Consider the following 40,952-nt stretch of genomic DNA (forward strand, 5'->3'; position numbering starts at 1 on the left):
GACCCTCCTCGGTCTCGTCGTACGACTCAACATCAATACCGGGTAAACCCAAGAGCTCTGTCAGTAGAGGCACCATAGCCATAACGTATAGTAACGGCTACTTCAGCATACTCATTCCAGGAGAGCCCTTTCTTTTTGCTGGTTTTCTTCTTAGACCCCATTGGGTAACCTCTCGTTCTCGACCAGTAAGACATATCGCCTCAGGGCAGCAGACTTAAGTGCCTACCTGGGTAACTACAGTTACCTAACAGGAGGTTGACGCACCGCCCTGGGTCTAGCTGTTGCGCTAGAGCCTTTCACCTTAGTGGTGGCTTAACCTAGGTGCGTCTGCTGGGAGAGAGATATGCGCCACTAGCGAAGGTCAGGATGCTGTCTGAAATCCCGATCTGGCCCAGGTGGTACGCTTAAGAGATATTTTTCTTCGGGGCCGATCTAATGCGCGTTGAAGCTTGCTGCCAGGCCCTATTTGAGCATCTGTTACCCAATCTTGACCCTCAGCGGCAGGGCCTTTGTATAGATGTCGGGGTAGGTACGTTTGCTTTTTACTGTGAGCTGTTTGCCCGCCTGGGGTTTGCGACTGTTGCGGTAGAGCCTTCCCCAACCGATAAGCTGCGGATCGTCTGTGAGCAGCACCCAATTCAGCTCATCGAGCAGTGCCTCTCTGACCAGGTGGGCACCCAAACCCTGCACATGGGCCAGTTTGCTAACTTGGCCAACAGCAACTTTAGCTCGCTGGCCGCCGACTGGTTTGGGGCTTCAACCACTACCCGCTCGGTACCGACCCTAAATTTGGCAACGCTGCTAGAACAAGTAGCCGCTACCCGCATCACCGCTTTCAAACTCGATATCGAAGGCTGGGAACCCGTGGTGATTCAGCAGTTTGCCGAGTTGCCCACCGAGCTGCTGCCCCAGGTTGTAATGTTTGAGTATGGCGGCGGCAGCTGTCGCGCCTTGGGGAAAAACGGCTGGTCACCCCGATTTTTTGAGGGCACCATAACCTGTCTAAAGACCCTACAGCAGCTGGGCTATGACTTTAGCATTATGGTTGACTACGCCGCTGGCACTCAGGCTAAAGTATTCGACCTGAAATCTTTAGATTTAGCTCACGAGTCGCCCTTTTACGCCAACGGAGTCTACGGCAATATTCTCTGCTTTTACCAACAGCGCTTTTCGTCTACAGCTATTCGCCGTGTCTGTGCACCCTACGGCGGTGGTTTGGCCAACTGGCTAGTCAGTAAATTTGTGTCGTAAGCGCGTTCAAACGGGCATTGCTATCGCCCTAGTCCATCTGGAACCTGATCGTCATAGTAGTAGTTCCACAGGGAGGCTACCGGTTCTTCCGCTTCTACAGGGGTGCCCACCAGGTTGGTACCGGCTGGGGTATCGGCGGCGGCGACTAAAAATGCATTGGGGTCGGCCTGGTAGGCGGCAAGCAGGGCTTTTTCTTCAATGGATAGGTCGGGGGAACTGTCTTGCTCAATTTCTAGGAAGGTGGTTTCGACCAGCTCCATTTGCTCTTCGGCAATGCTAAGTTCGTGGTTGGTTTCACCGTTGAGCAGCTGCTCTAGGGGTTGCAGCTCGTCTATGTGGTTAGAGAGCGTCTGCAGCCGCTCTTCGTAGGTTTTGGTAAGTTGCTGTAGCTCTTGCCGGTGCTGGGCCGTTTGCTGGTCGAGGCGGGCCTGGATCTCGGCCTTTTCGGTTTCAATGGCTTTGAGCTTAGCCTGGTGATCTTTGAGTGCCTTGAGCAAGGGCACGACTTGCCCTTTCAATGTCATGTGATCGACATCGAGCTGGTGAAACCGCTCGGACAGGCTGACGTAGGCGCGGCACAGGCGAGTGTAGCGCTCCACCATCTGATTGACGTGCTGAAAATTTCTCACGGCCGTCTCCAAGCGATCGGTGGCCATAACAACATCCTGTCCATAGGGGGCAATGGGGGTAGGACGAAACTCCTACCCCCATTAACGGGATTAGTGGGAAAGGAGCCGTACTGCTAAGTAGCCTCTTAACTACCACGGTTGTCCCTAAAATTTCAAGCCGTAGATGATACATTGACGCTAAAAGACGCTAAAAATTCAGCGATCTGACCCAGTCGCTAAACATACTTACCTTGACTGGTTGTTTTTCAGAAGAGGTTTTGGTTAATGTGTCAGAATGATGGGGCTACTACCAGCCCATTTTTTGCCCCCCACTGGCAGTGCTGTGCGTACCTACAAAAGCCAGAAGATCGACCAGAACGCTGATTACCCCTGCCCCTGTCGCCGGAATGGGTGCATTAAACCCATTACTCTGACCGAGGCCTTTGGCTGCGATCGCTGCCAGCAGATTTTCGTCGTGCAAGACGACGGCTACGTAATCGAGCAACTCTCTACCCACTATCCCTACAAGCGCATCTGGCGCTGGACGGGGCAGCAGTGGCGGCTCGATCGCTCTTCCCTGAGCGTCAGTTATTTGCCCCTGGTGGTGCTGGCGGCTTTTGGGGTGATGGTGTTTTTTTTGCTGCTGGCTACCCTGCAAACCCCCGATGGAGCCCAGTCTATAGCCCGGTTGCTGACTACCCTGGCGGTGTCGCTAGCGGTGGTGGGCATGTTCTGGCTGGCCTCTCGGCGTTAGGATTATGGTAGAGCTAGCCACCCAGGCAGACTTTAGCGTTGCAGTTGAGCAGGTGCGTCAGGCCAGTCACGTTTTGGTGGCGGCTGGGGCAGACGCCCAAAGCCGTCTGCTAGAGGCCGTTGCTACCGCAGTTGAGGCCAGCCTTGACGATATTCTTGAAGCCAATACCCTCGATCTTGAAGCCAGTCTCGATATGGCCGTACCCGAGCGGGTGTTGGACTGGCTCAAACTCACCCCCGAGCGGCTGCAAACCACTGCTAAAATCTTGCGGCGGCTGGCCTATCTCGGCGACCCGCGCGGGCTATTGCACCCTGTTCCCAGTCGCCTGAGCAAGGCCGTGGCAGGTTACGGCCAGGTGGTGCCTTTAGGCGTGGTGGCCTTGGTTTATGAAGCGTTTCCAGAACTGGCGGCGATCGCAGCGGGGTTGAGCCTGCGCACGGGTAACGGTCTCATTCTCAAGGGCAGCAACGAAGCCGGTCAGACCAACCAGGTAATTTTGCAGGCTCTGCACCAGGCTCTCGATCAAGTAGGTCTGCCTCAGCACTGCATTCTCTCCCTCACCGAAGAACAGGGAGATGTTGCGCGCTCCTGGCTGTTGCAAGATCCGGGTGTCGATTTAATCATCCCCTATGGGCGACCGGGGTTGGTGCAGCAGGTGGTGCGCCAGGCAGGCGTGCCGGTACTGCCTACGGCTATCGGCAACTGTTACCTCTATTGGTCGGCGTCTGGCCAGCTCGACACGGTAACCCACATGATTTTAGACAGCCATCGGGGCGAACCTGATGCCGTCAACGCCATTGAAAAGGTGCTGGTGCACCGGGGTTGCAGCCCCTCGGCGCTGGCGCAGCTCTGCCATACTCTGTGGGATCAAGATTTTGAGGTGCTGGCTCACGAGTCTCTTATGGCCGATTTACCGGATGTCAAACTGGCCACCGCCGCCGATTGGAGCCGCCCCTTTTTAGGCAAAACGGTTGCTTTGCGCTTGGTCGAGGATACCAAAACAGCCGCTGCCTTGATCAATCGCTACAGCAGTGGTCACGCCAACGCCATCGCCACCGAATCCTACACTGAGGGTAGCCGCTTTACTCAGCTAGCTACTAGCGCCGTAATCTACGTCAACGCCTCTCCTCGCTTTGTCCGCAACCCGGCCCAGGCCGCCGCGATCGCCCTGGGAATGACTGCCCAGCGAGGCCGCTGTAGCGGGTTTGTAGGCCTGAGCGCTCTGCTAACGACTCAGCATATTTTACAAGGCCTGGAGTAGCTTAACTGAGGCACATTCTGATGAGGAACATTCTGACTTGGTTAGTATTGATCTGAATCAAGATGTGAATAGGTTGTGTTACTCAGCTTAGCGGCCTAAAACTTCAGCCGCAGAGCATTAATCTCACTAGCCATGTACTTGCCGACGACTTTTTCAGAACACTTTGTTTCCCACCAGTCTAAGGTTTGCTGATGGAGAGTTTGTAGCAACACAGGATTGTTGAGCAGCTTGTTCAAAACTGGCTCTAGGTTTTGCCAACTGCCGATTTGAATGACAGGGGCTCCATTGTAAAACCAGCGAGAGGGCAAATATTCTACAATAATTACGCAGCCGTAGCGCATGGCTTCGAATAGCCTATAGGTCTCTAGGGTAGTTCCCCTTGGCGCGAGGCAAATTTTTGTATTCATTAAATTTTGGCTGTAGGTACTTTGCGGTGTGTAATTGAATGCAGCAAAGCCGACAGAAAGTGCCAAATGAATCTGAAATTGAGGATTTTTGTCTTTAAAGCGTTTTAAGTTATCAACCATTTGCTCGCGCGAATGGGCTTTGGGAGTTTTAGACCAGTACCGTAGCGACCAGACAGGATATTTATGCTGAATAACACTGCCATCAAAAAAGACGTCGCAGTTGCGATCTAAAATAGGCCTTATAGGCAAATCTTCGGAATTTAAATAGCCTGGTGGAATGTCATAAATAGGAACTATTTTAGTTCTGCCCAAAAACAAGGTCTTAATTTTCTTTAGTCTGTAACGAGACTTTCTAACAAAGCGATGAATCAAATTCTTGATTGTCTGGCCAAGCACCAGGAACTTAAAATAGGATAGCTTTAGAAGTGGTCGATAAAGATTTAACTGCTCACGAATCTGTCGAGTGCCATAGCACTTAAATACTCCTCCAACTTTGTCAATATAGTCTGGGATTCGATAAAACTCGTCACCTAAAATCAAAACAAAAACATTCTCACCATAGGAAGGCATCTCCTTCATTTCAATCATGGTGACGTAGAAGACTAAGCCTTGGTTAGGCAAGGCGCAGTCGACAGCCTGCAAAACCTTGCCAAAATAGGCGACAAAGCTACAATTTTCCGGCTCAGGATCATAAATATCCCAAGGTATTAAATTTTTATCAATGTACATAAAAAACTGATTGGCGCTTGAGCCAGATCCAAGCAGATAATCAAGATCTATAGTTGATTCCCTAGCAATATTTTGGCTCTTGAGCTTTCTCAGCATAGGTTTTGCCTAATTTATTCGTGCAATCAATGCAATTATTTTGTTATTTTGATTTGCTTTTGAAGATCAGCTATTTGATTAGCTGATCAAATAGCTGCCTGCTGTTTTCGTTGTACTTGGAGCAAACCCGCGTGAGTGGTGAAACTTCGTAGAACGGGTGTCCCACCGGCACCGACAAGATATCCAATTTGCTTTTGTAAATTAAATCAGGTAAATCAAGAGCTGTATCATTCAGCTAAGATTCTTTCAAGCATGAGAACAATTTTTGAAAGCTTTAGGTTTTGTCCCGAGTTAGATAGACCTCTATGTAAAATAAGCCTTTCATCGATCGATACACAGTTAAACTATAAACACCCATGCCACTGTAAACTCATGGCTTTAGTGATTTAAGGTGTTTAAATCTGGCAGCATTTAACCATAACAAATCATAAATTTGGCTTATCCGCTTTAGAGTGTTCCAAATAAATACCTGTTCGGGGGTTCACCTCGACAGGCCCAGCGATTGTGTTCGCGGCCCTAAATGGGATGTTTTAAGTGGTATACGCCAAAAAAACCAAGTCAAATTCTTAATGAAAATTAACGTTCTGTGCTGTATGGATAGGAGATTAACCTCGATAACTTAAAACCAGATGCTAGGATTATACGCTTAGGCAAAATTATGAGTACTTCCTTATACTTAGCTTCTTGTTCTATTTAATCAACTGCCTTGCTTTATTAAAATGGCATAAACTTGCCAGCCAGCGCCCGAGAATCGGTGCCTGATGCTCGCTAAAGATTTTTAGTAATTGCTCAACTCTCTACCCACTATCCTTGCAAGCGGCTCTGGTGCTGGACAGGACAGCAGTGGCGGCTCGATCGCTCTTCCCTGAGCGTCAGTTACTTGCCCCTGGTGGTGCTGGCGGCTTTTGGGGTGATGGTGTTCTTTTTGCTACTGGCTACCCTGCAAACCCCCGATGGAGCCCAGTCTATAGCCCGGTTGCTGACTACCCTGGCGGTGTCGCTAGCGGTGGTGGGCATGTTTTGGCTGGCCTCTCGGCGTGAGGATTATGGTAGAGCTAGCCACCCAAGCAGACTTTAGCTCTGCAGTTGAGCAGGGATGAACAGGGGGTTGTTGCACGCTCCTAGCTGCAAGATCCGGGGGTTGATTTAATCATTCCCTATGGTTGACCTGGGATAGTGCAGCTGTGCCACAGCCTGTAGAATCAAGCCTTTGAAGTGCTGGCTGATGCAGACCTGCTGCCCGACCTGCCCGACGTGAAACCAGCCACTACCGCCAACTGGAGCCGCTCATTTTTGAGCAAAACATTGGCCCTGCGATCGGTGGACGGTGTGCATACGGCGGTAACCCTAATCAACAGGTATAGCAGTGGTCACGCCAATCAACAGTTCGGACAGTTTTAGCAACGAAGCTACAAGACTTATAGGGCAATCACCCTGACACTCGCCTATTTGACTCAAAGTTAGTTTTCAGGCTGACATTGATTTAAATACTTTGAGCAACGTAGGCTCTGGCTTACAGGCAATATTTAGGACACACTTCTGTCCGGAGTATTGGCTAATGCGATCGCCACCGAAACCTACACTGAAAGCAGCCGCTTTACCCACCTAGCCACCAGCGCAATAATCTATATCAATACCTCTCCCCGGTTTGTTCGCAACCCTGCCCAGACCTACCCAATTGCCCTAGGGATAACGGCCCAGCGCGGTTGCTGGAGCGGTTTTGTGGGCCTTGGAGCCTTTTTTACTACTCAGCATATTCTGCAAGGGCTTAAACAAATTAGTACAGCCGCAAGCCATAGCGCGAAAAAATAAAGGGTGCATGCAAAGAGAGATATCTATGCTTGAATGTCACTGAATTAAGGCTGGGAGACAGTGCCCGTCCTAGGGCAGATCAAATCTTTTGGCGATCTCTAAGAGCTTGTTTCAGTGACATTTATCTATGCTTAACCAAGCTGATATGGTTGATCGGCTTTACTTAATAGCAAGGGCTTCACTGTTTCTTAACACTTAAAGACTCTCAAATCGAAGGTCGGTAAAGTTATGTAGAGGTTTCTAGGCTTGCATGATTTAATTCTGGCCGTCTACTTCTATATTAATGCTGTTACTCCCAACCGCAGGGTTATTTCGCAAGCATAGCTCTAGTATTTGTGCGATCGGCAAAACTCTGCTTGCTTCTGTAGTTATTAGTAATTTTTTTGAATGTATTAATTAACTGATGTTTTTGGAGGGGTTTTAAAAATGGATATCAATCTAAAGTATAAGGTTCCAGGCCTTGAAGTCGCATCTTCAATGATGTATTGCTTTCCTACAGGTGCGATGGATGTATGGCACCCGGCCGCTGAGCAAGTGCTAATGCCAGCGAAATATTTTGAACCTTACGACGTAGAAATCAAAGTGCAATCTGCCACAGCCAAACTAGAACTGACAAAAACTCTTAGCTGGAAGCGGAAGACTCAGCTAGTTCTTTCAAAAGCAATCAAGCGAAAGGCCCGATCATTTCTCCCTAAAACCATCAGGCGAAAGGCCCGATCAGCTTTCTCAAGAGTGAAAAATTACAAGACTCAATTATTTCTCCCTGAAGCAGTAGAAGATGGAGACGTGCTCGACTACTCAGGAAAATTCATCTTTGATGCTCGCTTTGATGTGTTTACGAACATCAGCCATATTCTTGGCAACATAGCAGAACCAGTTTTTTTAGCGCAAAAGCTCTTGAGCGAACATTTCCAAAAAGATATTAAAATTCATATTATCTTGAGTTCTAGGGTACCTAAATACAGAATGCCTATGGACGTATACCGATTGCTTGGTAATCCTGTCATTTTTACTGATGATGATGTCTACGGTGAGCTTGTTACCTGTTCAAAGCAGAGGGTTTACAGTACTGCACCTCACTTTCTGAATTTCGAGTTTCCAGGATACAAAGAACAAACATACGAAAGAGTGTTTGTCGCCCGCAGGGGAAACCGTAGATTAATCAATAATGATGAGGTAACTAAGTTTCTGGAGGAGCGAGGGTTTAAAACGCTTTACTTTGAGGATTTATCTCTCGAAGAAGAGTGGTCAATTGCTCGCAATGCAAAAGAGGCGGTGGTAGTGGCTGGTGCTGCCAGCGGCAATTTTGTTTTAAATCGTGTCGGACTGCGAGACAATGCTGAACCAGGTAGTGGGCTTAAGCTAATTGAGCTTATGTCTCCCGCATGGAACTTTTATGAACATCGGTACATGGCTAACACCTTAAATGGCAAGTGGTGTTGTGTACGAGGCCAGATCACCCCTCAAATGCTCAACGCACTTGATTTTTCTGAAGCACCTCCTGACTCGCTAAAAGCTCCATACAAAGATCCTTTTAGGGTAGATTGCCAGACTATTCAAATGGCACTTGACTATCTCTCCATGGGTAAATAAGGATTTTCGTAGGATTGTTGAAATTTAGTTGTATGGGGTCATGGCTTAAGAGGCGATCGCCACCGTTAATCGATCGCCCGCTGCCCCCCAAAGCGCTGGGCAATAATGTCGTCGTAGGTGTCAGCGATGGTAACGACCGAGAGAATGCAGGTCTGTAGCTCCATCAAATCCATGTTTTCGCCGCCGAGCACGCTTTCAGCAAACAGCACCTGGTTGGCGTCATCAAGATGAAACGCACCAAACCGCATGCGACGATTTTCGATAAGCAAAAAGTGCATTAGCTCATTGTCGATGGTGCTGCCGATGGTGACGCAGCTAGTAGCCCGTACTGTTGCCAGGTCGGCTTTTTCCCAGGGGTGTACCTCCCAGGGCAGTACCTCAATTTCGACTAAAGTAGATCCGTAGAGAATGTCGAAGCGAGGGATATCGGAGTAGGCTCGCAGTCTGCCTTTGAATAGGGCAGCGGTCTGCAGGTAGTCGGCGACTTTGGTATAAGTGAGGGCTTGAACGGTACTGGCAAAGGAGATGGCCATGGGCGATTTTGGATTTGCGATTTTGGCTGGAGGAAAGAGAAACCGAGTTTCTGTTCGGAATGCATAGGGTGCTAACAGGTTGACCAATACATCCGGTTTCTGATCCCTACATGATGAACATTTTTTGATCTAGAGATTGGGGAGTGTGGCTATCGACGAACTGCTGCGGGCTTTCGTCGGACTCTAGCCGCCCGTCAACCAGGTTGATGATGCGATCGGCCACGTCGAGAATGCGGTTGTCGTGGGTGACCATGAGAATGGTGCAGCCTTTCTCGTTGGCCAAGTGCTGCATGAGAGTAACTACGTCGCGGCCCGATTGTTTGTCGAGGGCAGCGGTGGGTTCGTCGGCCAGTATCAGCTGGGGCTGGTTGACTAGGGCACGGGCGATCGCCACCCGCTGTTTTTGCCCGCCGCTCAGCGCCGCTGGCTTGTAGTTGGCCCGCTCGGCCAGCCCCAGCTGGCTGAGAATATCGACCGCCTGCTGGCGCTTGCCGCGAAAGTTGCCGGTAAGCTCCACGGCCATTTCCACATTCTGGGCCGCCGTCAGCGACTCAAACAGGTTGTGGGCCTGAAAGATAAAGCCAATATTGCGACGAAGCTCGACCAGCTGGCGGCTGCCCATGCCCACCAGCTCTTGCCCCAGCACTCGCAGGCTGCCATCGGTGGCCGATCGCAGCGCCCCGATCAGCGTCAGCAGGGTGGTTTTGCCCGAGCCAGAGGGGCCAGTCATAATCACAATTTGGCCAGGGTGCAGGTCGAGGCTGATGTCGTAGAGCACCTGCTTGCGCAGGTCGCCCTTGCCAAAGAAATAGTTGAGGTTGCGTACCTGAATCGACGCCTCGGTGGCGACGGCAGGCGAACCAGGGGTTGTGGATGGTGCCGTCATAGCCCAAATACCTCTGCTGGGTCAGTGCGCTGCACCTTGCGTACCGCAATGGCACCGGAAATCAGGCACATAATAAACGTCATGATGTAAATGTTAGCGACTCGCTGCAGGGTGAGCTGAAACAGCAGCCCGGTAACGGCAGCCCCCAGGTTGTAGAACAGCGCGCTGATCAGCAGGCCAGGAATAAACCCCAGCACCGACAAAATAATCGCTTCTTGAATCACCACCCCGAACAGGTAGGCGTTGTCGTAGCCGATCGCCTTCAGGGTGGCGTACTCCGACCAGTGGTCGGCCACATCGGTATAGAGAATTTGGTAGACCAAAATAATGCCCACCACAAAGCCCATTGTGGTGAGCAGCGAGAAGACAAACCCAATGTTGGTGTTTTCTTCCCAATAGGTGCGCTCGCGAGCGATAAACCCCTCCGGGCCGTTCATGGGCAGTACCAGCACATCCTGGGGCAGGCCGTCGCGCAATGCATTTACCAGTCTGTCGACCTCAGCGCCAGGGGCAAGTTCGAGCAGGCCAATGTCGGCAGTGGCAAAGCTGCGCTCCTCTTCTTCGGGGCCGCGATTGGCAAAAAATCGCAGAAAGTTTTGATCGCTCATGATCAAGTTGCCGTTGCCCGAGGCAAAGTCGGTGCCCAGGCTAAAGGTGCCCACAATCCGAATTTCGCGATCGGCCAGCTCGGTAACGACCCCGGTTTCGCGGGGGCCGACTTCAGCCCGCGATCGCTCGTCGATCATGGCCGTGTTGGGTAGCCGCAGTTCCTGCTGTAGGGCCAGCACCTCGGGCATGGGCAGCACCGGGTCAGAGGGGTTATAGGCAATTACCCGTACGGGACGGGTTTTGCGCGTGTCGGGGTTTTTCCAGCGGGCATCGCTGAGGTAAATGGCGTAGGCCCCTTCCACGCCGTCGAAGGCTTGGGCCTGGTACAGACGGCGACGGGCAAAGGCTCGGGGCACAAACATGTTCTCCTTCAGCCGATTGATGATCACAATGTCGCCATTAAGTCGGCCCAGTAGCTGAGTCTGGCTGTCGTAGAGGGCATTTTTGAAGCCCGTGAACAAAAACATCAGCAGCACTGCGAAGGCTACCCCAGCCATGGAGGTGAGGAACTTTTTGCGATCGTGAACTAAATTGAGCAGGGCTAGGGGAGTGCGGCGCATGGCGCGATGACCGGCAATTTTGGGTTTTGGATTTGCAGGCAGCGGCAGTAAGGTGGGCAGTGCCCACCATTGACCTTTAGAACTGAACGGATTGCTGGCTGGGTTGTGCTGGCTGGCTGAGCGGAGATGGGTGGTGGGCATTGCCCACCCTATTAGGAGACTGCGCCCCCGCTAGCCGGGGGCAATCCAATAAAACTTGGCTAGACAGCTTCGAGATTGGCTGATCAACAGCGGGAAACAACAGGGGAACGAGTCGCTTAGCCATACGGGCTGTCCTTAGAGAATGGGTGAGTTGCACTGTTGTAGAAGGGGCTTGCCCCCGGCAGCGGGCGCAAGCCAGACACCGACAGGTCGACAAGCCCCCAAAATCCCAAATCCAACTTCTAAAATTCATGCAAATACCTCCGCTGGGTCAGCTGTAACGGCCTTGCGTACCGAAATGAGCCCCGATAGAGCGCACATCAGCAGCGTGAGCGTAAATACGAAAATCACCCGAAATACCGTCATCTGCATCGGTAGCGTGCCAGCGGTGGCATTCACCGCCAGTTCATACAGCCCCAGCGCCAGAATTAACCCCGGCACGTAGCCCATTAGCGCTAGCAAAATAGCTTCCTGAATCACGGTTTTGAACAGGTAGCTGCCGCTGTAGCCAATCGCCTTGAGGGTGGCGTACTCGCGCAGGTGGTCGCGAATGTCGGTGTAGAGAATTTGGTAGACAATCACGGTGCCAACGATAAACGACACCAGCACCCCCAGACCGAAAATAAAGCCAATCGAGGTGGTTTGAATCCAAAACTGGCTTTCTTTGAGCACAATTTCGGTCTTGGTGTAGACTTCCACATCGGCGGGCAGCTGGTCTTGGAGAGCCACTTTAACCCGCTGCGCGTCGGCCCCAGGCTCCAGCAGTACCAGGCCCAGGTTGACCTGGTCGAGCGGTCGCGGGTCGAAGTAGCGGCGAAAGTTTTGATCGCTCATAATCAGCGTGCCGTCGGCGGCAAAGCCGCCGCCGAGGTCGTACTGCCCCACCACGGTAATGCGGCGGCGGTCGGCTTCGGTTTCAAGCCCCACGGTTTGGGGGCCAAACTCAGGCCGCGATCGCCGGTCGATAAAGGCGGTATTGGGCTGCTGTAGCGCTCGCCTACCCTCGGGAGTATTCAACTCTGGCATTAGAAACACCGGGTCGCTGGGGTTGAAGGCGTAGACAAACATGGCCCGACTGAGGCTGGTTTCGGGGTTTTTCCAGAGGGCATACTCAGCGTAGAGGGGCATCACCTGCTGCACCCCTTCAATACCCTTGGCCTGGTACAAGCGCTCGCGCGGGAACGCCTTCGTGGAGCTAATTTCGAGCGACTGGGGCGAGATCAAAAAAATGTCGCCGTTAAATTCGTCATAAAAATTGGTGGTGGTGCTGACTAGGGCACCCAGAAACCCGAGGTTCATAAACATCAACAGCACCGCAAAGGTGACCCCGGCCACCGCCACCAGCAGACGGGGGCGATCGTGGCGCAGGTTGTACCAGGCCAACGGAATGCGGGGCAGAGACGGGAACTTCATGCGTCCCCTCACGACTCAATGTCGATCGCAACATCCACCTGTAGATTGGTGAGGGCTGCCACCGCCTCGCTTTGGTCGACCCGCACCCGCACCTCAACCACGCGGGCATCGGCGTTGGCGGCGGGGTCGTCGTCGAGCACGTCGTTTTTGGCAATTTGCAGGCCGATCTCGCTGACGGTGCCGGTCAGGGTTTCACTAAAGGCCCCGTTGCGACTGGTGATAGTGGCGGGCTGCCCCACTTCGACCAGGCCAATGTCGGTCTCGTAGACTTCGGCCACCACCACCATCTGGTCGGTGTCGCCTAGGGCCAAAATTGGACCGTCATTCGGCGATACCGCTTCGCCGGGAAAGGCAAAGATATCGAGTACTTGCCCCGCCTGGGGAGCCCGAATAATAGTGCGGGCCAGCTGGGCCTCGGCCAGGGCCAGACTTTGGGCAGCAGAGTCGACCTGGCTAGCGATCTGAGCCCGAGTCGTGGTAGCTCGAGTCGAATCTACCTGGGCTTGAGCGTTTCTAATGTCGTTGATGCGGGACTGTTCAAGCCGCTGCCGGGTAGCGGTAGCATTGGCGAGGTCAGCGCGCAGTCGCTCAACGGTTGCCCGCTGCCGGTCTAGCTCCTGGCGAGAAATTGCCCCCGATTCGTTGAGCTGCTGGAACCGGGCTAGGTCAATTTCGGCGACGTCAAGCTCGGCCTGTAGGCTCTGAATGGCGGCCTGCTGAGCGGCGATCGCGGCCTGCTGCGGCTCGTCGATTTGGGCAACGCGAGTGTTGGCCTCCTGAACTTGAGAACTGCCCAGGCGAGTTTCGGCATCGAGTTGGGCGCGGGCCTCACTCAGCTGACTGGCGGCCACATCACGCTCGGCTCGGCGCACATCGTAGGTATCGAGGTAGGCCAAAACCTGTCCCTGCTCCACCCGATCGCCCTCCTGCACCTCCAGGCGATCGATGCGGCCCGACTCTGCCGTAGCCACATCGATCACCCGACTGACTGGCTCAACTCGTCCCAGGGCCACCACCTTGACCTGGCGCGGCGGCGGTAGTTCGGCCTGTTCACGGGCCTCCTGACGAGCTTGCAGTACGTTGCGCACAACTAGAGTAGAGCCGGTGCCCACGATTAGTAGGGCAGTGATCAATAGCCAAAAACCCGGTTTTTTCCAGGGCTGAATCGATTGGGCAGACATAGACAGCGGCAGACAACTGCCTTGAATTTAACTGAACGGTGTAGTTTAGTCAATGCTTCTAAGGTTTTGCTTTTTCTGGCCTGATGCCAGCAGCGGCAGCCCAAAGATTGCTCCCAGTGTCTTGACATAGAGAGCTGTCTGTAGGCTGCACCACATGGGGCAAGGCAACCGTCAGATCGCTTGACGCACGCCAATGCGCTACCTCAGGATATTTACCCAGGACAGTCGCCTTTTGTCTGCGGTGAGCTGGCCAACGCTATATCTAACGTTGTAGAACGGCGATCGCCTCAATTAGGGGTTGGCAGAAGCGTCACCGGTCGCGGGTTGGGCGGTCGCAGGGGCAATGGCCGGGACATCGACCGGGATAGATGGTGCTTCGGGGAGGGGATTGACGACGCCAGGCGGGGTATCGTTGTAGCGCCGCAGCTCTTCTACCGGCGAGAGCGGGTCTAAGGGGCTGGCTTCCATGCCTTGGGGGCTAGCGACAGGCGCAATCTCGGAGATTAGGGCAGGGTCTAAAATCGAGCCTTCTTGCTCAAACGGGGCCTGCTGCGCCAGGGCCTCCAGCAGATTGGGACGCAGGGCGGCCAGAGGTTCGTCCTCGGGAGGTAGGTAGGTAGGGTCGCCCAGCTTTAGACCCGCCATCAAGTCGCTGGTTTGGTAAAACTCCAGCAGGTCAAATTCAACAATTTGTAGATTTGCCCCGTTGACAAAAGCCATTTGACCACCATAAAGCGCAAATTCTTGTCTGGTGCTAGCGCTGGTCACCAGTACTGGGCCAGTGGGGGCAGTAGCTAGCGCCATGACCAGTGTTAGCTGTCGAGAGGGAACGTAGCGCACTACTACAGCCGTGCTGTTGAGCCCCACGGTAGCATTGGCGGTTTGAACAAGCGTGCGGCCTCGTTCGGGCGGCACAAAGACCGCAGCGGTACCATGGCTGAGGTATAAGTTGCGGGTGGTCGGCCAAAAGCGCAGGCTGGCCTGCTCGCCAACTCTGGTTAGCGACCCGTCGTTAAACAGTAACTCAGCTTGAGACATGGCGCTGGTGTTGAGGGTGTCGCCTGGGCAAAAGCAGTCGGCAACGGAGGCTGGGCGCGAAACTCCGCTGGCCGAGAGCAAGCTAACCTGGTTGGTGCTGATTCTCAGCTTGGCCCAGGCCCAGGGCACCTCGGCTAGGGCTGGGGATGCGATCGCAACACTGCCGACCATTGCCAGCAGCATTGCCAAAAGATTATCGGTACGGAAAAACATAGCGATTAAGCGTGACCACGAATTACAGCAGGCCTACAGCCTTGAGGTAGATGCGGCCAAAGTGCCCTGGCCCTTAAATAACCAAGTGGGTATCGGTAGAGTACCCCGGTAACGGCGGTATAGCCCTAGGGGCCACGCCCTTAGCTGGAGGGAGGTAGTACTACAGAGGACAGATTGAAGAGGACACGTTGCATACGTAGCTCTATGGTAGGTTTCTGGCCAAGGCATGTGGCCCGGGTTCATAAATCTTGTGTCCCTATAGATTAAATATTTAGTGAATGTAGACGTTACTTTCAGGAATCTCCAGCAAGATCAGTGATTCTTCTGATGGCAACACAATTCATGTTTTACCTAGGCAGGCTCCATTGGTTAAGCGGTACATCCCCCTTCAACTGGCGCTAGTGAGCCTTGGTCTGCTCTGCCCTGGAGCTATGCCAAGCTACGCCCAATCTGACCAGAGCAGCGATGCAGATCGTGTAGCGGCCTGGCAGTCGATCGCGGCTCAGGCTGAGGCAGCTAATTCCGTCGATCGAGAAGCCCTGGTAGCAAACCTGGCTAGCACCGCTGATCCAGACGAGGCGTCGAGTCGATTTACCTTAGAGGCTGCGATGGTTGCAGACCCACCCTTGGGTACCAACGCCACCGCGATCGCCCCCGACCCTGCCCTCGCTACCAGCGCTTACTTGACCACTGCTGCGGCCCTCACGGCTCCGCTCCAGCCAGACCGATCGCCTATCTCCCCCCCCGGTTCTGCCGAGCTAGCCCAGGCTGACGACGACTCTGAACTGCTGCCCCAAGACCCCGAGCTTGGGGTAATCCAGGTGCGGAGCCTGCTTGAAGACAACGACCTGGGTATCTTGCGGATCCGCGATCAGCCTCAGTTACCGACCCAGATGGCCCGCCCCCCCGCCAAAATTGGGTTTTTCTCGGCTCGTTTGGCGATCGCCAGCAGCGACAATATTTTGCTTGCCGTTAATGACGTAGGCGGGCTCACCAGCGATACCTTTTTGCGGCCCTCGATCGCCTTTGGCGTCTATCCCGCTTTGGGGCCTCAAACCGCCCTGATTGCCACTGCCGACCTGGGGCTACAGCGCTATGTTGATCAGTCATCGCTCAACTACGACGATCTGCGGTTTCGGGTGGGGCTGCGCCAGGGGCTTAGCCCCCGTAGCTACGGGCAGCTGATAGTCACCTACCAAGAGCTATATCGACCGGGGGGCAACCGGGCGCGATTTTTCAAAAATACTGCCCTGGGCCTCACCCTAGGCCGCCGCGACCCCATTACGCCAAAACTGGCCCTCGACTCCTACTATCTGGTTCAGTTCAACGACGCCGAAGCTACCGGCAGCGGCACCGCCACCGACTTTAGCCGCATTTTCCAGTCAGCGGGGGCTTACCTAGGCTATGACATTGCCCCCAGAATTCAGCTAGGCGTTAGCTATCAACTCAACTTAATCGACTACACGGCCCAGCCCCGCCACGACACCTTTCAACAGGTGCTGGGGCAGGTGGTGTATCGGCTTAACCCCAATTTGCGCCTGAACCTCTACGGCGGGGTTAGCTTTGGGCGATCGTCAGAGCCGCGAGTTCGGTTTAACGACACCTTTTTCGGGGCCGCTATCGATGCCACGATACCCTTGTTTTAGACGGCTACTCTGGTCGCACTGGCATGGATCACGCTTGCAAACGCCGTCACGTCTTCACAACCTTTGTGGTGGGGGTGCTGGCCGATGACGCGATCGTGCTGCATCGTAAATGACTTGGCTACGATTTTGAACCTGTACCAGCGGGTGAGGCCTGAATAGGTCAGGTAACATCGGCGTAGATGAAATGTCGAGCCGATAAAGGCGATTGGGCGGCGCTGTGATTCAGCCCAGTTTCTGGCGGCAGAGCATGGTTGACTATGTCCCGCTAGCTGCAAGATCGGTGCTAGTCGTCAATTTCGGCGAGTTCAATCACCTGGTTGTCGTAGTCTTTGACTAAAAAGTTCAGGGGCTTTTCGTTGCGAATTTTGTGCTGTACACCGCTGAGCTGCACCCGCATCAGAATGTACTCCAGGCAGTTGTGGTCGAAGCACACGTGGCGATGCTGGTTGCGATGGCCTAGGCTGGCCCCGCTAACAATGTGTAGCTGAGTGTTTTTGCGCAACTGGTACCACAACCCTTCGGGGCTGCTGAGTGCGCCCTGGTTGGCAAAGCTGGTAGCCCCGCCCATGTACATAGGGTCAAGGCCAGCGGTACCCAGGGTTTGCTCGTAGTTGTAATAGTAGTGCAGCGGTACCTCGGCGGCAGGCAGGTTGAGCATGCCCTCGTAGAAGTGGCGAGCTACCTCCATGTCAGACACCATAACGGTGTAGACCTTAGGGGCGCTTTTGAGAAACATCCACATGGCCCCGGCGTAGGCCACCAGCAGCATGACCATCACCCCTTGGGTCGACATAATGCTGTCGAGGGGTAGCCCCAGCAGGGCCACTGGGGTAGGGGCGGTCAGGGATAGGTTAAACAACATAGGCCCACACAGAAGGTACTAAAACGGTCGGCTGGCGAACTATCCACAGCAGCAAGGCTGGTTATAACCCAGTGTATCAATTTTGCAATAACCTCTATGGTCTTAAAGTTGACTCAGGTGTGGTTTGAGCGGGGATAATGGTTGACCTGCGGCAACTAAGCTGCTTATCGAGCCTAGGCGATCGCGCTGGCAAAATACTAAGCCATTGGTCTGCTTCCCTGGGGTACAGGCCTCTTCATATCGTTAAAACTTTGCAATCTTGGCCCAATTTTTTAAAAAAATAAGTCGCCAAAATCGCCACGCTAGGTATATTAGAGGCTGATTTATCCGCATCAGTCGGCGGCGGGCCTTGGCTCCAGCGGCGGCAGCTGTGGGGTAGTGGCGAATGTTTTTCACGGCTTAAACCATGTCTAGCACGGCGCATATTCCCAACTTTCCCGAGTGCGACCATCGGCTGGTGCAGGGCCTGCACCACCTGAGCGATCGCGAGCTGGTGCAGCTGTTTCAGCACCACGGCGAGGCCGGGCGCTACTTCACGGCCATCTTTTGCCGCTACAGCCCCATGGTCTACAGCCTAATTCGCCACTCGGCGCGATCGCCTGTGCAGGCCGAATACCTGTTTGCGCTCACCTGGCGGCACATTCTTCACGAACTGGGCGGGGTTGAGTGCCCCGAGGCCTTAGTAGGCGAAGGTCCAGGTGCTTTTACGCTACAAAACTGGCTGATCAACATTACTGCCCTCTGCATTAACCAGGCGGTAGTGCCCGAGGTAGAGTCCATTCACTATTCCCTAGCGCAGGCGACCCCGCCCTTCTGGTGCTACGTTGAGCAGGCCCTCGATCGCCTGCCTGCGGTAGAGCGGCTGGTGGCCGTCATGGCGCTCACCTTCCGCTGGAGCGAGAACCGAATCGCGGCGTATCTACAGGCCGAGGGCGAAACGCTTACGGCATCCGAAGTTCGCCAAAAGCTAGCGCTGGCTTTTCAGCATTTAGAAACGGCTCTGCCGGAGGACATTCGCCAGATTTATTTGGGGGATAGCTCCCTGCGGCCCGAACCGCTGCCCGACGACCTCAACAATCTGCTCGATGTACCCGATTTGGAAGGGGCAGGGCTAGATGAAATCAATTTGGTCGGCGCTGGGGGCGAACTGGGCAACGAATGGGCTAACTGAGTTGACCCACCACTAACCGCTACCCATCGCGTTGAACCATGGGAGAAAGACTTGGGGGACTAAATCTGAGCCAAGTCCAGAAGTGACGTTCTGCCGATGGGAAAACTACAGATCCCGAGCTGGACTTGGTATATGCCTGGGGAGGGCAACAGACATGAAGCACAAATATCTACTCCTGGGAATGTTGCCCCTGCTGCTGTCGGGGCTGAGCCAGCCTGCCTCAGCGATCAACCTCGAAGAGCAGCTCGACATTCGCCCCCTCGACGCTACCCAGGGACCATCGCGAGATGTGGCCGACGGCTGGATGCAGCTGGGCAACCAGCAGTTGAGCGAGGGCAACCTGACCGCAGCGGTAGATTCCTGGGCTGAGGCAGCTGAGATCTATCGTCTGCTAGGTGACGGGCAAGCGGCAGGGCAATCGTACGGATCGATCGGGGCCGCCTTTGCCACCCTGGGCCAATACCCAGAGGCCGAGCGGGCGCTGGTGCTGCGCATCGGCACCGCCCGCGACAATGATGATTCACTGGGTCAGGTCTACGGCCTCAATAACCTGGGCAATCTCTACGTGAACCGGGGGCGACTACTAGAGGGGCAGGCCTACTTCGAGGAGGCGTTGCAGATAGCCCGCACCACTGGCGACTCGCGGGCCGTTGGTCTGTCATTGAGCAATCTGGGTCAGGTAGCCACCCAGCGGGGCGATTTGGACGTAGCGGTACGCCTGCTAGAGGCAGCAACTAACTACCGCCTTCTAGCCGGTGATTTTGTGGGTGAGGCTCACTCCTCCAACAGTTTAGGGGATGTATACGTGGCCCTAGGCCGCGAGTCTAATGCTATTGGAGCCTACCGGGTAGGGCTGCGAGCCGGGGTCGAAGCGGGCAACATCGCCCTACAGATCCGCGCCCTAGACGGACTGCTGGGGATTTACCTAGACCGAGGCGAATTGAACATCGCGAAGCAGTATCTCGACCAGCGCAGCGCGCTTACCCTCGGTACCACCCCCGCTAATTTACAGACGGCCCTTACCTACCGCTGGCTGGGCGACTACTATCTCGAAACCAGTGACATCGCTTTGGCCGAGCAATCCTTTGAGCGAGGGCTACAGATTGCGCGATCGCTACAGGCCAAGTCTTTAGAGGCCGAGTTTATCAACCGCCTGCTAGATCTATAGCGAAACGATTCCCTCAGCCACCGACTCTCACAGACAGGTCGCTAGCTTTTGAGCAATCCAGAGGGAGTGGCCTCAGCATATTGATCAACGGGCTGAGCGACCGATTCAACGGCACCATTCAGCCCTGAGGCCTGGGGGGGTAATGGGTTGCGAGTCTTAATTAGGGCGATCGCGCGGGTGACGCTCTCGGGCAAAATGACCACCAGGCTGTCGTCGGGGGCTGCGTCTAAGGCGGTATTGATGGCCTCGGTTTCATCCAGAATGGTGCGGTAGGTGACCTCGCTGGGCACCTCTTCAATGCCACGCACAATCCATTGAGCAGCATCGCCGCGATCGCGGCCGCGAGTATCGTCGTCTTCTTTAACGATAATGTCATCAAACATTTGGGCGGCTAGCTTGCCCAGGGTAATAAAGTCATTATCGCGGCGATCGCCCGGCCCTCCGACTACACCGATGCATCGCCCTGGCCAATTTTTCACAAAGCCCCCCAGAGCCTCGTAGCTAGCGGGGTTGTGGGCATAGTCAACTAGAGCGTGAAACCGACCTAGGTTAAACAAGTTCATGCGGCCTGGGGTTTGGTCGCTGGAGGCCTCAAAGGTGTGCAGCGCCTGGCGAATACAGTCGATATCAACCCCTTGGGCAAAGGCGGCTAAACTGGCCGCCAGGGCGTTGGCAATCTGGAAGGGAGCCTTGCCGCCCATGGTGAGGGGCACTTTTTCGGCCTGCTCAATCCGCAGCAGCCAGTCGCCCTTGAGAATGGACAGGTAGCCCTGCTCGTAGACAGCCGCTAGTCCGCCCTGCTGGGAATGCTTGCGCACCAGGTCGTTGTGGGGGTCCATCGAGAAATAGGCCACCTGGCTCTTGACCCGCTGGGCCATCGCTGACACCAGGGGGTCGTCGGCATTGAGCACCGCGTAGCCGCTGGGGCGCACGGATTCGGCCACCACGCTCTTGAGATGGGCCATGTCTTCAAGGGTTTCGATATCGCCTAGGCCCATGTGGTCGGCGGCGACGTTGAGCACCACGCCGATATCGCAGTCTTCGAAGGCCAGACCCGATCGCAGAATGCCGCCCCGCGCTGTCTCCAGCACCGCCACCTCTACGGTAGGGTCTTGCAGAATTACCTGGGCGCTCTGGGGACCGGTGGTATCGCCCGGTTCCACCATGTTGTCGCCGATGTAGATGCCATCGGTGGTGGTAAAGCCCACCATTTGACCCGTCTGCTTGAAGATGTGGGCCGTCAGACGAGTGGTGGTAGTTTTGCCGTTGGTGCCGGTGATGGCCACTACCGGCACGCGGGCAGGGGTGCCAGGCGGAAACAGCATGGCCAAAATCGGCTCGGCTACATTGCGGGCAATGCCGACGCTAGGGCACACGTGCATACGCAGCCCCGGGGCCGCATTGACTTCGACGATAACGCCGTCCACCTCGCGCAGGGGCTTGGAAATATCGGTGGTGACCACATCAATGCCAGCAATATCGAGGCCAATGGTCTTGGCAATGCGCTGGGCCACCCAAATGTTGTCGGGGTGAATGTCGTCGGTGCGATCGATGGCAATGCCACCCGTACTCAGGTTCGCGGTGGCCCGCAGATAGCAAATTTCGCCCTCGGGCAGCACGGTGTCAAGGGTGTAGCCCCTCCGATCGAGCAGCTGCCAGGTGGTGCGATCGACCTCAATGCGAGTGAGCAGATTGTCGTGGCCGACGCCCCGGCGCGGGTCTTGGTTGGTCAGCTCAATCAGCTGCTCAATCGTTGATTTGCCGTCGCCAACTACGTGGGCGGGCACTCGCTCGGCCACCGCAATCACGCGCCCGTTAATTACCAAGACTCGGTGGTCGCGGCCCCGGTAAAAGCGTTCGACAATCACGCCTTTGGATACTTCTTTGGCGGCTTCGTAGGCTTCTTCGGCGGCCTGGTAGGTGTCGATATCGATGGTGATGCCGCGCCCGTGGTTGCCGTCAAGGGGCTTGACCACAATGGGATAGCCGCCAACGTCTTCGATCGCGTTCTCAAGCTCATCTAGGTAGTTGATGACGGTGCCCCGAGGGACGGGCACCCCGGCGCTGCGCAAAATTTGCTTAGTGCCCTCTTTATCAGAGGCTAGTTCTACAGCCAAAATGCTGGTTTTGCTGCTCAAGGTGGCCTGCACCCGCTGCTGGTAGCGGCCATAGCCGAGCTGGATCATCGCCCGGGTAGAAAGCTGCATCCAGGGAATGTCTTGGGTTTCGGCGGCGCGCACAATGGCCTCGGTGCTGGGACCGAGGGCGGCATCGAGGCGAAACTCGTTGAGGTCGGCCAGGTCTTGCTCAAGCTCCTCTTTGGCATAGTGGCCGGTTTCGACCAGGCTGTTGCACAACCGCACCGCCGCCCGTGCCGCATAGCGCCCAGCCTGCTCGTTTTGGTACTCAAACACCACTTGGTAAACGCCGGGTTCAGCCACGGAACGGGTGCGGCCAAAGCCGACAGGCATGCCAGCCATAGTTTGTAGCTCTAGGGCAACGTGCTCAATGATGTGGCCCATGTAGGTGCCCTGGCGCACTCGGCTTAGAAATCCGCCGCGATGCCCAGGCGAACAAAAGTGTTCGATCAGGCTGGGGAGCGTTTCGGCTAGCGCTTCATAAAACCCAGGAATCTGGTCCGAGGGGCGGTCAGCCAGGTCTTCTAGATCTAGCCGCATTAGGATCAGATTGGGGTAGCGGATGCTCCAGTAGTTTGGCCCTCGGAGAGTCTGGGTTTTAAGAATTCGCATGGGCTATCGTAACTCACCAGTCGTAGAACAGGGTTGGCTTGAGCGCAGCGTGAATAGACGGGGCTGATCAGGCGGGGTGTAGTGAAGTATAACCCCAGGTTAGGGCTCAAGACAGTATCCCTGGGGCACGATCTTGCCTTGGCGAAGGGAATAACGCCATCCCTTTGACAGAGGCCTCTAGTAAAGGCCTCTGTCAAAGACAAGCAAAAGGGGGTGTCTCTTTACTGGGTTAGGGCACGAATAAATCCCTGTAGCTCACTTAAAAAACCACCCCGTTTGCTCTTGATTGGCGCATCGTCAGGGGTGCCTGCTGGAGCGGTTTCGCCCAGTAAAATGCGATCGATCGCTTCGCCGGAGGGCTTTTGGGGTGTTTCAGCCAGTAGTGAATAGCCCGCCTCAGATTCTTGCCACACCTGCCAGGGGTGCGGGTAGCAGCGCAGCAGCACGGCCCCTTCTAGCGGCCGCAGGTAGTAGATTGGCTCTAACGTGCTGAGGAAGCGATCGCGCAGCTGCCGTCCGGCATAGCCGATGCCAATGGTGGCTACGTCCTCTAGCTTGGGGTTGAGCATGATCACAAACTTGTCGCCCGCCTCGGTGCACATGTCTTCGACCTGGTTGACCTCAATCGACGAGGGCTCGACAAACAGGTAGGCCTGGTCATCGGGTTCCATTTCGCTGTGCAATTCGCCAATGCCGCGCACCACAAAGTCGGGGTTGCCCCAGTCGCGGCGGGCCAGAGCCGCTGCCCCCGCATCGGGAAAGTAAACCTTGAACACAAGGCCTAGCTCTTGCAGGGCGGGGTAAAACCGCTGGGCCACGGGCAGGCCCTTCAGCTCGGAGTAAGCCAGCTCCACCACCATACGGGGTACCCCCGCCTGAATAGCGGCCTGGGCGGCCCCCCGAGCCTGGTCGATCGCGTCTTCCAGGCTAGCCGGTACGGCGGTCACAGCAGAATTCATAGCACCATCATTGTCTTTTGCGGCTTGAGTCATGGCGGCCATTAGAAGTTAGAACACTACACAGGAGTCAGGGCGAGGGGAGCCAGGGCACGGCGCAGCACCTGGCGCAGCACCATCGCTACCCAGTCAATATCGGCAGCGGTGGTATGCCGCCCCAGGGTGAGACGAATGCCGCAGCTGGCCTCGCGATCGCTGTAGCCCATCGCCAGCAGCACTGGGCTGGGGCTGAGCTTGCCACTGCGGCAGGCCGCCCCGGCGCTAATGCCAATGCCGGCTAAATTCATCTCGCGCACCAGGGTACGACCGCTGACCTGCTCACCGTCGGCGGCAATGCAAAAGCTAGCGTGGTGGGGTAGCCGCTGGTGGCGATCGCCTGTGGGGGTGAGTTCAGCCACGCTGGCTAACTGGTCGAAAAGGTGATCGCGTAGGCCAATCAGCCGCCGGGTTTCGGTAGCCATTTCCTCAGCGGCCAGGGCCGCCGCTATCCCAAACCCGGCCAGGGTAGGCACCGCCTGGGTACCCGATCGCAGGCCAAACTCCTGACCGCCACCCCCTAGCAGGGGCACTAGCTCTACCCCAGGCCGCACGTACAGCGCCCCGGCCCCCTGGGGGCCATAGATTTTGTGGCTGGAGATCGACAGCAAATCGACCGGCAGAATCTGTACATCGAGCGGCAGCCGACCGGCCGCCTGCACCGCATCGGTGTGAAACAGCGCCCCGTGGTCGCGGGCGATTTGGCCTAGCACCTCGATGGGTTGCAGGGTGCCGACTTCGCTCTGGCCGTAGATCATCGACACCAGCACGGTGTTGTCGCGCAGGGCCTGGCGCAGATCGCTCGGACTGACCCGTCCCTGGGCATTCACCGGTAGTCGGGTTACCTGCCAACCCAACGCTTCCAGCTGCTGGGCCGGTTTTTCGACCGCTGAATGCTCTACTGATGAAATCACAATGTGCTGGGGCACCCGGTAGCGCTGGGCGACTCCCATTAGGGCCAAATTGTCGGCCTCGGTGCCCCCCGCCGTAAATACCACCGCATCGGCCGGGGCATTGAGCAGCGCCGCTACCTGCGATCGCGCCTGCTCTAGCACCGTGGCCGATCGGTTGCCCCACTGGTGCAGGCTGGAGGGGTTGCCCCAATGGTCGGCCATGCAGGCGCTCATCGCGGCGATCGCCTCCGGGCGCGGGGGCGTGGTGGCGCTGTAGTCTAAATAGATTTGCATAGTCGACGTCGGCAAGAGAACAGCGCGCCCCAATGGCACAAAACCCATCCTAGCAGGGAGCGCTGTTGCTAACGATCGTCGCTGCTCTCGGCTTTGGGGCCGCGCTGGCGACCTCAAACCTGAGGTTGATCTTGACCTACGTAAACAGATAGATAGCCGGTAGCGGAGAATCAATGCCTGCGATCGTAACCATAGCGTCGGGGTCAGCCCCAGCTGCCGGTTTGCCCTGGGCCAGGGGGACTGCTGCGGCCACCTCGGCCACGCGATCGGGGCCAGTTTGGTGCAGCATGGTCAGCCAGGCCCAGCCACAGTCTACCAAACGGGCGATATCTACCCCAGCATAGGCGGGTTCGAACGGGCGCAGGCGGTTTACTCCCTCTCCCAAAAGAATAGAGGCTCCCTGCCAGTTGAGGTTGCTCAGGTGATATAGCCCCACGGCAATTTGTAGAATGCCCTGGTAAAAGGGTTTTTCTAAGGTATTGGCCTCCATCCAAATCGCTTCCAGTACATCGTGGCAGCGGTAGTACTCGCCTTGGTTAAACAGAGCAATGCCCTCTTCCAGGCGGGGATCAACACTTTCGGTAGAGATATGAGTAGCCATAGGACTGGCAGAACTGGCCTAGAGGGATAGCTCCATCCTAAGGCAGAGGTGCTATCCTCCACTGTGAGTGTGAGGTGTGAGGAAAATTAATATGGTTAGTTCTCCGGTGAGGCCCACGGGCACAGTACCCCTAGGCCAGCAGCAGAGCGGCAGCGCTACAGCCCCTGAGTTATCTGCTAAAGGATTGGCAAGGTTACCACTACCCCCAGGTCCCTTGTTTGGTACCGATGGCATTCGCGGTAGAGCGGGCGACCTGTTAACAGCTCCCCTAGCCATGGACATTGGCTACTGGGCCGGGCAGGTCATGCAGGCCAAGGGGCTAGCCGATGGGCCGATTATTTTGGGCCAAGACTCTCGCACCTCAGGTCACATGCTGGCTTCGGCCCTCTCGGCAGGCTTGACCGCCGCCGGGCTAGATGTTTGGCACATTGGGCTGTGCCCCACCCCGGCGGTGGCTTACCTGGCCGAGTCATGCCAGGCTTTGGGCGGAATTATGATTTCGGCCAGCCACAACCCCCCCGCCGACAACGGCATCAAGTTTTTTGACGGTGATGGCACCAAGCTTGCCAGCACGGTGCAAGCGACGATTGAAGCGGCACTGCGGGGGCAGCTTACGGAGCTAGAGGCAGCCTCTGCTGCCTGGGGGCAGTGTTACTACCGACCCGAGTTGGTCAACCGCTACGCCAGCTTTTTGCACAAACCTCTGCAGCCCGGCCTCGATTTGGCGGGCATGAAGGTGGTGCTAGATATGGCCTGGGGATCGGCCACTCGCCTGGCAGAGCAGGTGTTTGTAGAAGCCGGGGCTGAGGTGATTGCGCTGCACGGTGCCCCCGACGGCGATCGCATCAATGTGGACTGCGGCTCGACCCATCTAGAACCGCTCAAAGCCGCCATTAAGCTGCACCAGGCCGACCTGGGCTTTGCCTTCGATGGCGATGCCGACCGGGTGATGGCGGTCGATGCCCATGGCCGCGTGGTCGACGGTGACTACATTCTTTATTTCTGGGGCAAGCGACTGCAAGAGCAGGGGCGGCTGCCCAACCACACCTTAATTTCCACAGTGATGGCCAACCTGGGCTTTGAGCGGGCCTGGGAAAAGCTGGGCGGCACCCTGGTGCGTACCCAGGTCGGCGACCAGCACGTGTACAGCGAAATGGTGAGCCGGGGGGCCAAGCTCGGGGGCGAGCAGTCGGGCCATATTCTCTGCCACCACTACAGCCTTACGGGCGACGGCATTCTCACCGCCCTGCACTTGGCTACCCTGGTGCAAGCCCTGGGCGGGTCCTTGGCCGCCCTGGTGGATGACAGCTTTACGACCTACCCGCAGAAGCTGCAAAACGTCCAGGTGACCGATCGCGATCGCCGCCTCAACTGGCAAGACAGTGTCCCCGTCTACCAGGCGGTCGAAGCCGCCGAACAGGCCATGGGTAGTGAGGGCCGGGTGCTAGTGCGCCCCTCCGGCACCGAGCCTGTCATTCGGGTCATGGTCGAAGCGATCGACGGGAGCCTAGTCGATCGCTGGACTCAGCACATTGTACAGGCCGTTACCCAGCACCTGGCCGTTTAGCCTCCAGCTGTCTAGCACCTCAGGGAAAGCCCGATCAATCGCCTGGCCGCAGCAACGCCCCTACTTCCCCGCCGCCTGGTGGTAGAAGCCCTGCATATCGTCAAACCACTGTCGCCGCGACTCATGCCAGGTGTAGAACATGTGCCCTCCCTGAAAATGGCGCAAGGTAAGGTTTGAGCGTAGTTCATCGTTGAGCGCCATCTGGTCGACCAGGTGGTTGGATGAAAAGTAGGGCGTCACCAGGTCGTAGATGCCGTGGGTAATGTACACCTTCAGGTAGGGGTTGAGGGCCATACCCACCCGCAGGTCATCCACCGAGCCCACAAAACCCTGTCGGTAGTCGCTCTCGGGCAAAAACTCCCAGGCTTTGAAAACTTCAAAGCTGAGCAGGTTGTAGGTCAGGGTGGTGTTGACCCCCAGGGTAGAGCGCAGGTGGCTGTTAATCGCGCCGGTAAACAGGCGATCGATGCCCTCTAGGGTGGGGTCGGTGCCCTCGTGCAGCACGCGATCGGGAAAGGGGTCGATCGCCGTTACCGATCCATCGTAGAGGCCGAGAATGCGCTGCTGCTGGCGCAGTAGCTCGCGGGCAAACACCGCAATGTCAATGCGGCCCCGGTGGCGCTGCACGACTTCTGGGGGTAAGCCAATCAGCTCGGCCAGCTGGCCAAAGACGCGCTGCTGGTCTTCGGCGGCGGCGGTGCGACCCAGGGCCAGCAGTGGAATCAGCGTTTTGCGGGCAAACTCGGCGGCTTTGGCCCCGTGTGTCATGGGGCTGTCGGCGGTGTCTACCCGACCGTGGTAAACCGCAGTGGCCGCCATCGACGGGATCACCGTAGCCCAGCCGCTCAGGTTGTAGTCGTTGCCCTCCAGCAGCATAAACTCCATTACCGGAGAGATTAAAACCGCCCCGCACAGGCCGACGCCATAGTCTTGCTGCAGCTTGCGACAGAGTTTAGCCACTCGAAATCCGCCGTAGCTCTCGCCAGCAATAAAGACTGGTGAGAGCCAGCGGTGGTGGGTTGATAGATACGCCTGGATAAACTCGCCCAGGGCGTTGAGATCGCGATCGACCGTCCAAAATTTTTTGGCGCTGTCGTCGGGTTTATCCCCAGGCTTCTCGGCAGGTTTTTCGTCTGATTTAGCTGATTTTTCCTTATCCTTGGTGAGCATGCGGCTAAAGCCAGTACCCAGGGGGTCAATAAACACCAAATCGGTAAAGCTTAACCAGCTTTCGCCATTGTCGGTTACCTGCACTGGTGGACGCGGCAGGCTGCCGTCGGAGTTAAACACGACCCGGCGCGGTCCCAGAGCGCCCATGTGTAGGTAGGCCGACGCGGCCCCAGGGCCACCGTTAAACACAAAGGTAATCGGTCGCTGGGCTGGGTCTTGATCGCCAATGGTGTACGCCACGTGGAACAGCTCAGCGACGGGTTCATCATTCTCAAAAAGAGTCTGCCACTGGGCTGAGGCGGTGTAGGGGTGACTGCCGTGGGGGGTCGTAAGCAGATGCTCGGTAGTGTTGCCCTGGCGCTGAGGAGTTTCTGTCATGGAGATGCAGGTAAGAAAACTCTACTTGTTATAGCGCGGGTGCTAATCAGCAGGTCGTCTAGGTGCGATCGCCTAATTGACCACTCTAGGGGCGGACACATTACCCTTTAAGGATTTAGATTGGGTTAAATCAAATTCTGCTTTTGGAGTTTACACCTGATGAGATGGCTCCTGCCCAACATTATCAGCGCCTTTGATAACGTCTACAGCGGCTGGATTTTGTGGAACTTGTTTTTGGCGGCGGTGCCGCTGCTGCTGAGCTTTAGTTTGTTTCGCCGCCAGAGCTTAGCCAACCGATGGTTTTTAGCATCCTGCGTGCTGGTGGGGATAATCGGGGTGCTAGGGCTGGGGTCTCGCATACCTCGTGCCGTGCAAGGTCTCTTTAACGTGCTCAGAGACAACTCCAGCGGCGGCTTCATCTCCTGGTTTGAGCTGTTGTGGCTACTGGTGGTCATAGCCTTTGCCGGTCTGCTCAGCCTGAAAATTTTCAAAACCAAGCAAAATCCCCAGGGTTGGCTGTGGTGGGTTGGTCTGGTGGTATTTTTGGTCTTTTTACCCAATGCTCCCTACGTCCTCACCGATATTATTCACCTGATTCGAGGCACCAGCTCGGGGCAGATTCGCATTTTGGTCGTGGCTCTGGTGTTCATTCCCATCCACGCCATTGCCATTTTGCTAGGGTTTGAAGCTTACGTCATCTCTATTCTCAATCTGGCCGCCTACCTCAAACAGCACGGTGCCAAAGCGATGGTTTTGCCCCTTGAGCTGACAATTCACGCGCTCAGTGCGGTGGGCATCTATCTCGGCCGGTTTCTGCGCTTTAACAGCTGGGATTTAGTGGTTGACCCCACTGGCGTTATTGCCTATACCCTCGATGCTCTGACCTCAAAGCAACCGGCAGCCGTTATCTTTGTCACCTTTATGATCCTGGCTAGCCTCTACTGGGTAATGAAGCAAATCACCCTGGGTCTCAAGCTGCGCATTCGCTATGCCCGCCAGGGTATTGATGTACTTGACTAAGCTTCCGGAATCTACGGTGCAGAAAGTGTAGGCAGAAACGGGCACCTTAGCCCTAGCGTTACTACCGGCAACCATGTCTTTTAAAGCCAGCGTGCAGCACTTTCAAACCTTGGTGACCTCCTTTCACCCGGTTGTGATAATCGATACCGTTGAAGAAGAACGGGTGCAGGGGTTAATCAGTGCGGCCTGTAGAGATATGCAGATGGCGGTGTTTGAGTGGAGCATTGCTCAGGGGCTGATGCGATCGCCCAACAGCCCCGACAACCGCTGGCAAAACGAGTACGCTCCTCCAGGGGCCAGGCGTGGGCAGGCTTTACCCAAAACGGCCGAACCCATCGACATGCTGCGCCATATTCAAGAAATGAACTTTAAAGCCATCTTTTGGCTAAAGGATTTTGCTCCCCACCTTAAAGATGCAGTGATAGCCCGGCAGTTCCGAGAAGTGGCAGAGCAGTTCTCCCACAATCGTTCCACCCTGGTGATTAGCGGCAGCGGCAACACCCTACCCGCTGAAATTGCCCACGATGCCGTGTACTTCGACATCAAGCTCCCTGAGCCTGAAGAGCTATACGAGGCCGTTTCCGACGTGGTCCGGGTGCTGAAAGGTCGAGTCAAAGTTGAACTTAGCCCCGAAGACATTCACGTTCTGGTCAAAGCGCTCCAGGGCATGACCCTGAGCCAAACCCGCAAGGTAATCGCCTACGCCGCCCTCCATGACGGCAAGCTGAACGCTGATGATGTGAAGCGAGTGCTAGAACGCAAAGCCCGCGTCATCCACGAAGAGGGTTTGCTCGACTACTTTCCAGCTGAGACTAACCTGGCCCAGCTGGGCGGCTTTGAGGGCCTCAAACGCTGGCTCGGCTACGCCAAAGTCGGTTTTACGCCCCAGGCCCGCCAGTACAACCTGCCTGCTCCTAAGGGCATCTTAATCGTAGGCATTCAGGGCTGCGGTAAGTCACTGGCGGCCAAAACCATTGCCCGCCAGTGGCAGCTGCCACTGCTCAAGCTGGATGCTGGTCGCCTCTACAATAAGTACGTGGGCGAGTCAGACAAAAACTTTCGCCGTGCTGTCACCATGGCCGAGACCATGGCTCCCTGCATTCTATGGATTGACGAAATCGAGAAGAGTATGGGGCAGAGCAGCGGTGAGGCCGATGGGGGATTGAGCCGTCGCCTGTTTGGTTATTTTCTCACCTGGCTACAGGAAAAATCCCAGGAAATCTTTGTCGTTGCCACCGCCAATGATCTGTCCGCCATTCCCCCCGAGCTGCTGCGCAAGGGCCGTTTTGACGAAATCTTTTTTGTAGACCTGCCCGAGGCCGATGAGCGCCGCGATATTTTGCACATTCACCTCGATCGCCGCCAGCAGGGCCTACAGAACTTTAGTCTGGAGGAGTTGGTTGTTGCTACCGACGGCTTTAGCGGCGCTGAAATCGAGCAGGCCGTGATCACCGCCCACTACCGCGCCCTCTACGAAAACCGCCCCGCTGACACCACGCTAGTGATAGAAGAAATTAAGCGTACTGTGCCCCTCTCAATTACCCGACGGGAGGACATTCAACGGCTGCGTACCCTGGCTCAGGAACGTTTTGTAGCCGTTCGTTAGCGCTGGCTATGGCGGTGGAAAGCCACGAATAGTGGAACTTGCCCTCGGATTTTAAGCCAAAGCGAAGCAAATCTACAGTTTCCTCGACTGTTTAGGCTTACAAACCTAGGCCCCTAAATAGTCGAGGGCCATTTGAATTGACTTGCAGTCAACTGTAAAGGGATCGTGATAGGACGGTCTAAAGGCTTCCGGCGGCAGGTTAGAGAAATCTATATCATTTAATAACTTTGGTGTAACCTGGCCTCGAACGCCGCACCACTGTCCGTTGATGCCAGTAATCTGACGGCGGTGCGCCCAGCGACTAGCCCAGCCTGGAGAGTACAGCTCAACTACCTTAACGCCGCTGTGGGGTAGTGCAGGGTTTTGGAGACCGACGCGGTTGAAGACAAGGTGGCTCAGGGCTGCGCCATGAACCGCAACGACCACCTTTACATCGCGGGTAATAGACCACTTTTGACTGCAAGTAAGATCTTCAAAATAGTAGGTCTTAAAGCCTTTTTCCGCTAAAAACTTCTCTACCTCATCGTTGTTCAGTAGATTGCGTTTACCTCGGCGAGGAATAAAGATTTTCTCTACCTCTAAAGGCTCATGGCCAGAAAAACCGGCGTCATTGAATAGGGTTGCGTGGAGGTTGTAGAGCTTTGCGTCTACACTAGAAACCGCTTCGTCATTAATGATGAGGGAGAATTTGGGGTCTTCGACGGGCTGATTGTCATTTGCCCGAAAGGCCGAAACCGAGACTAAGTCACCATAGACGCGATCGTCAGTATAAATAACTGGAATACCTAAGGTCTCAAAGACCTCTTTGGCTAGGCTGGGTGCCCGCTTTCTGAGAATGACATGAATGTCAATATCTTGCCCCAACCGCTTGCTCAGCATTTGTTTAGCAAACAAAGCAGGAGCGGCAATATTTTCGATAACGTGGGCGATGTTAGTGTCTAGCTCTGGTCGACCATCCAGCAAAAACCTTTCTGGACAATCTACGATTTGCTCCCCTTTCACTGCTTTAGCAATGGCCCGGTAAAGTTTCCATCGGGTTGACCCTGACTTTCTGGGCTCGCTACGGCCTGTTCGAACCTCTACCTTGACCTGTAGGGGCTGAAGGTGCTCCTCAGGCATGAATATTCTCTCTATCTCAGAACGGAGGGTATCTCCCAGCGCTGTGGGATAGGAAAAAATCATTGAAGCGGGGATTTTCAAGTCAGGTAAAACCTCAACAATTGATAAATCCATAAAGGTTCTCTCTAGTTTTGTGATATTTAAGTTTGCGGCTGAAATGCTTAGAGAATAGTTTTGAATTTAAGAGTTCCCATCAACTTATCGCAGGTGCTTCTACAGCTAGTTTGGCTGAACAGAACCGTAAGCCTATCGGCAGGCTTCGCCAACGTCGAACGTTCCCTGAACGGAGAGAGCCAAAAAACATCTCAATACATCTCTAAACCTCTGAAGCAGCTTCGCCATAGGCTCTGCTCAGGGGAAGGTTGCATAAAATTAAGCATCTAAAGTTGATGATCGGTAGGTATCTGCCGAATCAGCTAAACTCTAGTGCTTTAAATCTTAGTTCTTTTCGTAAATTCATGGCCGCTAATCTATAGTCTAGAATACAGCAAAAATATATTAGTTCAAGCAGTTAAGGCGATGAATTCGTGAATTAGTGTTATGGGCTACATGCATGCTCCTTCACGTAGGGCAATGTAGGTTGCTTGCATTGAGGCGTGATATCTGATTGCCGCAGTGCTTAGAGACAAATTGATATTTTTGCCAAAAATCAACATGACTAAGGTGAGGATCTTCAGAAGCCAGGTGGCTGAAGTAGGGATAAAACGCCGTAAATGAGCAATAAACATTTCCTTTTACAATACTTTTACTATTAGCAGAGAGGTTTTAATCAGTTGCGGGCCGTGATCACATGCTTTCTTTACCGTTGGGGCGATTCGTTTAAAGGAATGCTATCCCTAGGCTGCCCAGGTTATGGCTATTGAGACCAGTGGGAGCAGTATGCAGCTTTATGCCCTGCCGAAGCGCTGGGGGTGATTGGGCTCCCCCGGCGATCGCAGTCCTAGCAGCCTCACCCAGGTCATCTTAGGTAGAGCTGGTGGGCATACTCCTTACCCTGGCGCAGAAGATTGATCAAGTGTTTATAAATGTTAAATTGGTAAAGCGTTGTCACGAAGCCCCCAGACATGCCCAAATCGGACCCTTCTGCTAAGAAAACTGCTGCCTCTAAGAAGGTCCGAGCATCCAACAATGGCAGCAACGGCAACCCCACCCCAGGACTGGCCCACCACCACGCCGCCATCGACGACAACGTAATTCGCATTCGCGGGGCGCGCCAGCACAACCTCAAGAACCTGGACCTGGAGATTCCCCGCAATCAGCTGATTGTGTTTACGGGGGTGTCGGGTTCGGGCAAGTCGTCGCTGGCCTTTGACACCATTTTTGCGGAGGGCCAGCGCCGCTACGTCGAGTCGCTGAGCGCCTACGCCCGCCAGTTCCTCGGCCAGGTGGATAAGCCCGACGTCGATGCGATCGAGGGGCTGAGCCCGGCCATTTCCATTGACCAAAAATCGACCTCCCACAACCCCCGCTCTACGGTGGGCACGGTGACGGAGATCTACGACTACCTGCGCCTGCTCTACGGGCGGGCGGGTGATCCCCACTGCCCAATCTGCGATCGCAGCATTTCGCCCCAGAGCATTGACCAAATGATCGATCGGATCATGGAGCTGCCCGATCGCACCCGCTTCCAAATTCTCGCCCCCGTCGTGCGGGGCAAAAAGGGTACTCACAAAAAGCTGATCTCCAGCCTGGCCTCGGAGGGCTTTGTGCGGGTGCGGGTGAATGGGGAACTGCGGGAGCTGACCGACAATATCGAGCTGGATAAAAATTACAGCCACAACGTCGAAGTCGTCGTCGATCGCCTGGTCAAAAAAGAGGGTCTGGAGGATCGCCTGGCGGATTCGCTCAGAACCTGCCTGAAGCGATCCGAAGGCATCGCCGTCATTGAAATTCTGGCTGATAAGCCCCAGACCGCCGAGGCCCCGGCTTCGGGCAGCAATGTAGTGTCGATCGCAGATCGCCTGCCCCAGGCCGCCGAAGAAGAAGGCAGCTACGGCCTGCCCAATGAGCTAGTCTTTTCAGAAAACTTTGCCTGCCCCGAGCACGGTGCGGTGATGGAGGAGCTATCGCCTCGGCTGTTTTCCTTTAACTCGCCCTACGGGGCCTGCCCCAACTGCCACGGGCTGGGCAGCCTGCGGACCTTTTCCGCCGAACTGGTGGTGCCGGATCCGACTTTGCCAGTGTACGCCGCGATCGCCCCCTGGTCTGAGAAAGACAACACCTACTACTTCTCGCTGCTCTACAGCGTTGGCCAGGCTTTTGGCTTCGAGATTCAGAGCCGGTGGGATCAGCTCACTCCCGAGCAGCAGCACATCGTGCTCCACGGCAGCGATGAGAAGATTTATATAGAGTCGGACTCGCGCTACCGCGATCGCAAGGGCTACCACCGCCAGTACGAGGGCGTGCTGCCCATCCTCGATCGTCAGTACAAAGATAGCTCCTCTGAATTGCACAAGCAGAAGCTCGAAAAGTACCTGATCGACCAGACCTGCGAGGTCTGCCACGGCACCCGGCTCAAGCCCGAGTCTAACGCTGTGCGCATTGGTCCCCACTCGATCAGCGACCTTACCAATGTCTCCATTCGCGAGTGCCTGAAGCGTATCCGCATTCTGGTAGGCGAAGAGGTGGTGGGCGAAGCGGGCGATTCGCCCAAGCTCTCGGCCCGGCAGCTCCAGATCGGTGCTCTAGTGCTGCGCGAAATTCGCGCCCGCCTCCAGTTCATGATGGATGTCGGCCTCGACTACCTCACCCTGCACCGCACCGCCATGACCCTCTCTGGCGGCGAGGCCCAGCGTATTCGTCTGGCTACCCAGATTGGCTCTGGCCTCACTGGCGTACTCTATGTGCTGGATGAGCCCAGCATTGGCCTACACCAGCGCGACAACGATCGCCTGCTCAATACCCTCACCCGCCTGCGGGACTTGGGCAACACTCTGATCGTGGTCGAGCACGACGAAGACACGATCCGCGCCGCCGACCATTTAGTCGATATTGGTCCAGGGGCAGGCATTCACGGCGGGGCGATCGTGGCCGAAGGCGACCTCAAGACCCTGATGACCGCTAAGGACTCCCTCACCGGGGCCTACCTGTCGCGGCGAATCTCTATTCCTACCCCGGCAGAGCGGCGATCGGGCAACGGGCGATCGCTCATCCTCAAAAACGTCCACCGCAATAACCTCAAACACCTGGATGTGGAGATTCCCCTAGGGGCGCTGGTCTGCATTACCGGTGTCTCTGGATCGGGCAAATCGACCCTGATCAACGAGCTGCTCTATCCCGCCCTGCAGCACCACTTTGGCAGCAAAGTGCCCTTCCCCAAGCACATGGACAAGCTGGAGGGGCTGAAGGCGCTGGACAAGGTAATTGTGATTGACCAGTCGCCGATTGGCCGCACGCCCCGCTCGAACCCCGCCACCTATACCGGCGTGTTCGACGTGATCCGTAACCTGTTCACCGAAACCATCGAGGCCAAGGCGCGGGGCTACAAGGCGGGCCAGTTCTCCTTCAACGTCAAGGGCGGGCGCTGCGAGGCCTGCGGCGGCCAGGGGGTGAACGTGATTGAAATGAACTTTTTGCCTGACGTGTACGTGCAGTGCGAGGTGTGCAAGGGAGCGCGCTACAACCGCGACACTCTCCAGGTCACCTACAAGGGCAAAAATATCTCTGATGTACTGAATATGACCGCTGAAGAAGCCCTGGCCTTTTTCGAGAATATTCCCCAGGCCGCCAGCCGCCTGCAAACGATGGTGGATGTGGGGCTGGGCTATATTCGCCTGGGGCAGACGGCCCCCACCCTCTCTGGCGGCGAGGCCCAGCGCATGAAGCTGGCCTCGGAGCTGGCCCGCCGCTCGACCGGCAAAACTCTATACCTGATCGACGAGCCGACCACGGGGCTATCGTTTTACGACGTGCACAAGCTGCTGGACGTGGTGCAGCGCCTGGTCGATAAGGGCAACTCGGTGCTCACCATCGAGCACAACCTGGATGTGATTCGCTGCTCTGACTGGATCATCGACCTGGGGCCAGAAGGGGGCGATCGCGGCGGCGAGCTAATCGCCCAGGGCACCCCCGAGGCGGTGGCCCAGGTGTCCGGCTCCTACACCGGCAAATACCTGGCCAAGGTGCTAGAGCAACACCCGCCCACGGGTCAGACTGCCTCGGCTGGATGAGTTATTCAGAGGCTATGGTGTGGCTAAATCATAGCGGTACGAAAGGGTAATTGGGTGCGTCTGTGGCCTCGTCCGATTACGGGTTCAGTATGTCTAAATGCCAGCCCTTAAAGGCTGGTAACAGAGTAACCTGCCGTTTTTTCTTGTTTTTGAAAACGTCTTTTGTGGGCGAACCATAGCGTAAAAACCGGAATTTTGTCACACCACCTTTTATAAAAACGCTCTTTCGATGGAAGAAAGTTTCTGTCAACTTTGAGAGGCTTTGAGTACTTCGAGTGGTTTCATCAACGTTGCGAGCCAGAGTATTCCTGTGACTCAGACCTATCCCAATTCCGTTACGGTTCCTCCAATGGACGCTCACAACCAGAGGCTGGTGTCCTACCTGCATCCTCCTGATTGGTCAAATCCGGTTCCTGCTGAACGCTATAACCTGGTGGTCATTGGGGCTGGCACCGCAGGGCTGGTCACGGCTGCCGGAGCCGCCATGCTGGGGGCCAAAGTGGCGTTAGTCGAACAGCATTTGATGGGGGGCGACTGTACCAATGTGGGCTGTGTGCCCTCCAAGGCGATGATTCGCTCGGCGCGGGCGGTGCAGGATGTGCGTCAGGCCCATCGATACGGGGTGCAGGTGCCCGACGGGGTGCAGGTCAACTTTGCCCAAGTGATGGAGCGGCTGCGGCAGGTGCGGGCAGAAATTAGCGAAAATGACTCGGCCCAGCGCATCCAGAGTGAGTATGGCGTAGATATCTTTTTTGGCAAAGCCGCGTTTTCTGGTGGCGACACGATTACCGTGGGTGACCAGACGTTGCGGTTTCGGAAGGCGGCGATCGCCACCGGCTCCAGCCCCGTCCAACTCCCCATCGACGGGCTGGAGGAAGCGGGCTACCTGACCAATGAAACCGTCTTCAACCTGACCGAGTGCCCGCCTCGCCTCGCCATCATCGGTGGTGGCTATATTGGCTGCGAGCTGGCCCAGACCTTTCAGCGCCTGGGGTCGCAGGTGACGCTGCTGCAGCGGGGCGATCGCATCCTCAAAAAGTCTGACCCCGAGGTCTCTGACCTGATGCAGCGCATTTTTGTAGCGGAAGGCATTGACCTAAAGCTCGATGCCCAGGCCCAGCGGATAGAACGACACGGCGATGAAAAAGTCATTCACTACCAGCAGGGAGACGAGTCGCATACCGTTGTTGTGGATGAAATTTTGGTTGGGGTGGGACGTAAGCCCAATAGTCAGGGGCTGGGTCTGGAACAGGTCGGCGTTGAGGCTGACCCCAAGCAGGGTATTTGCATTAACGACTACCTGCAAACCACCAATCCGAACATTTACGCCGTTGGCGACTGCTGTATGCGCTGGAAATTTACCCACGCCGCCGATGCCGCCGCCCGTATCTTGATTCAAAATGCGCTGTTTGCGGTGTTTGGTATCGGTCGTCGCCAGCTGAGCGGGCTCACCATGCCCTGGTGTACCTACACCGACCCGGAAGTGGCCCATGTGGGCCTGCCTGCTAGTCAGGTGGCCGAGCGGCAGAATGTACGTACCTTTACCCTGTCCCTGTCCGAAGTAGATCGGGCTATCACCGACGGAGAAACCGACGGGTTCGCCAAAATTCATCTAGATGGCAATCGGGATAAGATTCTTGGGGCAACGGTAGTGGCTCGCCATGCGGGGGAGATGATTAACGAGATTACTTTGGCGATGGAGAAGGGGTTGGGATTGGGCGCGATCGCAAACGTCATCCATCCCTACCCCACCCAGGCAGAGGTCATTCGCAAAGTCGCCGATGAGTACAGCCTCAGTCGGTTTACCCCGTTCGTCAAAAAACTTGCCGCTACCTGGCTGCGATGGCGACGGTAATTGGCAAAACAATTGGCAAAACCTAGAGCATCGGTACAGTCTCTAAACAACAGCCTCACTCTGGTGCCCTAGCTCCACCTGGATGCCCTAATTTTGCGGCTCTGCCGCTGGTTTTAGGAGGCAGAGGCCCCTTGTTCCAATGCAGCGCATTGGAACAAGGGGCAGCGAATACTGAACCGGCGTTCTAAGATTTCCCTCCGTTTCTAACGTGCACCAGGCCCCGAGTCTTCACTCGAATTCTGTACAGCGACTCGCCAGCGGTAATCAATAAGCAGTGGCCCTCTGGACCGCCAAAGGTAAGGTTGGTGACGGTTTCAGGAACATAGATTTTACCGAGGAGAACGCTGTCGGGCGCGAAGACCTGAACGCTGTCTTGCGAACTGGTGAAAATGTTGCCCTGCGCATCTACTCGAAAACCGTCTGGTTGGCCGGGGTCTACCACCGCGAAGACTCGACCATTTGTAGCCTGGCGGCCCGCCAAAACATCGTAGACGCGAATGTAGTGATGACCCTGGGGATAGTCAACCTCAGAGGTATCGGAGACGTACAACTGGCGCTCGTCTGGGCTGAAAGCTAACCCATTGGGGCGTTCCATCTCGGTGACGACGGGTTCGATCTCAGTTGTAGCCGGGTCGAAACGAAAGACAAAGCTGCTGGGCTGCTCCATTTTGCCGCCGTAGCCCTGACCCGGTTGGGTAATGCCGTAGGGCGGGTCTGTAAACCAAATGGTGCCGTCACTCTTGATGACCAGATCGTTGGGGCTGTTGAGCCGCTTGCCCTGGTAGCGATCCACCAGTATTACCCACTGACCATCCTGCTCACGCCGAATGATCGCCCGTTGCCCGTGGGAGCAGGCCACCAGCCGCCCTTCCAGATCGAGGGTGTTACCGTTTTGATAGTGCGATGGGTCTCGTAAGACCTGCACCCCTTTATCTTCATGCCAACAGAGCAGACGATTGCCATGCCCTTCGCTGAAGACCACGCTGCCATCTTCGGGGCAGTACACTGGCCCTTCGCTATGGACAACACCGCTGGCAAGCTGCTCTAAGTCTGCGTCTGGGTAGACAAGTTCTTTGAGGCGATCGTCGAAAATTTCAATGTTTGCGGCCATCTATACCTCCTGCCGCTCAGGCAAAAGCCCCCGGTTTTGCGGCGATATATTGCTCGTCGTTGAGCTGGGCAATCATGAGCACGGCGGGTTCATCGCCGACGGTGCCAGAGAGGTGGCCTTTTTTGTCCTCATCGTCTGCCTGTGTATTCTGGTCGCCGCCAAAGGAGACGTCCCCTGGCCCCATTTCGACCCGCTGACCATCCATGGTTTCCACAAACCAGCGCCCAGAGAGGGGCACAATCCACTGGGGCTGAGGGTTTTCGTGCCATTCGCCCACCCAGTCAACCGGCAGCACCGTGAACATGATGTTGGCTCCAGAGGTGAGTAGGCGGTTGTTCCACTGAGGATCGGTACCTTCCGCAATGCTGCTTTGCTCAAAGTTGCTCAGCTCACACTGGGTCTGGTGGCTAATGCCTTGCTCATCGGTCCAGACGTGCCAGTAGGTGAGAGTAGGTTGTTGGTTGCTCATAGAGGTGGAAGAAGGGTTGGATTGAGGTGTATGACAAGAAATCAAGCGGTGTACTGCTGCGGAGTCAAATCAGTTTTGTCATCGGCTTGACATCCATATTTGAATGAAATTTGAGAGTGCGCAGATTTTTGTGTAAGCCTGTGACGGTTCAGATTTTGAATCGTTCTGGGAACAGGATAGCAAAATGCGAAAGTGCTGCTCTCCAGTTTTTGATGGGCCGGATCCATCGCTTGGCAATATTGTTTATGGCTAAATACAGAAGTTTGAAGACAGAGTCTTCATCAGGATCGTTGAGCGAGTCTGTCAGGATAGACGCTTTGACCACCACTATCGGTTGGATGTCAAACGACCGCGCCTGATCGCTCAGTTTCAGTTATTGAAGAGGCTGGTGTGAGGCGATGCCCTGGATGTGATGCTGAATGAACGGCCTGTTGTAGAACGCTTTACATCGCTTATTTATGATTGACAGTACAGTGGCTGCCTTTGTAGTGTGCGGTAATTGGTCGTAGCGTACTGACTTAAAGGGATTGTGGTTACCCTTAAAGCATCTTTCTCAGGTCGGACACAAATTAAGCAGGCCAGATTGAAGCAGGGCTGGGCCGCCAGTGATTTTCGCTGGATGCAAGCGGCCAGTCTCGTTCTTGGTACTGATTGGGAGTCGCTGGGGGTACTGGCGGCGGGTGTTTCTGAGGGGACATGGAAGCGGTTTTTAGCTGGGAAAGTCGCTATCAATGCCGAGGCATTTAAAGCTTACTGCGAAGTGCTGAGGCTTGACTGGCAGACCGTCGCTGAGGTTGAGCCCAAGACGGGAGTTGCCGAAAATGGTGCAACGGCCCTGGCAACCGAAGAGCCTGCGCCTGAGGCCTCCACCCTTTTGGTGGACTGGAGCAGTGCTCCTGACGATGCAATCTTTTACGGACGGCAGAGCGAGCTAGACACCCTTCGGCACTGGGTGATAGAAGACCGCTGCCGACTGATCACGCTGCTGGGCATGGGCGGCATTGGCAAGACGGCGCTGTCGGTGCG

Annotated in this window: 31 protein-coding genes and 2 pseudogenes; 15 read left to right on the plus strand and 18 right to left on the minus strand. The window is 55.7% G+C overall.

Going from position 1 to position 40,952, the window contains the following annotated elements; translation table 11 throughout:
* Positions 1-435 precede the first annotated feature (435 nt).
* Positions 436-1,251, plus strand: a complete 816-nt coding sequence (locus IQ273_RS04805; protein WP_194022037.1) for an FkbM family methyltransferase — start codon at positions 436-438, stop codon at positions 1,249-1,251.
* Positions 1,252-1,271: 20 nt separating this feature from the next.
* Here IQ273_RS04805 and IQ273_RS04810 read toward each other — a convergent pair whose 3' ends face one another.
* Complete coding sequence (locus IQ273_RS04810) at positions 1,272-1,907, minus strand: hypothetical protein (protein WP_194022038.1); 636 nt, start codon at positions 1,905-1,907, stop codon at positions 1,272-1,274.
* Between the two features lie 295 nt (positions 1,908-2,202).
* Here IQ273_RS04810 and IQ273_RS04815 point away from each other — a divergent pair, with 295 nt between their 5' ends.
* The gene (locus IQ273_RS04815) at positions 2,203-2,613 is read left to right on the plus strand and encodes a hypothetical protein (protein ID WP_035993521.1); all 411 of its coding nucleotides are present in this window, start codon (positions 2,203-2,205) and stop codon (positions 2,611-2,613) included.
* Between the two features lie 4 nt (positions 2,614-2,617).
* On the plus strand, positions 2,618-3,874 hold the full coding sequence (locus IQ273_RS04820) for an aldehyde dehydrogenase family protein (RefSeq protein WP_194022039.1): 1,257 nt from the start codon (positions 2,618-2,620) through the stop codon (positions 3,872-3,874).
* Between the two features lie 95 nt (positions 3,875-3,969).
* On the opposite strand, the gene IQ273_RS04825 is transcribed toward IQ273_RS04820, so the two are convergent.
* On the minus strand, positions 3,970-5,106 hold the full coding sequence (locus IQ273_RS04825) for a glycosyltransferase family 1 protein (RefSeq protein WP_194022040.1): 1,137 nt from the start codon (positions 5,104-5,106) through the stop codon (positions 3,970-3,972).
* An 880-nt stretch (positions 5,107-5,986) separates the two neighbouring features.
* On the opposite strand from IQ273_RS04825, the gene IQ273_RS04830 reads away from it, so the two are divergent.
* The 3 genes from IQ273_RS04830 (at position 5,987) to IQ273_RS04840 (ending at position 8,511) form a co-directional block, all read left to right on the plus strand.
* Complete coding sequence (locus IQ273_RS04830) at positions 5,987-6,184, plus strand: hypothetical protein (RefSeq protein ID WP_194022041.1); 198 nt, start codon at positions 5,987-5,989, stop codon at positions 6,182-6,184.
* Positions 6,185-6,321: 137 nt separating this feature from the next.
* Positions 6,322-6,507 carry a hypothetical protein gene (locus IQ273_RS04835; RefSeq protein WP_194022042.1) on the plus strand — a complete coding sequence of 62 codons (186 nt, stop codon included), beginning with the start codon at positions 6,322-6,324 and terminating at the stop codon, positions 6,505-6,507.
* A gap of 837 nt (positions 6,508-7,344) precedes the next feature.
* A complete protein-coding gene (locus IQ273_RS04840; RefSeq protein WP_194022043.1) occupies positions 7,345-8,511 on the plus strand; it encodes a glycosyltransferase 61 family protein in 1,167 nt (388 codons plus the stop codon).
* 65 nt (positions 8,512-8,576) lie between these two features.
* Here IQ273_RS04840 and IQ273_RS04845 read toward each other — a convergent pair whose 3' ends face one another.
* From IQ273_RS04845 to IQ273_RS04870, 6 genes are all read right to left on the minus strand, one after another.
* Positions 8,577-9,044, minus strand: coding sequence for a T3SS (YopN, CesT) and YbjN peptide-binding chaperone 1 (locus tag IQ273_RS04845; RefSeq protein WP_194022044.1), 468 nt, complete (start codon positions 9,042-9,044; stop codon positions 8,577-8,579).
* A 106-nt stretch (positions 9,045-9,150) separates the two neighbouring features.
* Positions 9,151-9,930, minus strand: coding sequence for an ATP-binding cassette domain-containing protein (locus tag IQ273_RS04850; RefSeq protein ID WP_194022045.1), 780 nt, complete (start codon positions 9,928-9,930; stop codon positions 9,151-9,153).
* Positions 9,927-11,099, minus strand: coding sequence for an ABC transporter permease DevC (gene devC, locus IQ273_RS04855; RefSeq protein ID WP_194022065.1), 1,173 nt, complete (start codon positions 11,097-11,099; stop codon positions 9,927-9,929). The genes IQ273_RS04850 and devC (IQ273_RS04855) overlap by 4 nt, the downstream gene beginning before the upstream one ends.
* 390 nt (positions 11,100-11,489) lie before the next feature.
* Positions 11,490-12,653 (minus strand): ABC transporter permease DevC, encoded by a 1,164-nt coding sequence (gene devC, locus IQ273_RS04860; protein WP_194022046.1) that lies wholly within the window; start codon positions 12,651-12,653, stop codon positions 11,490-11,492.
* A gap of 8 nt (positions 12,654-12,661) precedes the next feature.
* Complete coding sequence (locus IQ273_RS04865; protein ID WP_228052354.1) at positions 12,662-13,834, minus strand: efflux RND transporter periplasmic adaptor subunit; 1,173 nt, start codon at positions 13,832-13,834, stop codon at positions 12,662-12,664.
* Positions 13,835-14,125: 291 nt separating this feature from the next.
* Positions 14,126-15,085 (minus strand): FecR domain-containing protein, encoded by a 960-nt coding sequence (locus IQ273_RS04870; RefSeq protein WP_194022047.1) that lies wholly within the window; start codon positions 15,083-15,085, stop codon positions 14,126-14,128.
* Positions 15,086-15,516: 431 nt separating this feature from the next.
* On the opposite strand from IQ273_RS04870, the gene IQ273_RS04875 reads away from it, so the two are divergent.
* Entirely contained in the window at positions 15,517-16,731 is a 1,215-nt protein-coding gene (locus IQ273_RS04875) for a hypothetical protein (protein WP_194022048.1), read from the plus strand.
* Between the two features lie 283 nt (positions 16,732-17,014).
* On the opposite strand, the gene IQ273_RS04880 is transcribed toward IQ273_RS04875, so the two are convergent.
* Positions 17,015-17,593: a glyoxalase-like domain protein gene (locus IQ273_RS04880; RefSeq protein WP_194022049.1), complete on the minus strand. Its 579-nt coding sequence runs from the start codon at positions 17,591-17,593 to the stop codon at positions 17,015-17,017.
* A 406-nt stretch (positions 17,594-17,999) separates the two neighbouring features.
* Between IQ273_RS04880 and IQ273_RS04885 the strand changes: the two genes are divergently transcribed.
* The gene (locus IQ273_RS04885) at positions 18,000-18,764 is read left to right on the plus strand and encodes an RNA polymerase sigma factor (RefSeq protein WP_194022050.1); all 765 of its coding nucleotides are present in this window, start codon (positions 18,000-18,002) and stop codon (positions 18,762-18,764) included.
* 154 nt (positions 18,765-18,918) lie between these two features.
* Positions 18,919-19,932, plus strand: a complete 1,014-nt coding sequence (locus IQ273_RS04890; RefSeq protein ID WP_194022051.1) for a tetratricopeptide repeat protein — start codon at positions 18,919-18,921, stop codon at positions 19,930-19,932.
* Positions 19,933-19,973: 41 nt separating this feature from the next.
* On the opposite strand, the gene cphA is transcribed toward IQ273_RS04890, so the two are convergent.
* The 4 genes from cphA to IQ273_RS04910 all read right to left on the minus strand — a co-directional run bounded on the left by cphA (position 19,974) and on the right by IQ273_RS04910 (position 25,462).
* The gene (gene cphA, locus IQ273_RS04895; RefSeq protein WP_194022052.1) at positions 19,974-22,682 is read right to left on the minus strand and encodes a cyanophycin synthetase; all 2,709 of its coding nucleotides are present in this window, start codon (positions 22,680-22,682) and stop codon (positions 19,974-19,976) included.
* 221 nt (positions 22,683-22,903) lie between these two features.
* Positions 22,904-23,674 (minus strand): DUF1995 family protein, encoded by a 771-nt coding sequence (locus IQ273_RS04900; protein ID WP_228052356.1) that lies wholly within the window; start codon positions 23,672-23,674, stop codon positions 22,904-22,906.
* 23 nt (positions 23,675-23,697) lie between these two features.
* Positions 23,698-24,861, minus strand: coding sequence for a cysteine desulfurase family protein (locus IQ273_RS04905; RefSeq protein ID WP_194022054.1), 1,164 nt, complete (start codon positions 24,859-24,861; stop codon positions 23,698-23,700).
* Positions 24,862-24,997: 136 nt separating this feature from the next.
* Positions 24,998-25,462, minus strand: coding sequence for a DUF309 domain-containing protein (locus tag IQ273_RS04910; RefSeq protein ID WP_194022055.1), 465 nt, complete (start codon positions 25,460-25,462; stop codon positions 24,998-25,000).
* Between the two features lie 91 nt (positions 25,463-25,553).
* Between IQ273_RS04910 and glmM the strand changes: the two genes are divergently transcribed.
* Positions 25,554-27,029 carry a phosphoglucosamine mutase gene (glmM, locus tag IQ273_RS04915; protein WP_228052358.1) on the plus strand — a complete coding sequence of 492 codons (1,476 nt, stop codon included), beginning with the start codon at positions 25,554-25,556 and terminating at the stop codon, positions 27,027-27,029.
* Positions 27,030-27,089: 60 nt separating this feature from the next.
* Here glmM and IQ273_RS04920 read toward each other — a convergent pair whose 3' ends face one another.
* Positions 27,090-28,577 carry a S10 family peptidase gene (locus IQ273_RS04920; RefSeq protein ID WP_194022056.1) on the minus strand — a complete coding sequence of 496 codons (1,488 nt, stop codon included), beginning with the start codon at positions 28,575-28,577 and terminating at the stop codon, positions 27,090-27,092.
* Positions 28,578-28,736: 159 nt separating this feature from the next.
* Between IQ273_RS04920 and IQ273_RS04925 the strand changes: the two genes are divergently transcribed.
* A complete protein-coding gene (locus tag IQ273_RS04925) occupies positions 28,737-29,597 on the plus strand; it encodes a DUF1361 domain-containing protein (protein WP_194022057.1) in 861 nt (286 codons plus the stop codon).
* Between the two features lie 73 nt (positions 29,598-29,670).
* Entirely contained in the window at positions 29,671-31,203 is a 1,533-nt protein-coding gene (locus IQ273_RS04930) for an AAA family ATPase (RefSeq protein WP_194022058.1), read from the plus strand.
* A 105-nt stretch (positions 31,204-31,308) separates the two neighbouring features.
* On the opposite strand, the gene IQ273_RS04935 is transcribed toward IQ273_RS04930, so the two are convergent.
* Positions 31,309-32,322, minus strand: a complete 1,014-nt coding sequence (locus IQ273_RS04935; RefSeq protein WP_194022059.1) for a glycosyltransferase 61 family protein — start codon at positions 32,320-32,322, stop codon at positions 31,309-31,311.
* Positions 32,323-33,386: 1,064 nt separating this feature from the next.
* Between IQ273_RS04935 and uvrA the strand changes: the two genes are divergently transcribed.
* Both uvrA and IQ273_RS04945 read left to right on the plus strand, forming a co-directional pair.
* Positions 33,387-36,491, plus strand: coding sequence for an excinuclease ABC subunit UvrA (uvrA, locus tag IQ273_RS04940; RefSeq protein ID WP_194022060.1), 3,105 nt, complete (start codon positions 33,387-33,389; stop codon positions 36,489-36,491).
* A 310-nt stretch (positions 36,492-36,801) separates the two neighbouring features.
* Positions 36,802-38,346 (plus strand): mercuric reductase, encoded by a 1,545-nt coding sequence (locus IQ273_RS04945; protein ID WP_194022061.1) that lies wholly within the window; start codon positions 36,802-36,804, stop codon positions 38,344-38,346.
* 184 nt (positions 38,347-38,530) lie between these two features.
* Here IQ273_RS04945 and IQ273_RS04950 read toward each other — a convergent pair whose 3' ends face one another.
* The 3 genes and pseudogenes from IQ273_RS04950 to IQ273_RS04960 form a co-directional block, all read right to left on the minus strand.
* On the minus strand, positions 38,531-39,457 hold the full coding sequence (locus IQ273_RS04950) for an SMP-30/gluconolactonase/LRE family protein (RefSeq protein WP_194022062.1): 927 nt from the start codon (positions 39,455-39,457) through the stop codon (positions 38,531-38,533).
* Between the two features lie 16 nt (positions 39,458-39,473).
* Positions 39,474-39,926, minus strand: coding sequence for a cupin domain-containing protein (locus tag IQ273_RS04955; protein ID WP_194022063.1), 453 nt, complete (start codon positions 39,924-39,926; stop codon positions 39,474-39,476).
* A gap of 148 nt (positions 39,927-40,074) precedes the next feature.
* A pseudogene (locus tag IQ273_RS04960) lies at positions 40,075-40,212 on the minus strand (IS256 family transposase); the annotation flags it as partial.
* A 243-nt stretch (positions 40,213-40,455) separates the two neighbouring features.
* Between IQ273_RS04960 and IQ273_RS04965 the strand changes: the two are divergent.
* Positions 40,456-40,952, plus strand: a pseudogene (locus IQ273_RS04965) (hypothetical protein); the annotation flags it as partial.

This window comes from Nodosilinea sp. LEGE 07298 (assembly GCF_015207265.1).
Lineage (GTDB): Bacteria > Cyanobacteriota > Cyanobacteriia > Phormidesmidales > Phormidesmidaceae > Nodosilinea.

What these genes read in the sequence shown, in the direction of transcription:
- IQ273_RS04805 (WP_194022037.1), top strand. Translation starts at nt 436, where the DNA reads ATGCGCGTTGAAGCTTGCTGCCAGGCCCTATTTGAGCATCTGTTACCC.
- IQ273_RS04810 (WP_194022038.1), bottom strand. Translation starts at nt 1,907, where the DNA reads ATGGCCACCGATCGCTTGGAGACGGCCGTGAGAAATTTTCAGCACGTC.
- IQ273_RS04820 (WP_194022039.1), top strand. Translation starts at nt 2,618, where the DNA reads ATGGTAGAGCTAGCCACCCAGGCAGACTTTAGCGTTGCAGTTGAGCAG.
- IQ273_RS04825 (WP_194022040.1), bottom strand. Translation starts at nt 5,106, where the DNA reads ATGCTGAGAAAGCTCAAGAGCCAAAATATTGCTAGGGAATCAACTATA.
- IQ273_RS04840 (WP_194022043.1), top strand. Translation starts at nt 7,345, where the DNA reads ATGGATATCAATCTAAAGTATAAGGTTCCAGGCCTTGAAGTCGCATCT.
- IQ273_RS04845 (WP_194022044.1), bottom strand. Translation starts at nt 9,044, where the DNA reads ATGGCCATCTCCTTTGCCAGTACCGTTCAAGCCCTCACTTATACCAAA.
- IQ273_RS04850 (WP_194022045.1), bottom strand. Translation starts at nt 9,930, where the DNA reads ATGACGGCACCATCCACAACCCCTGGTTCGCCTGCCGTCGCCACCGAG.
- devC (WP_194022065.1), bottom strand. Translation starts at nt 11,099, where the DNA reads ATGCGCCGCACTCCCCTAGCCCTGCTCAATTTAGTTCACGATCGCAAA.
- devC (WP_194022046.1), bottom strand. Translation starts at nt 12,653, where the DNA reads ATGAAGTTCCCGTCTCTGCCCCGCATTCCGTTGGCCTGGTACAACCTG.
- IQ273_RS04865 (WP_228052354.1), bottom strand. Translation starts at nt 13,834, where the DNA reads ATGTCTGCCCAATCGATTCAGCCCTGGAAAAAACCGGGTTTTTGGCTA.
- IQ273_RS04870 (WP_194022047.1), bottom strand. Translation starts at nt 15,085, where the DNA reads ATGTTTTTCCGTACCGATAATCTTTTGGCAATGCTGCTGGCAATGGTC.
- IQ273_RS04875 (WP_194022048.1), top strand. Translation starts at nt 15,517, where the DNA reads ATGCCAAGCTACGCCCAATCTGACCAGAGCAGCGATGCAGATCGTGTA.
- IQ273_RS04880 (WP_194022049.1), bottom strand. Translation starts at nt 17,593, where the DNA reads ATGTTGTTTAACCTATCCCTGACCGCCCCTACCCCAGTGGCCCTGCTG.
- IQ273_RS04885 (WP_194022050.1), top strand. Translation starts at nt 18,000, where the DNA reads ATGTCTAGCACGGCGCATATTCCCAACTTTCCCGAGTGCGACCATCGG.
- IQ273_RS04890 (WP_194022051.1), top strand. Translation starts at nt 18,919, where the DNA reads ATGAAGCACAAATATCTACTCCTGGGAATGTTGCCCCTGCTGCTGTCG.
- cphA (WP_194022052.1), bottom strand. Translation starts at nt 22,682, where the DNA reads ATGCGAATTCTTAAAACCCAGACTCTCCGAGGGCCAAACTACTGGAGC.
- IQ273_RS04900 (WP_228052356.1), bottom strand. Translation starts at nt 23,674, where the DNA reads ATGACTCAAGCCGCAAAAGACAATGATGGTGCTATGAATTCTGCTGTG.
- IQ273_RS04905 (WP_194022054.1), bottom strand. Translation starts at nt 24,861, where the DNA reads ATGCAAATCTATTTAGACTACAGCGCCACCACGCCCCCGCGCCCGGAG.
- IQ273_RS04910 (WP_194022055.1), bottom strand. Translation starts at nt 25,462, where the DNA reads ATGGCTACTCATATCTCTACCGAAAGTGTTGATCCCCGCCTGGAAGAG.
- glmM (WP_228052358.1), top strand. Translation starts at nt 25,554, where the DNA reads ATGGTTAGTTCTCCGGTGAGGCCCACGGGCACAGTACCCCTAGGCCAG.
- IQ273_RS04920 (WP_194022056.1), bottom strand. Translation starts at nt 28,577, where the DNA reads ATGACAGAAACTCCTCAGCGCCAGGGCAACACTACCGAGCATCTGCTT.
- IQ273_RS04925 (WP_194022057.1), top strand. Translation starts at nt 28,737, where the DNA reads ATGAGATGGCTCCTGCCCAACATTATCAGCGCCTTTGATAACGTCTAC.
- IQ273_RS04930 (WP_194022058.1), top strand. Translation starts at nt 29,671, where the DNA reads ATGTCTTTTAAAGCCAGCGTGCAGCACTTTCAAACCTTGGTGACCTCC.
- IQ273_RS04935 (WP_194022059.1), bottom strand. Translation starts at nt 32,322, where the DNA reads ATGCCTGAGGAGCACCTTCAGCCCCTACAGGTCAAGGTAGAGGTTCGA.
- uvrA (WP_194022060.1), top strand. Translation starts at nt 33,387, where the DNA reads ATGCCCAAATCGGACCCTTCTGCTAAGAAAACTGCTGCCTCTAAGAAG.
- IQ273_RS04950 (WP_194022062.1), bottom strand. Translation starts at nt 39,457, where the DNA reads ATGGCCGCAAACATTGAAATTTTCGACGATCGCCTCAAAGAACTTGTC.
- IQ273_RS04955 (WP_194022063.1), bottom strand. Translation starts at nt 39,926, where the DNA reads ATGAGCAACCAACAACCTACTCTCACCTACTGGCACGTCTGGACCGAT.